At 65.1% G+C, this 46,791-nt stretch carries 37 protein-coding genes and 1 pseudogene (1 of these 38 running past the window's edge); 16 read left to right on the top strand and 22 right to left on the bottom strand.

What is annotated here, in order from left to right; translation table 11 throughout:
• The 4 genes from lysA to ACXR2T_RS01705 form a co-directional block, all read right to left on the bottom strand.
• On the bottom strand, positions 1-1,304 hold a 1,304-nt coding region (gene lysA / locus ACXR2T_RS01720; RefSeq protein WP_458840032.1), incomplete at its 3' end, for a diaminopimelate decarboxylase.
• A gap of 41 nt (positions 1,305-1,345) precedes the next feature.
• Positions 1,346-2,293: a universal stress protein gene (locus tag ACXR2T_RS01715; protein ID WP_458840034.1), complete on the bottom strand. Its 948-nt coding sequence runs from the start codon at positions 2,291-2,293 to the stop codon at positions 1,346-1,348.
• Positions 2,290-3,825: an APC family permease gene (locus ACXR2T_RS01710; RefSeq protein ID WP_458814101.1), complete on the bottom strand. Its 1,536-nt coding sequence runs from the start codon at positions 3,823-3,825 to the stop codon at positions 2,290-2,292. The genes ACXR2T_RS01715 and ACXR2T_RS01710 overlap by 4 nt, the downstream gene beginning before the upstream one ends.
• Before the next feature lie 181 nt (positions 3,826-4,006).
• Positions 4,007-5,620 carry an aminotransferase class I/II-fold pyridoxal phosphate-dependent enzyme gene (locus ACXR2T_RS01705; protein WP_458840035.1) on the bottom strand — a complete coding sequence of 538 codons (1,614 nt, stop codon included), beginning with the start codon at positions 5,618-5,620 and terminating at the stop codon, positions 4,007-4,009.
• Between the two features lie 125 nt (positions 5,621-5,745).
• Here ACXR2T_RS01705 and ACXR2T_RS01700 point away from each other — a divergent pair, with 125 nt between their 5' ends.
• Entirely contained in the window at positions 5,746-6,666 is a 921-nt protein-coding gene (locus tag ACXR2T_RS01700; protein ID WP_458840037.1) for a LysR family transcriptional regulator, read from the top strand.
• A gap of 250 nt (positions 6,667-6,916) precedes the next feature.
• Here ACXR2T_RS01700 and ACXR2T_RS01695 read toward each other — a convergent pair whose 3' ends face one another.
• Together ACXR2T_RS01695 and ACXR2T_RS01690 are read right to left on the bottom strand one after the other, a co-directional pair.
• Positions 6,917-7,870: a Ppx/GppA phosphatase family protein gene (locus ACXR2T_RS01695; protein ID WP_458814095.1), complete on the bottom strand. Its 954-nt coding sequence runs from the start codon at positions 7,868-7,870 to the stop codon at positions 6,917-6,919.
• A gap of 9 nt (positions 7,871-7,879) precedes the next feature.
• Positions 7,880-10,513 (bottom strand): DEAD/DEAH box helicase, encoded by a 2,634-nt coding sequence (locus ACXR2T_RS01690; RefSeq protein ID WP_458840039.1) that lies wholly within the window; start codon positions 10,511-10,513, stop codon positions 7,880-7,882.
• A gap of 111 nt (positions 10,514-10,624) precedes the next feature.
• Here ACXR2T_RS01690 and ACXR2T_RS01685 point away from each other — a divergent pair, with 111 nt between their 5' ends.
• Positions 10,625-11,479 (top strand): EamA family transporter, encoded by an 855-nt coding sequence (locus tag ACXR2T_RS01685; protein ID WP_458840041.1) that lies wholly within the window; start codon positions 10,625-10,627, stop codon positions 11,477-11,479.
• Between the two features lie 86 nt (positions 11,480-11,565).
• Complete coding sequence (locus ACXR2T_RS01680) at positions 11,566-13,356, top strand: cation:proton antiporter (protein ID WP_458840043.1); 1,791 nt, start codon at positions 11,566-11,568, stop codon at positions 13,354-13,356.
• Positions 13,357-13,358: 2 nt separating this feature from the next.
• On the opposite strand, the gene ACXR2T_RS01675 is transcribed toward ACXR2T_RS01680, so the two are convergent.
• Positions 13,359-13,847 carry an Lrp/AsnC family transcriptional regulator gene (locus tag ACXR2T_RS01675; RefSeq protein WP_458814087.1) on the bottom strand — a complete coding sequence of 163 codons (489 nt, stop codon included), beginning with the start codon at positions 13,845-13,847 and terminating at the stop codon, positions 13,359-13,361.
• 194 nt (positions 13,848-14,041) lie between these two features.
• Between ACXR2T_RS01675 and ald the strand changes: the two genes are divergently transcribed.
• From ald to ACXR2T_RS01660, 3 genes are all read left to right on the top strand, one after another.
• Positions 14,042-15,169, top strand: coding sequence for an alanine dehydrogenase (ald, locus tag ACXR2T_RS01670; RefSeq protein ID WP_458840085.1), 1,128 nt, complete (start codon positions 14,042-14,044; stop codon positions 15,167-15,169).
• Between the two features lie 24 nt (positions 15,170-15,193).
• Positions 15,194-15,634, top strand: a complete 441-nt coding sequence (locus tag ACXR2T_RS01665; protein ID WP_458840045.1) for a hypothetical protein — start codon at positions 15,194-15,196, stop codon at positions 15,632-15,634.
• Between the two features lie 131 nt (positions 15,635-15,765).
• A complete protein-coding gene (locus ACXR2T_RS01660) occupies positions 15,766-17,121 on the top strand; it encodes a hypothetical protein (protein WP_458840046.1) in 1,356 nt (451 codons plus the stop codon).
• 70 nt (positions 17,122-17,191) lie between these two features.
• On the opposite strand, the gene ACXR2T_RS01655 is transcribed toward ACXR2T_RS01660, so the two are convergent.
• From ACXR2T_RS01655 to ACXR2T_RS01620, 8 genes and pseudogenes are all read right to left on the bottom strand, one after another.
• Complete coding sequence (locus ACXR2T_RS01655) at positions 17,192-18,391, bottom strand: pyridoxal phosphate-dependent aminotransferase (protein ID WP_458840048.1); 1,200 nt, start codon at positions 18,389-18,391, stop codon at positions 17,192-17,194.
• 47 nt (positions 18,392-18,438) lie between these two features.
• A complete protein-coding gene (locus ACXR2T_RS01650; RefSeq protein WP_458840049.1) occupies positions 18,439-19,389 on the bottom strand; it encodes an ankyrin repeat domain-containing protein in 951 nt (316 codons plus the stop codon).
• A 93-nt stretch (positions 19,390-19,482) separates the two neighbouring features.
• Positions 19,483-20,109: a response regulator gene (locus ACXR2T_RS01645; protein ID WP_458840051.1), complete on the bottom strand. Its 627-nt coding sequence runs from the start codon at positions 20,107-20,109 to the stop codon at positions 19,483-19,485.
• Positions 20,106-21,347: a sensor histidine kinase gene (locus tag ACXR2T_RS01640; protein ID WP_458840053.1), complete on the bottom strand. Its 1,242-nt coding sequence runs from the start codon at positions 21,345-21,347 to the stop codon at positions 20,106-20,108. Before ACXR2T_RS01640 ends, ACXR2T_RS01645 begins: the two co-directional genes overlap by 4 nt.
• Entirely contained in the window at positions 21,344-21,877 is a 534-nt protein-coding gene (locus ACXR2T_RS01635; protein ID WP_458840055.1) for a nucleoside deaminase, read from the bottom strand. The genes ACXR2T_RS01640 and ACXR2T_RS01635 overlap by 4 nt, the downstream gene beginning before the upstream one ends.
• Before the next feature lie 39 nt (positions 21,878-21,916).
• On the bottom strand, positions 21,917-22,363 hold the full coding sequence (locus tag ACXR2T_RS01630) for a hypothetical protein (protein WP_458814075.1): 447 nt from the start codon (positions 22,361-22,363) through the stop codon (positions 21,917-21,919).
• Between the two features lie 210 nt (positions 22,364-22,573).
• A complete protein-coding gene (locus tag ACXR2T_RS01625; RefSeq protein WP_458840056.1) occupies positions 22,574-26,257 on the bottom strand; it encodes a TM0106 family RecB-like putative nuclease in 3,684 nt (1,227 codons plus the stop codon).
• Between the two features lie 479 nt (positions 26,258-26,736).
• Positions 26,737-27,057, bottom strand: a pseudogene (locus ACXR2T_RS01620) (AAA family ATPase); the annotation flags it as partial.
• Positions 27,058-27,975: 918 nt separating this feature from the next.
• Between ACXR2T_RS01620 and ACXR2T_RS01615 the strand changes: the two are divergent.
• On the top strand, positions 27,976-29,568 hold the full coding sequence (locus ACXR2T_RS01615; RefSeq protein ID WP_458840058.1) for a DEAD/DEAH box helicase: 1,593 nt from the start codon (positions 27,976-27,978) through the stop codon (positions 29,566-29,568).
• A gap of 108 nt (positions 29,569-29,676) precedes the next feature.
• Here the strand turns inward: ACXR2T_RS01615 and ACXR2T_RS01610 are convergent, their stop codons facing one another.
• The 4 genes from ACXR2T_RS01610 to ACXR2T_RS01595 form a co-directional block, all read right to left on the bottom strand.
• Positions 29,677-30,663 (bottom strand): PDR/VanB family oxidoreductase, encoded by a 987-nt coding sequence (locus tag ACXR2T_RS01610; RefSeq protein ID WP_458840060.1) that lies wholly within the window; start codon positions 30,661-30,663, stop codon positions 29,677-29,679.
• Positions 30,641-31,684, bottom strand: coding sequence for a Rieske 2Fe-2S domain-containing protein (locus ACXR2T_RS01605; protein ID WP_458814059.1), 1,044 nt, complete (start codon positions 31,682-31,684; stop codon positions 30,641-30,643). The genes ACXR2T_RS01610 and ACXR2T_RS01605 overlap by 23 nt, the downstream gene beginning before the upstream one ends.
• 71 nt (positions 31,685-31,755) lie before the next feature.
• On the bottom strand, positions 31,756-32,526 hold the full coding sequence (locus ACXR2T_RS01600; RefSeq protein ID WP_458840061.1) for an SDR family NAD(P)-dependent oxidoreductase: 771 nt from the start codon (positions 32,524-32,526) through the stop codon (positions 31,756-31,758).
• The gene (locus tag ACXR2T_RS01595) at positions 32,523-34,067 is read right to left on the bottom strand and encodes an APC family permease (RefSeq protein WP_458840062.1); all 1,545 of its coding nucleotides are present in this window, start codon (positions 34,065-34,067) and stop codon (positions 32,523-32,525) included. The genes ACXR2T_RS01600 and ACXR2T_RS01595 overlap by 4 nt, the downstream gene beginning before the upstream one ends.
• Positions 34,068-34,272: 205 nt before the next feature.
• Here ACXR2T_RS01595 and ACXR2T_RS01590 point away from each other — a divergent pair, with 205 nt between their 5' ends.
• From ACXR2T_RS01590 to ACXR2T_RS01575, 4 genes are all read left to right on the top strand, one after another.
• On the top strand, positions 34,273-34,728 hold the full coding sequence (locus ACXR2T_RS01590; protein WP_458814053.1) for an Lrp/AsnC family transcriptional regulator: 456 nt from the start codon (positions 34,273-34,275) through the stop codon (positions 34,726-34,728).
• 141 nt (positions 34,729-34,869) lie between these two features.
• Positions 34,870-35,709 carry a polysaccharide deacetylase family protein gene (locus ACXR2T_RS01585; RefSeq protein WP_458840064.1) on the top strand — a complete coding sequence of 280 codons (840 nt, stop codon included), beginning with the start codon at positions 34,870-34,872 and terminating at the stop codon, positions 35,707-35,709.
• Positions 35,706-36,884 (top strand): C45 family autoproteolytic acyltransferase/hydrolase, encoded by a 1,179-nt coding sequence (locus tag ACXR2T_RS01580; protein WP_458840066.1) that lies wholly within the window; start codon positions 35,706-35,708, stop codon positions 36,882-36,884. Before ACXR2T_RS01585 ends, ACXR2T_RS01580 begins: the two co-directional genes overlap by 4 nt.
• Before the next feature lie 41 nt (positions 36,885-36,925).
• Complete coding sequence (locus ACXR2T_RS01575) at positions 36,926-38,701, top strand: ABC transporter substrate-binding protein (RefSeq protein WP_458840068.1); 1,776 nt, start codon at positions 36,926-36,928, stop codon at positions 38,699-38,701.
• Between the two features lie 13 nt (positions 38,702-38,714).
• Here the strand turns inward: ACXR2T_RS01575 and ACXR2T_RS01570 are convergent, their stop codons facing one another.
• Complete coding sequence (locus ACXR2T_RS01570; protein WP_458840070.1) at positions 38,715-39,158, bottom strand: VOC family protein; 444 nt, start codon at positions 39,156-39,158, stop codon at positions 38,715-38,717.
• Between the two features lie 173 nt (positions 39,159-39,331).
• Here ACXR2T_RS01570 and ACXR2T_RS01565 point away from each other — a divergent pair, with 173 nt between their 5' ends.
• Together ACXR2T_RS01565 and ACXR2T_RS01560 are read left to right on the top strand one after the other, a co-directional pair.
• Positions 39,332-40,558 (top strand): MFS transporter, encoded by a 1,227-nt coding sequence (locus ACXR2T_RS01565; protein ID WP_458840072.1) that lies wholly within the window; start codon positions 39,332-39,334, stop codon positions 40,556-40,558.
• Between the two features lie 86 nt (positions 40,559-40,644).
• Positions 40,645-41,607 (top strand): DUF4349 domain-containing protein, encoded by a 963-nt coding sequence (locus tag ACXR2T_RS01560; protein ID WP_458840074.1) that lies wholly within the window; start codon positions 40,645-40,647, stop codon positions 41,605-41,607.
• On the opposite strand, the gene ACXR2T_RS01555 is transcribed toward ACXR2T_RS01560, so the two are convergent.
• Positions 41,542-43,062 carry an APC family permease gene (locus ACXR2T_RS01555; RefSeq protein ID WP_458840075.1) on the bottom strand — a complete coding sequence of 507 codons (1,521 nt, stop codon included), beginning with the start codon at positions 43,060-43,062 and terminating at the stop codon, positions 41,542-41,544. The genes ACXR2T_RS01560 and ACXR2T_RS01555 overlap by 66 nt on opposite strands.
• A gap of 299 nt (positions 43,063-43,361) precedes the next feature.
• Here ACXR2T_RS01555 and ACXR2T_RS01550 point away from each other — a divergent pair, with 299 nt between their 5' ends.
• On the top strand, positions 43,362-44,717 hold the full coding sequence (locus tag ACXR2T_RS01550; protein ID WP_458814037.1) for an NAD-dependent succinate-semialdehyde dehydrogenase: 1,356 nt from the start codon (positions 43,362-43,364) through the stop codon (positions 44,715-44,717).
• Positions 44,718-44,801: 84 nt separating this feature from the next.
• Here ACXR2T_RS01550 and ACXR2T_RS01545 read toward each other — a convergent pair whose 3' ends face one another.
• Complete coding sequence (locus ACXR2T_RS01545; RefSeq protein WP_489945471.1) at positions 44,802-45,335, bottom strand: MarR family winged helix-turn-helix transcriptional regulator; 534 nt, start codon at positions 45,333-45,335, stop codon at positions 44,802-44,804.
• Between the two features lie 186 nt (positions 45,336-45,521).
• Here ACXR2T_RS01545 and ACXR2T_RS01540 point away from each other — a divergent pair, with 186 nt between their 5' ends.
• Together ACXR2T_RS01540 and ACXR2T_RS01535 are read left to right on the top strand one after the other, a co-directional pair.
• Positions 45,522-46,496: an aldo/keto reductase gene (locus tag ACXR2T_RS01540; protein WP_458840078.1), complete on the top strand. Its 975-nt coding sequence runs from the start codon at positions 45,522-45,524 to the stop codon at positions 46,494-46,496.
• A gap of 80 nt (positions 46,497-46,576) precedes the next feature.
• Positions 46,577-46,791, top strand: partial view of an ABC transporter substrate-binding protein gene (locus ACXR2T_RS01535; RefSeq protein ID WP_458840079.1) — the start only. 1,327 nt of this gene lie beyond the right edge of the window; 215 of the gene's 1,542 nt are visible here — the first part of the coding sequence; its start codon is at positions 46,577-46,579; its stop codon lies off the right edge, out of view.

Genomic DNA, 46,791 nt, shown 5'->3' with positions numbered 1-46,791 from the left:
TACGCCTCGAGCGCCGGGGCGTGGGTGGCCAGCAGGTCGTCGTAGGTCTCGCGCCTGGCGACCAGGCGCGCCTTGCCGTCTTGCACAAACACGATTGCGGGCTTGAGCGCACCGTTGTAGTTGTTGGCGAGCGTGTAACCGTAGGCACCGGTTGTGGCGAGCACCACGAGGTCACCCACGTGCGGCATCGGCAGCCGTGCCCTGTCAACAAGCAGGTCGCCCGACTCGCACTGGCGCCCCACGAGCTGCACCGTATTCGTCCACGCATCGAGTGCGCGGTTACCGAGCACCGCTTCAAAGCGCTGGTCGGTGAGTGCGGCGTCGAGCTGATCGGCCATACCGCCGTCGACGGCGGCAAACACGTGCCCCGTGCTCTTCACCGTGGTGACGCGGTACAGCGTGACCCCCGAGCGTGCCACGAGTGAACGGCCGGGCTCGATCAGCAGCTTCGCGTCAGCGGGCAGGTGGGCGCGGGCGGCACCCACGATCGCGTCGAGGTAGTCGCCAATCTCGGGTGCCGTCTCGTCGTAGGTGTATTTCACGCCAAGACCTCCGCCCACATCGTAGGTGTCGAACGTGCCGGCGGTCGAGATCTTTGTGACGGCCTCGGCAAACTGATCGACATCGAGAATCTGCGAGCCGATGTGCAGGTGCACCCCCTCAAACTGCATCAGCGGGTGCGCGCGCATGCGCTCGATAGCGGCGATCGCCTGGTCCATTGGCAAACCAAACTTCGAGTCGTCACCGCCTGTCGCCTGCGAGGCGTGCGTCTTCGCATCGACACCGGGAATCACGCGCAAAAGCAGCTTTTGCGGCTTCGTGAGCAATCGTTCCAGGCGATCGAGCTCGTCTTCGTTATCGACGATGATCGTGTCGATGCCCACCTCGAGAGCGAACGCCAACTCAAAGTCGGTCTTCGCGTTACCGTGAAAGTGCAGCCGCTCAGGCGGCACACCGGCCGCGAGCGCAAGCTTCAGCTCTCCCGCGCCGGCGATATCAACCGACAGCCCCTCTTCGGCCGCGAGCTTGTACATGCCCACAGCAGGGAACGACTTCGAAGCAAACAGCACCTCTGAGTTCGGCCAGCGCTCACGCAACCCGTCTTGTAGCCTGCGTGCTTGCCTGCGCAGCCCTGCCTCGTCATACACATAGAGCGGGGTACCGTACTGCTGGGCGAGCTCAGCCACCGAGACACCGCCGATGTGTAGCACGCCCGCCTCGTCAGCCGCTGACTCCTCGGGCAAAATCGACCACAGTTCGTCGAGCCGCGTTCCCTGAGCGGCCGGCTGTGAAAGGTTAGACATGTTGACTCCTTGTGGTGTGGAAGATGGGAACGAAACGCAAGCTAGGCGTGCTTCGCTTGGGCAATGTAGCCACCGGTCGCCCGCCGCGGGACGACGACGACCGGAACTGGTGAGTGCCGCACAATTTTTACGGCGTGCGATCCGAGCGATACACGCGCGATCGGGCCGAGGCTGGTAGAGCCCACGAGCAGCAGCTCGCCGGGCAGCCAGTCGACTGCGCGCAGCGCGTCATGCCACTGGTGGCCGACTCCCACGACCGCGTCGCTCACCTCGGGCGGGGTCGCAAACTCCTCGATGTCACTGAGCAGCTGGGTCACGTGCTGCCGGATCACCGTGCCCCACTGCGCAATCACTTCGTCTTCGACGTCGAGTCCCACGCCCGCCTCTGCGAAACCGCGCGGGCGCGTGTGAAACGAGGCGACTCGAATGCCGCAGCCAAATTTGGCCGCGGTTGCCGCGGCCCCCAGCACCAGCTCACCCGAGGTTTCTGAGCCGCTATATGACGCGGTGAGCCTGGGCACACGCGTGTCGTCTGCGATGTCAAAGTCGTGCGGCGCGATCGCGATCGGCAGAGGTGCGCTCTGCATGAGGCCCGAGGCGACCGACCCCAGCTCGATCTCGTGGTGCGCCCCTTCGGCGCGCGCACCCACCACGAGCCGCAGCGCGTCAAGCTCCTCGCACACCTCGATGAGGCCGCGCCTGGCGCTCGAAGCGCCCTTGACGAGCACCTCGGCGTCGAGGTCACCCGGTACCCACGCTCGTGCCTCGGCGAGCGCTGCCTCGGCCTGGCGTGTTGCAAACTCACGAAAGTCGCTGTCTGCGCCGCGGTTCGAGGGCAGCGGCGGCCACGCCGCCGACGTGACGGCTACGAGCACGAGCGGGGCGCGGTGTGAGCGCGCGAGCAGCGCCCCCAACCGCACGGCCGCGCGCGAGGGGTGCGCGGGCGAGACGCCCACGACTACGGCGCCCGGGGCAAGCTGCCCGGTCATGACGCGCCGCCATCGCTCGAGCCGGCACCGCGGGCGTGATCCGGATCAAAATCTGCCGCGTCGACCGCGAGATCGGCGGGCTCAGTGAGCTCATACCGGCCGGGGCCCACGAGCACGATCTTGCCGGTCTCGATTTGGTGACCGAGCACCGAGTTCTTGCGGCCAGTGAACCAGTACCAAGTGAGCACGAGCACCGTCCAGATCGCGAACACGATGATCGTGATGGGGCGCAGGTCCTTGATGATCCAGAGGCAGCCGATGATCGACAGAATCGGCACGACCGGGTAGAGCGGTACGCGAAACTTACGCTCGAGATCGGGTTCGCGTTTGCGCAGCACCATCACCGCGATCGAGACGACGAGGAACGCTGCGAGCGTGCCGATCGACGTCATTTCTGCGAGGAAGTTGATGGGCAGAACGCCCGCGAGAACCGCGACGATGATCGACACGATAATCGTGTTGGCGACCGGGGTCTGCGTGCGCGGGTTGACCTTCTGGAAGATCTTGGGCGCCATGCCGTCGCGCGACATCGTGAAGAGGATGCGCGTTTGGCCGTACAGCACGACGAGCGTGACACTGAAGATCGAGATCACAGCACCCGCGGCGACGACGGTACCCGGCCAGGTCGCGCCCACGATGTTCTCGAGGATCGCCGACAGGCCAGCGCTCTGGCCAGCAAAGTCGCCCGAGGCTTGCGCACCGAGACCCACAACAGCGACGAGCACATACACGGTCGTAACGACCGCGAGCGCCGACATCAGCGCGATCGGCAAGTTGCGCTTGGGGTTCTTCGCCTCGTCGCCCGCGGTGGCGACAGCGTCGAGCCCCACGAACGAGAAGAAGATGAGGCCCGCGCCGGTCATGACGCCCGCGAATCCAAACGGTGCGAAGTCTGCGAAGTGATCGGCGTTCCAGCCCGTGATGCCCACGGCGACAAAGAACAGCAGCACCGCGATCTTGATGAGCACCATGATGGTGTTGGCGACGACCGATTCAGAGGTGCCGCGAATCAAGAGGAACATGCACAGCCCAATGAGAATCACGGCGGGCAGATTGATGATGCCGCCCTCTTCGGGGGCGTACGAAAGCGCCTTGGGCAGATGGATGCCAAACACGTTGCCGAGCAGCTGGTTCACGTACTGCGACCAACCGACCGCGACCGCGGCGGTCGAGACGCCGTACTCGAGCAGCAGACAGGCGGCAACGCCCATAGCGGGCAGCTCCCCCAGCGTGCTGTAGGCGTACGAGTATGAGGAGCCCGAGACGGGCACGGCGCTCGCAAGCTCGGCGTAGCACAGCACCGACAGGCCCGCGACAGCGCCCGCGATGATGAACGACCAGATCACGGCGGGGCCGGCGATCGGCACCGCCTCAGACAGGATAAAGAAGATACCGGTGCCGATTGTGCCGCCCACGCCGATCATGGTGAGCTGAAACAGGCCGATAGTCCGCTTGAGCTCGCTCTTGCCGTCGCCCCCGTCTCGGGGCACGGGCTTCACGCGAAAGAGCTGCTGTCGCAGGGTCATGGTCATTCGTTGTTGTCTCTCTCTAGACTTCGTTGTCTGGGGCGTGCAGGCCCCGACGGAACGCGGTCGCCGGTGTGCGGCATCGTTCCATTATCCCCGCACCGGTGGGCGACGGGGTACGGCCGGGGCGCATCACCCCGGCCGAAGCGTGTATCTTGCGTGTGTCGTGTGTGCTTGCCGCGTCTGGCTAGGCGTCGCGCGGCTCGCGCACCACACGCATGTGAGCGACGTCTGGGTCGACGGCGCCACGCACGTAGCCCGAGGGCGATGCGCCCACGGCTGCGAGAAATGCGACCGTCTCGGCCGTGATCTCTTCGCCGGGCATCACATTGGGAATGCCGGGAGGGTAGGCGGCAAGCGTGTCTGCTGACACCCGACCAATCGCCTCGTGCGCGGGCACCACCTCGGTGTCGGCAAAGAAGCCCGCACGCGGCAGCATGCGCAGCGCCCCCGGCGCGGGCAGCGGCGGAAACGCCTCGGCCCGGGCGTGGTGGGCGCGCTCGCGCTCGGCCGCGGGCGACTCGATAGCCGCGACCATCGCGCGGTAGACCCGGCCGAGGTCGGGTGCCTTACCCGCGCCGATCACGGCCACCACGACGGTGGCGGTCGACATTTCGAAGTGAATACCCTCGGTTTCGATGAGGTGCTGGCGCATCCAGTGCCCGCTCACGCCGGCTGCCGACACGTCGATCGGCACACGCAACAGGTCGGTGTCGACGATGTCGGCGAAGCGACCGAAATCGTCGCTTACGACGCTGAAGCGATCGTCTGCCCGAAGCAACGCCCGAAACTGCTCGGCCGCATCGATGGAATGGCCAATAGCTTCTTCGCCCGTGGCGAGCGCGTGGCGAGCGATGTCGAGCGAGGCGCGCAAGATCGCGCTCGTCGAGGTTGAGGCCGTCATCGCGAAGGCACGCTCGACGAGCGGTTCGAGTTGGTCTGCGAAGGGACCGTGACCCAGGTGCAGCATGGCCGACTGAGTGAGAGAACCCGCTAGCTTGTGCGTGCTAGAAATTACGAGGTCGGCGCCGAGGCGGGCGGGCGACTCGGGTAGCCCCGGGTGAAACCCGAAGTGCGGGCCCCAGGCACCGTCGACGATGAGCGGGGCGCCGTGCGCGTGCGCCACCTCCGACAGGGCCTGCACGTCTGCGACCGAGCCAAAGTAGCTCGGCGAAACGATGTAGACCACAGACGCAGCCTGCCCCGTGGCGGCGGCCGCGGTGAGCGCTTCGTCAAGCGCGGCCGCTGAAACGCCGTGTGCCATACCGTTTACCTCGTCGACTGACGGAAACACGAAGCTTGGGGTGAGCCCCGCAAGCAGCACCCCGTCGCTGAAACTCGAGTGGGCGCTGCGCTGCGAGACGACGTTTTCGCCCAGGCCGCGCACCGCGAGCGCAACCGTGCGGTTGGCCTGTGAGGCGCCGTTCGTCAAGAACCAGGTGCGTTTCGCGCCCCACGCGTCGGCCGCGAGCGCGAGCGACTGGTCGAGCGGGTTATCGTCACCGAGGTCGATGTCGTCGATGAGCATCGGCACGTCGAGGCGCAGCATGCGCTCGCCAAAAAACTGCGATAGGCGCCCACTAATGCCGTAGTCGCTGCCGCCGTGGCCGGGCACCATCAGCTGTAGCGGGTCGCGTGAGATGTACCGGTCGAGGGCGTCGGCGTAGGGTGTGGCCGCGTGGGGGTGCGCGGCCACGGTCTCGGGGGCTGCCTCGTGAAGAGCAGCGTCACCATGGGCGGCGTCGCCACGGGCAGCGTCGTTGAGGGCAGCGTCATTGAGCGCAGAGACGGCGTAGAGCATGGTTCCATCGTGGCGTGCACATTGTGGCGGGCGGAATCCCCCTCACTTCTCAGGGGTCACATATGATGTATGTGACAAATGCGACGTTCTGTACGATGTGCGATATATGGAGTAGGTGACCAAGCGTGATTGATCTGCGCCAGCTCGAAGCCCTGCGCGCGGTGCGCGCCGAGGGGTCGGTGACGCGCGCCGCCCGCGCGCTCGGCTGGAGCCAGCCGACCGTCGACTATCACCTGAAGAATCTCGAACAGCTCGTGGGCGCGCCCGTGCTGCAACGCTCGACCCGCGGCAGCACCCCCACGCAGGTCGGGGCACTGCTGCTCGATCGCGGCGACCAGATCTTGACGCTCACTGACCGCGCGCTGCAGGACGCCCGCGAGCTCACCGCGCACGGCCGGGTACGACTGAGGTTTGGCACGTTTCCCACGGCCGCTGCAAAGCTTCTGCCCGGCATCGTCTCGCGGGTCGCTGCGCAGGGCATCGAAGTCGACGCGCACCTCGAAGAGTCGGTGCCGCTCGTGGCCGACCTCAACCAGCGCAAGCTCGACGCGGCGCTGGTGTACACGGTGGTGGGTTACGATCTGCCGTTTCGTCCCGGCACCGCGCAAACCGAGGTGCTGCGTGACCCGCTCATGCTCGCGCTGCCCGAGGGTCACCCGCTCGCCACGCACGAGGTGATCGACCTCGAGACGCTGCTCACCCTGGCTGACGAACGCTGGCTGTTTGGGTCAACCCAGGGCGACCCGATGGACACCGTGCTGATCGACACGTTCGCGGCCGCCGGCCGCACGCTCGACGTCGCCATTCGCACCGACGACGTGCAGGTGATGCTCGGCATGGTCGCCGCCCGCATGGTCATCGGCCTGTTTCCGAAGCTCGCGATCGGATCGCACCACCCCGGCGTCGAGCTGCGGCCCATCGCGGCCCCCGAGTTCGCGCGCTCACTGGTGCTCGCGGCGCCCGGCCAAGGCCCCCGGGTCGAACCGTCACACGCGGTCAGGCAGCTCGCGGCCGCCGTGCGCGCGGCGATCACTGAGCTCGATTGACACTTCCCGGCCACCCTGCGCAACGAAGGAGTCACAGTGTCCATGCGATCCGGGTGCTCTGAGGGCCATAGCCCCAACCCCGGATACAAAAATATGCGCGACTACTTCCGGTTAAGACTGCCCCAGAAACGGAAGTTGTCGCGCATATTTTACTTTCGTCACGCGGTGGCTGGGCATACACCCTACACAGGCGACGAGCTCGGTGGCTTCGTGTCACCGCGGGCGCTGCGGCGCAGGGATCCGGATCAAGCTACTCGCTTACCGGGTCAGCGCCGCGGCCATCGAGCGCATCGATGTAGCGCAGTACGATGCCCTCGCGCAGCGCCCAGGGCGAGATCGTGAGCGTCGAAACGTCAAACACCTTCATGGCGGTGCGCAGCACCACGGCACCCGCCATGATCTGATAGCCGCGCTCGGGCGTGATGCCCGGCAGGTACTCGCGCACAGAGCCGGGCATGTCGCGCAGCGACGGTTCCCACTCGCGCAGGCCCGTATAGTGCAGCGGCGCAAGATCGCCCGTGACGGGGTCGGCGGGGCCACCCACGAGCCGCGCGAGCGACCTGATCGTCTTAGAGGTGCCCACGACGCGTTTGGGCCGCGGGCGCCCCTGAAACAGTTCATCGCGCACGCGCGTGAACTCGCTGCGGGCGTGCGCGCGCAGCTGCGACACCGCCTCGCGCGAGGGAGGATCTTCTGCGAGGTATTGGATCGTCGAGCGGCCAGCCCCGAGCGGCAGCGAAACCTGCACATCGGGGTACTCGTCTGAGCCCTGCGCGATCTCGAACGAACCGCCGCCAATGTCAAACAGCAAAATCTCGCCGGCAGACCATCCGAGCCAGCGGCGCACCGCGAGCATCGTGATGCGGGCCTCATCTTCCCCCGACAGCACATCGGGGGTGATACCGCCCGCGGCCGCGATGCGGGCGAGCACATCTTCGCCGTTGGCGGCCTCGCGCACCGCGCTCGTCGCCGTGCAAATCAGGTCGTCGACGCCGATCTCGTTAGCGGTCTGCACCGACTCACGTACGGCTTCGAGGATCAGCTGCACGCCCTCTTCAAGAATCTCGCCCGCGGGGCCCAGGTAGCGCATGAGGCGCACCACCGAGCGTTGCGAGTGATACGGCACGGGGCTCGCGCCCGCGTGCGCATCTACAATCAGCAGGTGAACGGTGTTTGACCCAACGTCAATGACTCCGAGGCGCATGGAGAGAGTCTAGTGCGCGAAGGGGCCGACGCGCTCGACCCGCACGGCAGGCTCACCCAGCGCCTCTGACTCGGCGAGGTCGATGGTGCCCTCGATCGCCCAGTCGCGGTCCCCCTGCGGGTCGAGCAACACCTGCCTAAACCGCCACGCGCCCTCCCCCGCCGTTTCAGGGTTGCGGTCAATCTCGACGAGGCCCGCCGACCGTGCGTCGGCCGTGACGAGGATCTCGTCGTACTCCGTGTAGTAGCCTGCGAGCGCGTCGCGCCACTTCTGTTCGCCAAAACCGTGCGCGCCGTCGAGCTCGGCGAGTTCACCATAGTGCTCGAAGGCCGCCGCCTGCACCCGGCGAAACAGTGCGTTGCGCAGCATCACCAAGAAGGCGCGCTCGTTGCGCAGCACCGAGCGGGTGGGCGGTGCGACCGTTTCACCGGCCTGGGCAGCCTGCGCGACCTGGGCGGCGTGTTCTGCCGCTGCCTCGGGGTTCGCCAGCTCCTCCCACTCATCGATGAGGCTCGAGTCGACCTGGCGCACGAGCTCCCCAAGCCAATCGATGAGCTCTTCAAGTTCAGTGGTCTTCGCCTGCTCGGGGATCGTGCGCTCGAGCGCCCGAAACGCGTCACTCAGGTAGCGCAGCACGCCGCCCTCGGCGCGACCCAGCTGGTAGAACGAGACGATGTCTCTAAATCCAAAGGCGCGCTCGACCATGTCGCGCACCACCGATTTGGGTTTGAGCTCGTAGTCGCGCGCCCACGGCACCTCTTTCGTGTACTCGTGGAACGCTTCGTCGAGCAGCTCCTTGAGCGGCTGCGGGTAGGTGATCTCTTCGAGCAGCTCCATGCGCTCGTCGTACTCAATACCGTCGGCCTTCATGACCGCGATCGCTTCGCCGCGGGCCTTGTGCTCTTGCGCCCGCACGATCGCGCGCGGGTTCTCGAGCGTCGCCTCAATGATTGAGATCACGTCGAGCGCGTAGCTCGTCGACTCGGGGTCAAGCAACTCGATGGCGGCGAGCGCAAACGGCGACAGCGGCTGGTTGAGCGCAAAGTTTGCCTGCAGGTCGACGGTGAGCCGCAAAAGTTTGTGCCCCTTCTCGTCTTCGTGGATCTCAACGATGTTGCCGTTGCGCAGGGTGCGAAAGATTTCTAGCGCGGTGCGGGCGTGCGCGAACTGTTTTGCTTTGGGTTCGTGGCTGTCGAAGATGAGCATCTGCATCGTGTTGAGCGCTTCACCCTCCCATTCCTCACCGCGGCCGATCACGCCGAGCACCATGGAGTGGGTGACGCGCATGCGACTCACGAGCGGTTCGGGTTCTGAGGCGACCAGCTTGTCGAGCGTCTGCTCGTTCCACGCCACAAACCCCTGCGGGGCTGACTTCTTTTTGGCGGGCTTGGGCTTTTTGCCGCCCTTCGCGCTCGCGGCCTTCGCGGCCGCCTTTGCCTCGGCCTTTGCGTTTTCGATCTCGTGCTCTGGAGCGAGCGCTATTACGTCGCCCTCGGTGTCGTAGCCTGCGCGCCCAGCACGGCCCGCGATCTGGTGAAACTCGCGGGCGCTCAGCCGGCGCATTTTCTCGCCGTCAAATTTGGTGAGGGCGGTGATCACGACGGTACGAATGGGCACGTTGATGCCCACTCCGAGGGTGTCGGTGCCGCAGATGACTTTGAGGAGCCCGCGCTGGGCGAGCTGCTCAACAAGGCGGCGGTAGCGCGGCAGCATGCCCGCGTGGTGCACACCGATGCCCGAGCGCACGAGCCGCGACAGCGTCGTACCAAACCCGGTGGAGAATCTGAAGTCACCGAGCGCCGCCGCGATTTCGTCGCGGCCCGCCCGGTCGACGATCTTGATGCTCGCGAGGGCCTGCGCCTGTTCGACAGCGTGTGACTGGTTGAAGTGCACCAGGTATGCGGGGGTCTGCTTGTCGGCGACGAGCTCCTCAACGACCTCGTGAGCGGGCGACACCGCATAGTTGAAGTGCAGCGGTACGGGGCGTTCGACACCCGTCACGAGGGTGGTGTCGCGGTCGGTTGCTTCGCTTAGGTCTGCGGCGAGATCAGTGACGTCGCCCAGCGTCGCCGACATCAACAGGAACTGCGCGTCGTGCATAAGGAGCAGCGGCACCTGCCATGCCCAGCCGCGCTCTGAGTCTGCGTAGTAGTGAAACTCGTCCATGATGACCTGGGTGATGCCACCCGTGTCGGGGTTATCGACGTTTTTGTCGCGGATCGCGAGGTTAGCGAGAATCTCGGCGGTGCAGCACAGCACTGGTGCGTCAGCGTTAATGGCTGAGTCGCCGGTCACCATGCCCACGTTCTCTGCGCCAAAGATGCGCACAAGCTCGAAGAATTTCTCGCTCACGAGCGCTTTGATGGGCGCCGTATAGACGGTGCGTCGGCCTTCGACGAGCGCGGTGAAGTGCGCGCCGAGCGCAACGAGTGACTTACCCGTACCCGTGGGGGTGGCGAGGATCACGTTGCTGCCGAGCGTGATGCCTAAGATCGCTTCCTCTTGCGCCGGGTACAGGTTGAGCCCGCGTTCTTCTTGCACCCACTCTTCGAACGCTTCAAACGTGTCGTCGGGGGTGGCGCTCTTGCGCCCCGCCGCCTGTGCGTCGGCGCGCAGTTTCAAGACCGTCGTCGTTAGGCTCATCGTTTCTCGTTCCTGTCACGCTCGGCCAATGCTCTTCTATAGGGTATCGATCCCCGGGGCCGCGTGGCGCCTAGAGTTCGCGGCCTCTAGTCAGAGGTAGGGTTTTGTGCAATGACCTCATTCTCTCTGCAGCGCGTACCCCCGAGCGTGCTCGCCATCGCCGCGATCTTTAGCGTGCAGTTTGGCAACGCGCTTGTCGGCGGAATGTTTGGGCAGATCGGACCGCTCGGGGCCGCCACCGCGCGGCTCGCGTTCGCCGCGGTGATGCTGCTGGTGATCGTGCGGCCGCGGGTGCGGGGCTGGTCACGCCGCACTTGGTTTACCGTCACTGCTTTGGGGCTCGCCCTCGCTGGAATGAACTCGAGCATCTACCTCGCCTTCGAGCAGATTCCGCTCGGCGTGGCCGTCACGATTGAATTGCTCGGCCCGCTCACGGTAGCGGCCCTCGGGTCGAGGCGACTCATCGACCTCGGCTGGGTCGCGCTCGCGCTCGCGGGCGTCGTGCTACTCGGGGCAGCCCCTGGCGTACAACTCGCGGCTGGCGGCATCGCGTTCGCGGCCGCCGCTGCGGCATGCTGGGCGCTGTACATCGTAAGTTCAGCGAGGCTCGGATCCGGCACTCGCGGTATCGACCCGCTCGCGGTCGCGATGACGATCGCGGCTCTCGCGGCATTGCCGTTTGGCGGGAGCGACGCAGTACGCGCGTTCGCGGCGGCGCCCAGCCTCGCGCTCGTGTTTGTGGGGGCTGCGCTGTTGACTTCGGTGGTGCCGTACGCCCTCGAGTTCGTGGCGCTGCGTCGCATGCCCGTGCGCGTCTTCGGAGTGCTGTCGAGTCTCGGGCCCGCGGTCGCCGCGCTCGCGGGCCTCGTCGTGCTCGCCCAACGCCTTGCCCCATTGCAGGTCGGCGCGATCGCGCTCGTCGTGATCGCGTGCGCGGGCGTGGTGGGGCTCGCCAGGCGCAGGTAGCACCACGCCAACCCCGCCAGCCGCGCCAATACACTTAAAGCACCGCCTTCTCGGCACCGCACCCCAACACGAAAGCGACGTGGCCCATGGAATACGGACTCCTGCTCGTGATCGGAGTCGTCGTGCTCGTTGGCACGTCCATTCTGGGCAGCCGCATTGGCGTGGCGGCGCCGCTCTTGCTCGTGGTGATCGGTATTGGTGCGGGATACCTGCCGTTCGTGCCGCTCGTCGAGGTGTCACCCGAGCTGATCTTGCTGGGGGTGCTGCCGCCGCTTCTATACGCGGCCGCCGTAAACGTGCCCCTCGTCGATTTTCGCCGCAACTTCAAACCGGTGATCGGGCTGTCTGTATTGCTCGTGGTGATCTCGGCGGTCGTTGTCGGCGCGGTGCTGCACCTCATCGTGCCGGGCATTCCGCTGCCCGCGGCGATCGCGCTGGGCGCGGTCGTGAGCCCGACCGACGCGGTCGCCGCCACGTCGATCGGTAAACGGCTCGGCATGCCCGATCGCGTCGTCGCCATTCTCGAGGGCGAGAGCCTCGTCAACGATGCGACGTCGCTCGTGCTGCTCAAAACCGCGATCGCCGCCGTCGCTGGGTCGTTCGTGTTTTGGGAGGCGGCGGGCTCGTTCGCCTACTCGGTGACGGTTGCGCTCATTGTGGGTATGCTCATGGGCGTCATTACGGTGTGGCTGCGGGCGAAGCTGGGCAACCCGGTCTACGACACGATGGTGTCGTTTGTGGTGCCGTTCGTCGCGTTTATTCCCGCCGAAGAGCTCGGCGCATCGGGCGTGCTCGCCGTCGTGGTGACCGGCCTCTACACCGGTCACCACGCGTCGCGCAGGTTTAGCGCGACGGCGCGCATGAACGAGCGCCTCAATTGGCGTACGCTGCAGTTCGCGCTCGAAAACGGCGTGTTTCTGCTCATGGGGTTGCAGTTGCACGCCCTCGTAGAGCAGGTGCACGACAGCGACTTTGTCGTCGCGCACGTGCCGCTTATTGCGCTCGTACTCGTCGGCGTGCTCGTTGCCCTGCGCGCGCTGTTCATGGCGCCGTTGCTGCTCACGATGCGCAGCACGGTGCGCTCGTACGAGCGGCGCGGGCGCCATTTCAAGCGCGCAGTCGAACGGGCTGCGGGGCGCGCTGAGCCTGCCCCCAACACACAACAGCTCAGGCGCATCTCGATCTTCGAACGGCGAGTACACGCCGACATTGCGCACGAGCGCGAGCAGCCGCTCGGCTGGCGCGACGGCGCTGCCCTCAGCTGGAGCGGCATGCGCGGCGTCGTCACGCTCGCCGCGGCGCAGTCGATCCCGGTCACCATTCCCTACCGGCCGCAGCTGATTATGGTGGCGTTCGCAGTGGCCGTCCTCACCCTGCTACTGCACGGTCTCACGCTGCCCCCGCTCATTCATAGGCTGTGGCCCAGCGGCGCTGGCGCCGGATCGAGCGCGGCCGAGCTCGCGGCGCTCGGCGGCGACTTAATCGAGGCTGGCAATGACGCAATCAACGATGCGATCGCCAACGAAGCTCCGGATCATGCCACCGCCGAGCAGGTCACCGCCCGTGCCCGCGCCAGCGCCAAAAGTGCTCTCGCCCCTCTGGCTTTCACCATGGGCGGTGCTGAGCCGGGCGCGGGTTCGGCTGGGTCAGACGGCGCCGCGGCCGACCCTGCGACCGGCCCCGCGGCACAGCCTGAATCCCCGGCCGAGAGCCCGGCCCGCGCATACGTCAGGCTGACACGCACCGCACTCGAGGCACAACGGACGGCGCTGCTCGAGGAACGGGCGATCGGCCGCTATAGCTCGCATGCGCTGCGCGCGGCCGAGCTTGCGCTCGACGCACACGAGACCAGGCTCACACCGCCCGACACGCACTAGTGCTAGGCGGCGCTGACCGGGTTTTGGTGGTGGCTAAACACGATGCTCGTGCGTGTGGACGACACGGCGGGGTGCGCCGAGAGGTGCTCGGTCACAAAGTCGCGCACGTGGTCTGAGTCGCGCGCCGCCAGGTGAATAATAAAGTCTTCGACGCCGCCGAGAAAGAACAGCTGCGTCACTTCGGGCAGCGCCTTGAGCTGGTCGCTCATTTCGGTGATCAGCTGGCGAGCGCCAGAGCGTACCGTCACGCTAATGAGCACCTGCAGGTCGAGACCGATCATGCGCGGATCAACCGTCGCGGTGAAGCCCGTGATGACGCGCCGACTCACCAGGCTGCGCACGCGTGCAATACAGGTTGAGGCGGCCACGCCCACCCGCTCTGCGAGCTCTGCATTGGTGATTCGACCGTTCGCCTGCAGCTCGGCGAGGATCTTGCGGTCAACGTCATCTAATTCAATGTCGTGCCGCAGAATCTTCGTTACATCTGCCATGTACATCAACCTCTCCGGGTGCGAACTTCTGCCAGACAACGAATTCCGAAGAGAATTCACCATTTTGCTATCGATATCGAATATACTGCACAATAAGCTGGCTCCACTGCTACGAACGACGCTACCACGCAACGTTCGCGAAGTAGTACGAGCTGACGAGACCCAATCCAACGCTGATTCCTTTGGAGCACATCATGCGCGTCGGTATTCCTACCGAAATTAAGAACAACGAGAACCGCGTCGCCATCACGGAGGCCGGTGTATTCGAGCTGGCCCGTCGTGGCCACGAGGTGCTGGTGCAGACTGGCGCCGGCCTCGGCTCGGCCATCACCGATGCCGAGTACATCGCCGCTGGCGCGAAGATCGTAGAGGGTGCAGACCAGATCTGGGCTGAATCCGACATGATCCTCAAGGTCAAGGAGCCCATCGCTTCTGAGTACGCGAAGATGCGCAAGGGTCAGGTGCTCTTCACCTACCTGCACCTCGCTGCAGACAAGACGCTCACCGACGCAGTGCTCGCTTCGGGCACCACCGCGATCGCATACGAGACCGTGCAGCTGCCCAGCCGCGGCCTCCCCCTCCTCGCCCCCATGTCAGAGGTCGCTGGTCGCCTCTCGGTACAGGTTGGCGCATACTCGCTGATGAAGGCGAACGGCGGCCGCGGCGTGCTCCTCGGTGGCGTGACTGCTACCCGTCGCGGCAAGGTTGTCGTCATCGGCGGCGGCGCTGCAGGCGAGCAGGCTGCACGCATCGCGTTCGGCATGGGCGCTGAGGTCACCGTGATCGACATCGCGATCCCCCGCCTCAAGCAGCTTGAGGACGAGTTCGCAGGTCGTATCCAGACCCGCACCTCGAACGCGCACAACATCACCGAGGCTCTGAAGGAAGCTGATCTCGTGATCGGCTCGGTTCTGATCCCCGGCAAGAAGGCTCCCAAGCTCGTCACCGACGAGATGGTTGCGCAGATGAAGCCCGGCTCGGTGCTCGTCGACATCGCGATCGACCAGGGCGGCTGCTTCGAGAACTCGCGCCCCACCACGCACGATGATCCCACCTTCCAGGTGCACAACTCGATCTACTACTGCGTGGCGAACATGCCCGGTGCGGTCCCCGAGACCTCGACCGCTGCCCTCACCAACTCGACGCTCCCCTACGTGGTGGCGCTCGCAGACAAGGGCTGGGTCAAGGCACTGAACGACGACGCGTCGCTCGCCAAGGGCCTCAACGCTCACGACGGCGTGGTCACCTACAAGGGTGTCGCAGACGCGTTCGAGGGCCTGCCCTTCTCGTCTGTCGAGGACGTGCTTGCAGCTCAGGCATAATTTGCCCGAGTACGCTTAGGACCTATGGATCTTAAGTTTTCATTCGGAGGGGCGTCACCTGATCATCATGATCACGGTGACGCCCCTTCGAAGTTTTCATTCCCCCTCACCCCCGCGAGCGGCGCAGGCAGCGCCAGCGACCTCGAGGTTGTTGTGACGCAGGCCGAAGCTGGCGTGCGCGGCGAGGTGCGCACGGGTGCAGGCGTCGTGTACACGAGCGCCGACGTTGCCTGCGCAGATGACGCGGCGCTGCCTCGCGCGGCACGCTCAGCGGCCGCACGCGCGGTAGCGGCGCTCGAGGGGCCGCTCGCTGAGCAGGTCTCGGCGGTCGTGCTCGAGCTTGGCTCACACTCCCCCGCGGTGCTCAAGGCGCTTGGCGTCGACGCTGCCGCCCCCGCGGTCACCGACGAACTGCGCAGTCGCATCGGTGTCGCAGCGGGTGTGCCGATCCGGATCGTGGCCTAGCTCACTAGGCCGCTTCGCGCGCGGGCTCCTCGGTTGCGAAGAGCCCGCGCCTTTTTATGTCGGACCAGTAGTGCGACATGCGTCGTTTGCGTGGCACACTAGAGGCGTTCAGACACGAAAGGCGATCAAGCATGGATGACCGCGCAGCGCGCCCCGAAACTCCCCCACCGAACGCGGGCGGCCCAGCTGGCGCGCAGCAGGGCGCACCGGCGCCTCCTCCACACTTCGACCCGACCGCTTTCGCGCCCCCGCAGGTGCCCGCGGGTGCGCCCGCGCCCCCGACCTGTGTCGCAGGAACACCCGCAAAGCCCGGCTTCTTGGCCAGCACAGCAGGCAAAGTTGTAGCTGGGTGCGTGGCGGCGGCCCTCATCATCGGCGGCGCGGTCACATGGGTCGTGCTGGCGCAGCCAGGCAAAAGCGGTCGAGCCGTCGCTGACGGGCCGGGCACAAGCGACACGGGCAACGAAGCCAGCGCCGCTGACTTCGTCTTTGACCCGATCGTGGCGGCGGACGAGGGCACGACATCGGTGCGTGTCACAGATGCGGGCGGCACAAAGATTGTGCTCACAGCGGGTGCCCCCGAAATGCTCATCACGGGAGTGCAGCCCGACATCGCAGACGCATTCGCCCGCACGGTCGCAGACGACTATGCCGCGCAGCTGCAGGCTGGTCTCGAGCGATATTCAACGGTCACGCTGATGGAGTGTGGCGATCAAATGCTCGCACCCGGCGGCGACACCTGTGAGAGCGACGCTACGTACACGCTCGAGCATGCGGGAGTGTACGAAAGCTATGGCACCGTCGCCACCCGCACCAGTTACACGCTGGGCACGCGAGACCGCAACTCGCTCGCGTTCTCGACCACGGTGAACCTCGAAACGGGTGAGCAAGCCCAGCTCACCGATTTCTTGGATCTCACAGATGCGGGCATGCTGCGCCGAGCCGAGACCGCCCTGCGCGGCACCGCCAACTGGGCGTCATGCAGCGACCCAGCGGCCGACTACCTGTCGAACGCCCACGCGTTTAGCCCGGGCGACGAGGGGCTGCTACTGCTCTGGGAGGTCGACGGCACCAGCACGGCGGCCTGCGGCGTCGATCGCATAGTCGTGCCATGGGAAGACGGTGCAAGCAGTGGAGTTGATGCTGATGCTGATGCCCGCTCGCAGGCAGAGCGCTCTGCCGAGCCTGTCGTCGAAGACATCAACGGCCGGTGGTGTGCGACGCCTGAGAGTAACAACAATCAAGAGTGCTACACCATTGATTTTCCGAACGTAACCTTTCCCAGCGGAAACGTCGAGCAGCTCTCAGAACGAGATACCTCAGAATCTGCCGGAGGTATCGGGCTGTTCGTACCGGGAGCACCGTTTGGCACGTACTTCCCCGCGGGGGTCCCCATCGAGATACCCGACTATTACTTGGGCGCCGATCTTCCCGATCAGGATCGAATCTGGAGCGGCCAGGCCGGAAGGATGCTGCTGCGGGAGTAGCCTCTCGGTTAGTTGGTGCCGACCGCTTTCGGCCGGCACCAACCATTTGATTACCTTGACCTCGAACCGACTATGCCTGGAAGCGCAGGATTCGTTCGAGCGCCTCGGCCACCGCTTTCTCGCCCGCCGCGTACGAGAGCCGCACCGCCTTGTGCCCCTCGGCAGGATCGAAATCAACGCCGGGCACAACTGCCACGTCAGCGCCCTCGAGCAGCGCCCGCGCATACCCGACCGAATCGCCGTAGCGTTCGAGCTGTGACTTGCCGAGCTCGGAGTAGAAGTAGAACGCCCCGTCTGAGGGTGCTGCCTTGCCCCAGTTGAGGCTCGGTGCGGCGTCAAGGATCAGTGCGCGAGCGCGCGCGAAGTCTTCGACGACCGCGTCACGTTTCGCGTACGTCTCTGGCGTGAACGCGGTGAGCGCGAGCTCCTGCGCGGGCGCGGGCGGCGACAGCGCAAAGTTCGATGCGAGTGCTTCGAACGCCGCTACAAGCGATGCGGGCAACAGCGCCCACCCCAGCCGCCAGCCGGTCATACCCCAGTACTTCGAGAACGAGTTGATCACGATCGCCTCGCCCGAAAGCTCCCGTGCGCTCACACCGCGGGCGTCAGAAGCGCCAGCTTCGGGGAAGGTGATGCCGTGGTAGATCTCGTCGCTGATGAGCCGTGTACCGTGGGCATCGCACCAGTCGACGAGCGCCTGCAGCTCAACACGCGAAAGCATGGTGCCCGTGGGATTAGCGGGCGACGCGACGATGAGGCCTGCGAGCGGGCCGCCACTCGCGACGGCCGCGTCGAGCAGTTCTGGTGTGGGCTGGTAACGCGTTTCGGGGCCCGTCGCGATCTCGACGACCTCGACACCGAGCGCTGCGAGAATGTTGCGGTAGGCGGGGTAGCCGGGGCTCGCGAGCGCCACGCGGTCGCCCGGATCGAACACCGTAAGAAACACGAGCTGAAACGCGCCCGATGATCCGGTGGTCACTGCGACCGTGCCGGGGTCGACGTCGATGCCGTGCCAGTGACGATAGTGCCCCGCGATCGCCTCGCGCAACGGGCTCGTGCCGAGTGGCCCGGTGTACCCCGCGGGCCTCAGCGTACCGGGCGCGGGCATCGCATCGGGCTCACCCGCGCACAGCGAAACCACGTTGTGACCGGCGGCGCGGCGACGCGCGATCTCGTCGGTGATGCGCATCACCTCGAACGCGGGAATTTGCGAGCGCCGCGACGGCGGCGCGGGTGCAGGAACGGGTGCGGTGCCTCCGAAATTCGTCATGGTGTAACCGTAGCGCGCCGCCTCCTATGCCGACTAGCCTGTGCCTCCTACCCCGTGTGGCCCAGAGCGGTAAGCACCTGCAACGACACGATATGCTCGCCAGCAAGCGCAAGGTCATAAGCGGTCTGCCCGTCAGCGTTCTGTGCCGCACCGTCTGCCCCGGCGCGTAGCGCGGCCGCCACCGCCGTCGGGTCACCCGCCTGGGCCGCGGCCAACAAAGCTGCGGTCGGGTCTGTCGGCACAGGAGCATTCAGTAGCTCGCGAATAAGCGCCGATTGCCCGGCGAAGCCGCGATAGTCGGCCATTTCGAGTGGGGTGAGCCCCTCGCTTACCGACCGCGAATTGAAGTCGGCACCGCCCGCAAAAAGCACCCGTGTGGTCGCGTGATAGGTCGCGTCGTCGCGGCCCATCCAGACGTCTTCGTGAATCGCTTGATACCCGACCCTGTTGACGTGGTCGAGCGGCACCCCCGCTTGGATGAGCTGCCCGACGACGTCCCAGTGCCCGCGCTCTGCTGCGCGAATCAGACCGGTTCCGTTCCAGCTGTCGAGGTCGTTGACGTCACCGCCGTGTTCGAGTGTGAGCTGCAGCAGCTCAAGCCTCCCCTCGCTCGTGCTGATGAGGTAGGCCGACTGTTGGGTGTTGTCCTTTGCGTTGACGTTTGCGCCCCAGCCGATGAGCCGTTGCGCTGTTTCAAGGTCGTTCGCCCATGCGGCCTGTCGCAGGTGATCGTCAAGCGCCGCCTGGTCAAGGCCGGGGTTCGTGGGTGCCTGGTTTGTGGGTTCTACCTTGGCTTGTTTCTCGGCTGTGTCTTCTGCCTCGGCCGTGTCTTCTGCGGGCTTCGTTGCTTGCGCCTTCGCTGACTTGCTTTGCGCAACAGGCCGCGGTTCGGAGGCGGCCTGGGGCTCTGCCGAGCACCCGGTCAAGACCAGGGCAAGCGCGAGCGCCACCGGAGCACCCGACATGAAAACTGACCGAAGTGAATTGAAACTGCTCATAGTTTGAACGCTACCGACACGCTCACAGAGTCACATCAACCAATCAGTTGAGAGGGCCTGAGAAACCACCCAGAGGGTGCGGTTTCGAGGGTGTCACAGCCGAATAATGCCCTGTCTAAGCGCCGCCGCAATGGCGGCCTGCCTGTTGTCGGCGCCCAACTTCGTAAATGCGTGATGCAGGTGGCTCTTGATGGTTGCTTCGCTCACGAGAAGGCGCTGTGCGAGCTCACGGTTGGACAGCCCATTGGCCGCAAGCTCAAGCACTTCAAGTTCCCTCGCGGTCAACGCGCTTTGCGGGTCACGTGTGCGGTCGAACAGGCGCTGGGTGATGGTGCCCGAGACGAGGCCTGCGCCGTCTGCTGCCTGCCGAATCGCGCTGAACAACGCCGCGGGTCGACTGTCTTTTACGAGGTACCCGACAGCCCCCGCCTCCACCATGCGCACGATGTCGGTGTCGGCGTCAAACGCCGTGAAGGCGATGACTCGCGTGGTAGGGCTTGCCTGTAAAATCATGCGCGTGGTCGCCGCTCCGTCGGGCTGATCACGCCCAAAGTCAAGGTCGACGAGCGCGACATCGGCCCGCTCGTGCGCAGCGAGCAGCGCCGCCTCCGCGGGCTCCCCTGTCTCGGCTACGACAGCAAAGTCGCTTTGCGTGTCGAGCAGCGCCCTAATGCCGAATCTCAGCACAGGGTGATCGTCTGCAAGCAAGATCCGGATCATGGCTGCTCACCTTGAACGCGCGCAGCGGGCAGCAGCGCCGCCACCACAGTGCCTCGGCCCGGCGCAGTTTCGACCACCAGTGTGCCGCCCGCATTTTCAGCCCGCCACGCCATCGCACGCAGCCCGTACCCAGCATCGTACGTGAGCTGGGCGTCGCCTCCGGGACCAGTGTCGCTCGTCTGGTGCGCCAGCGATGAGTTAGCGCTTTCGCTCATGTCAAAGCCCATGCCATCATCTGAGATGTCAAGTCCCACCTCATCATCGAAGAACGTTAGCGTTACGCGCACCCGGGTAGCGGCAGCGTGCTTCTGTGCGTTTGTGAGTGCTTCTTGGCACACGCGCTGAAGAACATGCCCGGTGTCATCGGGCAACGGCCGCTCACCTCCAATCACCATAAATTCTGCGCCGCGTGCAGCGGCGATCTCAGCGAGAACGTCCACCAGTGTGCCCTCCGGTCGTGGCCTCGTGAGACCGTGCATGAGCTGTCGGGTTTCGAGGAGCGTGTCTCGCAACACATCACGGGCGCGCAGCACTTGCGCACTATCGTTGTCTACCGCTTCGAGTAGTAGCAGCGCGGTGGCCGTCTGCTGCACAACGGTATCGTGCAGCTCACCCGCGACCCGTGTACGTTCCACGAGCGCCCCGGCTTCACGCTCCGACGCTGCAAGCCGCTGCTGGGTACGCATGAGCTCGTCGATCAGGCGATTGCGCTGCTGCAGCGCGCGGTCGAGCTGTACGTAAACAAGCGACAGTACTATCCCGCCGAGCATTGGGCCGAACACCAGCCCAAGGTCTTGCCCGCGCGAAAGCACAAACATGCCCGCTGATACGGCCGCCACAATTGCGCCCGACACCCAGCGTGCGGGCCCGCGTGGAATGACCCTGTGCACCGCGAAGAACAAAGCGAACGCAACCCAGCCAAAGGATGGGGCAAGCAGAACGAGCGGAAACCACAGTGCTGTAGCGGTGAGGACTCCACCCGCGCCCGGCGCGACGCCCTCACCCGCGACTTCTCTCACCCTGCCGAACGCGCAGACAACGCCGACAACATAGGCGAGGCCCGCCCCGACCGCCAGAACGAGCACGAACACACCGGGCCACGCGAAAGAGTGCACCGAGAAATACCGCAGGGCGCAGGCCACGAGTAACGCAAGAAACCCGGCGTCGACGGCCCAGTCTTGACGCTGCCCAGGCCGGTCAACGCCGTTCACCGCAGAGGCGCGCATGCCATCGGTCATTCGGCGTAGCTGTCGAGGCTCGTACTTGTTGGCGACTGCGCAACTTGGAACCGTTGCGCGTGCAGCGCGCGCACCTGCTGGCTAAGTTCTTCGTCGGGTCCGGCCACGGGAGTGAGCGGCGCCACAGCGTGAATGGGCAGCGGGAGCACTGGTGCGGGAGCGACGCCCCATTCTGCGAGCCACGTCGTGAGCTGCGCGCTGCTGCTCGCATACACGATGCGCCCGAGGCCGACCCAGGCGTGCGCTGCGGCGCACATGGGGCAGTGTTCACCCGAGGTGTAGACGGTCGCGGCGTGCCGCTCCTCCACAGTGAGATGAGCGGCTGCCCACCTGGCGATCTCAAACTCGGGGTGGCGCGTGTGGTCGCCGCCTGCCACGCGGTTGCGGTCGGCAAACAGCTCTTGACCCTGCGCGTTCACCAGCACCGACCCGAACGGCTCGTCGCCGCTGTCGAGTGCTTCTTGTGCCAGGTCGATGCAGCGCTGCAGAAACCTACGGTCGTGTTTCGTGAGCTCCGATGATGCCGTCATGTCTCCACTCAACCACGTTTAGGCAACATCTGCCCAGTGTCATGCGCTCGGGCTGCCCGCCGCCCGGCGAATGCAGTCAGCAATGGTGCGCTTCGACTCTGGTGTGAGCGAAACGAGCGCAAACGAGGTGGGCCACAGCTCACCGTCGTCAAGTTGCGCAGCTTCCTCGAATCCGAGGGTCGCATACCGCGTCGTGAACTTGGAAGCCGCTTTAAAGAACACCACGATCTTGCCGTTCGCGTCGGCATACGCCGGAAACCCGTACCAGGTTTTCGGCATGAGGTGCGGCGCGACCTCAGACACAATGCTGTCAATTCCTTCGGCGAGCTCGCGATCCTGATCCGGCATCTCAGCGATCGCTTCACGCACCGCTTGCTCACCCGCGGCGCGGTTCTTGCCCGCACGTTCTTGCGCGCGCAGTTCAGCCGCACGCTGCTTCACGGCAGCCCTTTCTTCTTTCGACAGCGTGCCGGGATTCTCAGCCATGTTGACCTCCATGTCAGTGCGAACCGAGTCAGTGCGAGGGAGCCATTCGCGACTCCCTCGTTCACACTACGCTTCTGTGCCCGAAAACAAGGTCTCAATTTTGAATCAATCGTGGCGATCCGCCGCCTGCCTGGCAAAACTTCTCGTCAGCGATCCTACTCATCAGTGCGCCCGTTCATCAGTGCGCCCGTTCATCAGTGCGCCCGTTCATCAGTGCGCCCGTTCAAGCAGCCGCAGATAGCCCGAGAGCGCAGCGAGCCCCTCGACGTTACCCGGTAAGCCAGCGCCGAGGCGCGACGACGAGACGAGGTGCGCCGACCACTGGGCGCGACTAATCGCCACGTTAAGCCGGTTACGCATGAGCAAGAAGTCGAGCCCGCGCGGCACGTCTTCAGCACTCGATGCGGCGAGCGTCACGATCGCAATTACCGCCTCTTGGCCCTGAAACTTGTCGACCGTGCCAACCCGCACCCCACCGAGCCCCGCGGCGGCGAGCGCTTCGCTTACGCACTCAACCTGAGCGTTGTAGGCGGCAACGACGATCACGTCGTCTGGGGTGAGTGGGCGCGGGCTCCCGCCCGACTCGCGCAGGGAACCGGCAAGCGCTAAGCGGGCAATCTGTACGACCTCGGCCGCTTCTTCTGGCGCATAGGTCGCATTGCCCGCGTGCTCGACGGGATGCCAGGTGAGCCCCGCAGGCCCGGCACCGGTCACCTCGCGGCTGCCGGCACTCTCGTGAGCGCGCAGCTTACCCTCGTACGACAGTTCAGAGACGACGTCTGCGAGCTCGGCGCGCATGCGACGGGTATCGGCAAGAAAGTAGCCGCGGCTGGCGGGCAGTGTGTCGTGGTGGGCGATGAGCCAGCCGAGCGCCGACTCGTCGATGGGCTCGGGGTGTGAGCCCTGTGAGACCTGCGGCAGCTGCTGCGGGTCGCCCAGCAGCAGCAGACGTTCGGCCGCCACCGATGCCGCGATCGTGGGGGCGAGTGAGAACTGGCCCGCCTCATCAACGACGAGCAGGTCGAGGCTGCCGCGTGCGAACCGTTTTTCGTTGCTAAAGTCCCAGGCGGTGCCGCCAATGACGCAGCCGGTGCCCTGCGCTTCGTGGGTGCGCAAGAACTCGGCGTGCCCGTTGCCGGGCAGCACAGCAAACTCGGGTTGAGGCGCGTCGTCTGCGAGCTTGCCGCCCTGCGGTACCTTCGCGACTTGGCCCATAGGGAGCCCTGCGAGCACGGTCGCGTTGAGCACGTTCTCGACGACCTTGTGCGACTGGCCCACCACCCCGATGCGCCACCCCCGCTCTTCCACGAGCCGCTTGATCACGCGCGACGCGAGGTACGTTTTACCGGTACCGGGCGGCCCCTGCACGGCAAGCGCCGCGTGCTCTGAGCGGGTAAGGCTCGACGTCAGCGCCCGGATCGCACCGTCTGGTGCGGCGTCGATGGGAGCGAACCCGCCTGCGATCGTAGGCTCGTCACGGCGCAGCAGCTCGTAGACCGCGTTCGGAAAGGCGGTGCCTGCGCGGCGGGCGGCGGCGAGCGCCTGCCCCCACTCTTCAATCGCGCCCTTCTGTGCGCCCGCAGGGGGTGGCGGACCCGGGGTGAGCGCGACCGGCAACTCAAAGAATGGCTCGCTGCCCGCCGCGAGCGTTTCGTCGACGACGATCACGTCGCCGTCGCGTTCGACGATGCGGGCACGCCTGGCCCCTCGCGCCCCAGGGGCAGCGCCAATCTGAGGAAACGGCGTGGGAGTGTCATACACGAGGTAGACGTCGCCGCTTTTGAGTGAGCTGCCGGGCGCGATGCTCCCGGCGAGGCGCAACCTGCGCCGCTCGGTGCGGGCGCGGGGTGGCTTGTGCCACTCGTCTTCGATGCGGGTGAGGGCGGGTTCGACGACGAGCACATCTTTCGTATCGGCCCACTCTTCAACCGGGTCGACGAGCCTCGCAAAGTGCGCCCACCAGAATGACTTTTGTTCGCGCTGGTGGTAATCGATGGCGCTCGCGGCGAGCCTGAGCGCCTGCGCTTCCTCGGGCTCGTCACGGTCTAAAGCGGCGGCGGCGAGCTCGAGCAGTTCTTCTCCGATCGCGCTCGCCGAGAGGTCGGGGCCCGTATCGTCACCTCGGTCGTTGTCGCTCGGCTGATACGGAGAAACGCCAGCAACCGCCGCGAGCGAGAGCAGCCAATCGCGTAGCCGCAGCGTCGAGACGCAGTCGTAACGGTTGTAGTCGCCGATCGCCTCGAGCCGTCGCTCACCCTCAGCGCGCTCGGCAGCGCGGGAAGACGCCAGCGCCGCCATCGCATCGGCGTACTCGGTGACTGACTGTGCCGCGCTCGTCACCCCCGCTTCGTCGCGCAGCTCGTCACCCATGTAGAGCGGTTCGAGCTTCTTGATGGAGTAGGAGCGGGAGCCTACAACCAGCGCCTGCCGCACGATCGGGTACAGGTCCACGAGCACGTGCTCGCGCAGCAGCTGGTCGACCTCTGCTTCGCCAACACTGTGACGGGCGGCGATGCTCAACAGGTGGGTGCGCTCGTACGCGGCATAGTGGTAAATGCGCATGCCCGGGTATGCGGCCCGGCACTCACGCACGAGCGCAAGAAAATCGATGAGCGCCTGCTTCTCGGCAGCGAGGTCGTGCGCCCACAATGCAGTAAACGACTCGTTCGCATCGACCATGCCAAACAGGTAGTCGAGCCCCCACCTGGCGCCCTCACCACCCGGCTCCCGATACATCGGGTCGCCCTCAAAATCAAAAAACAGGTCGCCCGGGTTGGGGGCTGGAATCGCGCCCAACACCTCGGGCACCGCCACCTCCACCGGCGGCAGTGTGCCGCTTTCGGCGCGCAACTGCAGCGCAGCCTGGCGGGCGATGCGCTCGAGTACCCGCTGCGAGATACCCGGCACTTCGAACTCTAAAATGAGGCAGCTGTGCGGTTCGAACTCACCCACTGCATTCGGCGCCTGCAGCCCACGCGACTCCACCCACCCCGCTGAGACGCCCGCCGCGGCGACATCATCAATGCTGGTGTAGCCCGCCGCGATGAGCCTGTCACGCTGCGTGCGCCTAATGCCCGCGATCAACAACGGGTCACGATGCCGCGTGATCTCGGGCTCACACACCTCGCACCGACCGCACGCCCAAACGCCCGCGTCGCCCCACGCGACAGGCGCCGCCGACGAGGTGAGCCCATCGGGCCCCGCCCGCAGCGCGCTCGCGATCAAGATCTCGTGCAAGCGCTGCCTGCGCGACCGAAACACCGGCGCTACGTCTGCCACGCGGTGCACCGAGCGCGCCCCGTCGCCCAAGATCAACACCGCTTCTTGGGCAGGCTCGATGCCCACACGCTCCAGCTGCTCAGCGTAGGCGGCGAGCTGCATGAGCGCGGTCACGCGCGCCCGGCGCGCCAGCTTCGTGTCTTGCACCTCGTATGCGCCCGACGGGGTAAGCCGCAAAAAGTCGGCGAACCCGACAAACCCGATCTCGGGCGCCCCCGCCCCGTCAGCGGCGCGCTGCACCCCATCGAAAAAGGTGGCCTGAAACACCACCTCGGCGCGGCCGGTAAGCGCCCGCACCGTCTCCTCTTGCCGCGCGAGCAGATCGGCCTCGCTCATCGATGCGGGCCGCTCAATCTGAGCGACGCCGCCGGGCTCCCCCGGCGCGCCCTCGCCCCACTGCCGCACGTACGCCGCGAGCGTGCGCTCCTCGTGCGCGTCACCCAGCCTGGCCGCGCGCGCCAACATCGCATCATCGTCAAGCGGCACGACAACGTCGCGCCCAAACTTCGCGTCGACGCGCCGCAAAAACGCGAACTCGCACGCGCTCGCCGCCGAAAGGTCGCTCGCGCTCGTGACGAGGCGGGTGCCCCCGTCTGCCCGCTGCTGAATGAACACGCGGTGTTCCTTCCTCTGTTGCTCGCTCCGGATCCCCCGCAGCCGTCTCCGTCGACCCTATGCGCTGCCACCGACATCGCGGCCCGGCTACAGCCGGGCGAGCGTGTCGATGTCTTCGAGAAACGAAGACTGCTGTTCAGCAGAAACGGTGGCACGGGTGTGGCTGAGGGCCTCAAGGTAGTCAGCGGTCGACAGGTCGGTCGGCTGCTGCACCGCGCGGGGGGGGTTGCGCCCAGCCCGTCCTGTGCACGCAACGCGCGCGCAAGCGCGTCTTGCGAAGCGCGCCGCGCCGCATACTCGATGTCGGCCGGGGTGAGCCCGCTGCTGCGCTCCACCAGTTCAGCGAAATCGACGATCTGAGCGATCTCGTCGGGCACGTAACGGCGCCAGATCGCCTCGCGCGCCTCCGCGTCGGGCAGCCCAATTGGCAGCACGTAGTCGAACCGTCCATGGCGCATAAACGCGGCATCGAGTCCGCGCACAAAGTTCGTCGCACACACGAGCAACAGCCCTTCACGGTCACGAAAGTCGGCGACGATCTTGAGCAGCTCGTTCGTAACCCCCTGCGTCGGGTTCGGCGGATCGCTGCGCTGCGACGCAATCTCTTCGACTTCATCGATGAACACGACCCCGTGCTCAAGTTCAGCAATACGCTCGAACACGCTGCGCAGCGACGCCGCCATCGAGCTCTTGCCGTCGCCCAGTCGAGAGGGAAACACCTCCACGAACGGCCAGTCAAGCCGCGACGCCACAGCCTTCGCAAACGTTGTCTTGCCCGTACCGGGCGGCCCGAACAGCATCACCGCCCGCGGCGGCACCACCCCGTAACGATCGGCGAGATCCGGCTGGGCCAGCGGAGCCACGAGACGCTCCTCGAGCAGTTGCTTCTCGCGCCGCATCCCAGCCACGTTCTCCCACAGGTGCCTGGGCAGCACGCGGCCGCCGACGTCCTTGAGCAGGTCGAGCTCGCGTCGCTGAACGGGCATCTGTCGTTCGAGGTAGCGTAGACTGTGCCGGGTCTGAAACCCGTTCGAGGTGAGCAGGTCGAGCCTGCCACCCTCGGGAATCAGCACGCTCAAGACGCTCAGTCCGAGCGGGGCCATCTTGCGTTCGAGCGCGTCGAGCAGCTGCCCCGACACGTTCTCGGTGCGAGAGTGCTCACTGATCCCAAAGAAGACAATCCAACCCTGCGCGTGGGCAGCGCGCCCCACAGCGGCCGCTATTACTTCGCCGTCGTGCACCGCCACGACCGCGTGGTCCTCCCGGCATGAGGCCGTCACCTCTGCGAGCGAGTACACGGGCGGCTCGGTGGAGGCGTGCGCCTCCCACCACAACCGCACCACCGCGTCGAGGTCGTCGTCGTAGTACTCCCTAATCGAGATGCGTCCCATACACAGATCATGCCACGCCCCGCGGACCCAGATCACGACATTCTGCGCACAAGCACGCCTCAAAAAATAGCACTCGTGATTCGGCCGCTTGTCGGGTAAGCTCAACAGGTTGGCGTTTATGCGCCACGCGTCGCAATCACCGCACCGCCCGCTCACACGCTTCAACACACGTGCAAGCCTGGGCGCCGTTCGGCCCGACCCGCGGCGAACGGATGCGCGATCCCGCGCACTCGACACTTTGCAGCGACGCGTGTATCAGCGACTTTCGTGCGCCCACAGGGGTGCGAAGCCGCCCCGCAGCGCTGCCCCCAGCATGAAAGGTCACCAGTGACCGAATCACCCACACCCTCATTCGTTGAGCTCGGCGTACCCGAGGCGATCGCCGACGCGCTCGCCAAGAACGGCAAGACCGCGCCCTTCCCCATTCAGCGCGACACACTCGTCGACACCCTCGCGGGCCGCGACGTGCTCGGCCGCGGCCGCACCGGCTCGGGCAAGTCGATCGCGTTTGGTATTCCACTCGTCGCAAACCTCATGGAGGATGCCGCAAAGAAGCGCCGCCCGAGCCGCCCCCGCGGCATTGTGCTCGCGCCCACCCGCGAGCTCGTCACGCAGCTCGCCGAGACGATCAAGATGATCGCTGACCCCGTTGGCGTCAAGGTCACCACCATCTTCGGTGGCGTGCCGCAGCGCCGCCAGGAGGCCGCGCTCGAGGCCGGCGTCGATATTGTGGTCGCTGCCCCAGGCCGCCTCGACGACCTCATGAAGCAGGGCGTCGTGAGCCTCGACGGTGTCGAGATCACGGTGCTCGACGAGGCCGACCACATGGCCGATATGGGCTTTCTGCCCGTCGTCACGCGCATCATGAACAAGACCCCTAAGCAGGGCCAGCGTCTGCTCTTCAGTGCGACCCTTGATAACGGGGTCGACAACCTCGTCAAGAAGTACCTGCACTCCCCCATCATGCACTCGGTCGACTCAGCCGAGTCCGTTGTACCGCAGCTCACACACCACGTATTCGAGGTAGCTGGCAAGGGCCAAAAGGACGCGCTCATCGAGGCGCTCGCCTCGGGCACCGCGCGCCGCATCTTCTTCACGCGCATGAAGCACCAGGCGAAGAAGCTCGCGAAGCAGCTCACCGCGGCCGGCATTCCGGCTGTTGAGCTGCAGGGTAACCTGTCGCAGAACGCTCGTGACCGCAACCTCGCAGAGTTCAAGTCGGGCGAGGCCAAGGTTCTCGTCGCCACCGACGTCGCCGCCCGCGGCGTGCACGTCGACGGCGTCGACCTCGTCGTGCACATCGACCCGCCCGTCGAGCACAAGGCGTACCTGCACCGCTCGGGCCGCACCGCTCGTGCCGGTAACGAGGGCGACGTTGTCACCATCGTGCTGCCCGAACAGCGCGGTGAGATGCGACAGATCATGCGCGCGGCCAAGATCCGGGTCACGCCCCAGCAGCTTGATGCTCGCGTCGCCGAAGCTGCCGCGGTACTGCCGCTCATTGGCGAGGTCGCTCCCCGCGTCGACCCCAAGGAGACCGAGCGCAAGCGCGCCGAGGCGCAGGCTGCGCAGCAGCGCGCCGCGGGTCACGCCCCCGCAGGCCAGGGCAACTCGCAGGGCGCCAACGCGAAACGCAAGCGTTCGCGTGGCGGCCGGGGTCGTGCAGCAGGCCAGGGCGGTCAGGGCGCAGCTCCGGATCGTGGCCAGGGTGCGGGCCGCGGCCAGGGCCAGCGTGGCCAGGGACACGGCCAGCGTAGCCAGGGCGGCAGCGCCCAGGGTCGCGGTCAGGGATCCGGGCGCAGCCAGGGCCACAGCGGCGAGGGCCGCGGCCACGGCGGAGCAGCCCAGGGCCAGCGCCGACAGGGCCGTCGCGCCCAGGGCGGCGGCACGAGCTATTCGACGAGCTCGTCAAGCTACTAGATCGTAGGTGTGCGGGCCGTTCGCAAGCTCACCCGCAAGACACTTGGGGCGCCGGATCAGTGATCCGGCGCCCCAAGCGTATTCGCGGCCAGCGCCGCCAGAAGTGCGCTACCGCGCGAGCACCAGCTTGGGCGAGAGGGCCCGCGAGACGCAGATCATCATGACGTCACCCGCATCACGTTCGTCGTCGGTGAGGAGCGAGTCTTGGTGATCGACGTCACCCGAGACGACGCGGGTCTCGCAGGTGCCGCAGATGCCCATCTCGCACGATGAGGGTGCGTCGATACCGGCGGCGCGAATCGCGTCAAGGATCGACTCGTCAGGCGCCACGGTGACGCTCACACCGCTGTCAGCGAGTTCGACTTCGAAGCCCTCGGCTCCCTCAGCCGCGATGGGGGCTACCGGTGCAAAGCGTTCAATAACGAGGTCGCTACCGCGACCCTGCGTCGTCATTTCGGCGCCGAGCGCATCCATCAGCGGGCCGGGCCCGCAGCAGTACACCCCGTGACCGACCGAGTCGCGTACCAGCTGCGCAAGCGGTGCGTGCCCCACCTCGTCTTGAGCGAAATAGTCGACCCTGCCCCATGTGGTGCGGGCGAGCTCGTCGATCTCGGCGGTAAACACGAAGTGCTGCGCGGTGCGAGCCCCGTAGACAAGCCGCCACGGCTTGCCTCGCCTCGCAACGTCGCGAATCATCGACAGGATGGGCGTAATGCCGATACCGCCCGCTACGAACAGGTAGGCGGGGGCATCGCTCAAGCGAAAATCGTTGCGTGGCACCCCAATATCGAGAGTGGCTCCCTCGCGCAGTTCGCGGTGTACTTCAACTGATCCACCGCGACCGTCGGGTATTTCGAGCACCGCGATGCGGTACCCCGCCCGGTCTTCGTGGTCACCGCACAGCGAATACTGCCTAATGGTGCCCGAGGGCAGGTGCACGTCGATGTGGGCGCCCGGCTTCCACCCCGACAGTGGCACCCCGTCGATGGGTTCGAATGCGAACGAGCGAATGCCCGTCGCTTCCTCCCCCACCGTTCGCACCGTGACGCGGTGCGTCGGGGCGACGTGGGTGCTACTGAGCAGCGTCGCGGCCATAGAACTTCTCCTCCGTGCGGCGTGCGCGATCGAGGAACGCGCGGCGGTAGTTGAGCGTGAAGATATCGGCGGGGGCAGAGAACTCTTCGATCTCTGCGTCCCACGGCACCTCTCGCGGCTGCAGGTTCTCGACGATCGGAATGTCTTCGAGGTACACCATCTCTTCGAGGCGCAGGTTCTCTTCGAGGTCTGCGCCCGTGTAGTCGAGCGCGTTTGCCACACCCCAGAAGATCTTCACGTGCTCAAACGAGATGGGGCTCGGGAAACCCGCCACTACGCGGCGTCCAAACTTCTCGTAGTCGTAGGTGATCGACGACAAGCCAGGGGCAACACAGTGATACTGCATAGTGCAGTCGCCATCACCGGCCCATTCACCCGTGCCCGCGTTCAGCGGGCGGCTCATCCACACGTGGCTGCCATCACGGGTGACCTTGAGCGGTTCGACCACTTCGGGGGTGGGGCCCATCGACACCTTGTGCACGAACGGGAAGTGGGCGACATCGCGAAAGTTCTCGACCGTCACCGCGACACCCACGGGCGAATCGAGCGGGTTCGCCTGCAGCCACTCAAACGGCTCTGCCTCCCACTCGGGCAGCTCGTAGACCGGCTCGAGCGGCTCTTCAAGCGCGGTCCACACGAGGCCGTAGCGCTCGGTCACGGGAAACGTCTTGAGCCGCGCCTTCGCCGGAATTTTGCTCTGATCCTCGATCGACGGGACGCGCACGCACAGGCCGTCGCCGCTCGCAAACTGCCAGCCGTGGTAGGGGCACCCGATCGATGCGTCGTGCACCTGGCCGAGAGACAGGTCGGCGCCGCGGTGCGGGCAGCGGCGCGAGGCGACGGCAGCTTCGCCGTTACCGTTACGGTAGACGACGAGCTGCACGCCCAAAAGCACGGCCGACTCGGGCTTGCCGCCCGCGACGAGGTCTACCGAGCGTGCGACAGGAAACCAGCTGTGGCGCATCGCCTGTTCGACGAGCTCGCGGTTGCTCTTCTTTTCGAGCGTTGCGGTATCAGACATGAGTCTTCTCCTTTAGTGTTGGTGAACTGTGAAAATAGGAAGCTAGGGGTGGTAGCCAAGCGTGCGCTGCACTACACGCCCACGCGCAGCGCGCCACCGTTGACCGATAGCGTCTGACCGGTGAGAAACCCGGCCCCGTCTGAAGCGAGAAAGGCGACCGTCTCTGCTATTTCTTCGGGCTTGCCGAGGCGCCCGAGCGGCACCGAGGCGACCTCGACGTCGTAGTACTCGTCGGGAATCATGCGGGTGTGAATCGAACCGGGTGCCACCGCATTGACGAGCACACCGTCGGGCAGAAGCGCTGCGGCGAGCGCTTTCATGAGCCCCAGCTGCGCGGCCTTCGAGATCATGTAGCCGAATGAGTGCCCGTCGGGCACCTGCCCCCACGTCGACGAGATGATGATGACGCGACCGTGGTCGCTCGCGCGCAACAGATCTGCAAGCGCGCGGGTGATCGCGTAGGGGGCCTTCACGTTGACGCGGTAGTACCGGTCGAGCTCGTCGGCCTCGGTCTCGTCAAGGGTGCGCCAGTCGTGCATGATGCCAGCGTTGTGCACGAGAATATCGAGTCGTGGCTCGTCGCCTTCGCTCGCGGCGGCGAGGGCGGCCCGCAGCTCGGCGGCCGCATCTGGGCTTGTGATGTCGATCCGGATCGCGCTTGCCTTGGGTCCCAGGGCGCTGAGGGCGCGTGCGGTCTCGAACACGTCCTCATCGAGATCGGCGAGCAGCACCCGGGCGCCGCGTGCGGCGAGCGAGCGAGCGTGGGCCGCCCCCATGCCGCGAGCCGCGCCGGTAACGACTGCTACCCGGCCGGTGAGGTCGGTGAGTGGCTGGGTGTTCATGCGTTCTCCTTCGTGAGCGAGTGTGCCGAGTCAGTGGGGTCGTTGCCCGCGAGTTCACCGCGGGTGACGAGGGCGAGGGCCGGTGCTTCGACCTCGGCGAGCGAGGCCGCGCTGCGCGGGTTACGCCAGACCCAGGGTTGCTTGTCTTGGCCGACGCGCCTGATCGCGTAGAGCACGATCGAGGTGGCGAGCACGAACACTGCGATGAGGATTTCGCGCGGGCCGCCATAGCCGGTGATCTCGGCGTTCGCGGTGCCAATCGCCCACACCGAGAGGTCGACAATCGCGAGCAGCGCCGCCACGTAGACCCACGCTTTGCCGAGCCTGATGGGCCGCGGGGCGTGAGGTCTGTCGATGCGCAGCAGCACGAAGCCCGAGAGCGCGAGCACGTGGCACAGAATGTAGCCCATGATGCCCGCTGTGATGACCGCGAGGGCTTCGCCCACGAACACGATGAGAATCACGTTGAGTACGAGGTCGAAGGTCATCGCCCGTGCGGGCATGCCGAAGCGGTTGAGTTCGCCGAGCTGCTTAATGGTGAGCCCCTGCTCCGCGCTGCCCTGCAGTACGCGCCCGCCATCGGCGGTGGTCATCATCATGAGTAGCATGAGCCCCGCAATGAGACAGATGGTCACGACGGGACCGCTGCCCGGAAGCAAGTTCTCAAACAGGCCGCTGTAGAACGCGACCGGGTCTGAGATGACGTCTTGTCTGTCGGCGAGGCCGCCCACGCCGAGTGGTACGAGGACATACACGGCGATCACGAACACGCCCGCAAGTCGCAGTGCCCGGCGGGTGTCTGAGACGGGGCGTTTGTACTCGGGGGTGAACGAGGCGACCGACTCGACGCCGTACACCGACCATGCGAGCACGAACATCCAGGCGATCCAGGTGGTCCAGCCAGCTTCGCCGCTGTCGGCGAGGCCCCACTCGAGGTTAGCGACGTCCCACTGACCGCTAAAGAATGGCGCGAGCGCAAACACGATGATGGGAATCAAGATGACGGCGCCGGTCACGTACATCAGCCACATGGCTACGCGCATGCCGAGAATGTTGAGAATCCAGCCGAGCACGAGCACGCCGAGCCCCACGAAGTGAGCGAAGCCGATGTCTGCGAGCCCAGTCGAGATAGTCCAGGTCTGTTCTGGAAACCACTGCGCCTGCACGAGCGAACCGATCTGAATGCCGTAGATCGCGAGGGAGCTCGACCAAGCGAACCAGTAACCAAAGGCTGCGAGGGGGCCCACGATCGTGGTGCGTGAGCGCCACGCCTCGTTTGCGTAGGCGGCGATGCCACCGACGATGCGGGGAAACATGCCGGCGAGCTCTGAGTAGATGAAGTTTTGCAGGCAAGCGATGATCGCCACGGCGCCCAGCAGGGCGAGGGTAGTCCATCCTCCAACCGCACCGATCGCGTAGCCCATACCAATAAATAGTGCGGCCGGGATCGACAGGCTGATGGTGAAGCCGTCCCACCAGCGCAGGGTCTGCGCATATTCTTCACCCGACGGGCTGCCCGCGGGGCTCTCGTGCTGAGTCACGTCTTTGTCCTCTCAATGCGCGGTCTTGGCTTATAGCCGTGCGGCTTGGTTCTTCGTCTTTGAATGTCAGCCGTGCTGCGCACTTGTTGAATGAAACCACTATAGGTTGCGATTTGCGTAATGCAAATTCGATAAAACCACGCAATCCCCCTCGTGGCGATCCGCCATATGACGTATTCGTACCGCAGCCGGTTACAGTTGTGGCATGGCTATCACCGCAATGGACGACCTCGACCGCGCAATCATCCGCGAGCTCGAACAAGACGGCCGACGCTCGATGCGTGAAATCGCACGCAACCTCGACACCCCGGAGGCGACGATCCGGGCCCGCATGAAGCGACTGGGCGACCAGGGAATCCTGCGCATCATCGCGTTCGCAGACCCACACGAGGTGGGTGAATCGCAGCTCGCACTCGTGCAGCTGACGGTCGAGCCCGCGAGCCACGAAGCTGTCGTGGCGGCGCTCGTGGCAATGCCCGAGACGACATACGTGTCGACCGTGCTGGGCGAGAGCGACATCGTGTGCGAAGTGCGCTGCGCAGATAACCACGAACTCTGGGAGATACTCAATCTGCGCATCGCGGCCCTGCCGGGCGTGCGTTCGACCTCGACCAGGCCGATCCTCAAGGTACACAAGCTGATCTACGGCCGCACACGATAGCGCAGCCGGCGGGGCCACTAAACACGCGCAAAGATACGTCATTCCGCGCATGCCACGCGGTTAGGGTTCCAGCAGACTGGAAGCAGGGCTTGACGCCCGCCTTGATTCAATGTCGATCACGCGCGACTTTAGGAGAACCACATGTCTCACTGGCCCGGCGGGCAGCGCTATGCCGCCACGTTCAGCTTTGACTTCGACGCCGAAGAACTTTGGATTGGCGAGAACCCCGCCAACGCGCATTCCCCTGGCGTGCTGTCGCAGGGCGCCTATGGACCCAAAGTGGGCGTGCCTCTGATTCTTGAACTACTGCGTAAGTACGGTGTCACCGCCACGTTCTACATACCCGGTAAAGATGCGCTGCGGCACCCCGACGCGGTGCGTGCGATCATCGATGCAGGCCATGAAGTCGCCCACCACGGGCATTCGCACACTAATCCCACCACGCTCACGCTTGAGGAAGAGCGCGCGGAGCTCGAGCAGGGTCTTGCGACGCTGCACTCGTTCGGGGCGACCGTTACCGGATACCGCTCACCCTCGTGGGAGTTCACACCGCACACGCTCGACCTGCTCGCGGAGGCAGGCTTGCGCTACAGTTCGAATCTGCTCGACCACATCTTGCCGTATCAGCATGAGACCCACGACCTCATTGAAGTGCCCGTGTCGTGGCTGCTCGATGACGCCCCGCACTTTTGGTTTGCAAACGATACGTGGGAGAAGACGATTCGTTCGCCCCGCGAAGTGCTCGACGTGTGGCTCCCCGAAATCGACGGCATCGCAGATCTCGGCGGGCACGTCATGCTCACATTTCATCCGTTTCTCACGGGCCGTCCCTCTCGCCTGGCGTTCCTTGAGCGGTTGTTGCAGCACGTCACTTCGACGGGGGCCTGGATCGCCCCGACCACAGACATCGCCGAGCACGCCCGCGCCCAGATTGCGGCGCACGGGCCGCTCGCACTGAACACCACAGGAGTCCTGGCATGAACGCCACCCGCTACCCCCGTATTCGCGTCTCAGGCGACGCCATCACCCGCTCCCGCCAGTACGGCGAGCTAGCACGAGCTCAGATTCGCGTCACCCGCGAGGGCTATGAGCGCGCATTCGCTGCGAAGGGAGTGGCGTGGGACGAAGCGACCGCTTTTGCACTCGGATTTGTGCCCGCGATTCGCGCCCACTTCCCCCAGCTACTCACCGAACTTGAGGGCATTGCCCAGGGGGCTGGGCTGCCGTTCGCCGATGTGCTCGCGATGAACTGCCGTACCGAGATCCTCTGGCGGCAGGCCGTGTCAAAGGCGGGCGCCGTAGCTCCTTGGCTGCGCGGAGAATGCTCAAGCTTCGCCCTCGAACCCGATCGCGTTGAGTGGGGGCAAGCAGTCGTTGCGCAAAACTGGGACTGGCTCGACGTGCTCGCTGACGGTGTCATCGTGCTCGAAACCGAGCGCCAAGACGGGCCCAACTTTGTGTCCGTCGTAGAAGCAGGCCTTCTCGCGAAGACCACCCTCAACCAGGCGGGCGTCGCAATCGGCATCAACACGATCGTGTGCTCCCTCGACGGCGGCTCACACGGGGTGCCGTTTCACGTGCTGGTGCGGGCGGTCGCAGACGCCCGTCATATCTCTGACGCCGTCGAAATGCTTGCGAGTGTGCCCCGCGCATCATCTGGCAATTACATTCTCGCGACCGCAGACGGGGCGGTCCTTAACATCGAGACAGCCCCCGGCGACGCCCGCACTCTACACCCATTAACCGCGGTGGGCGGCGCAGTCGCCCACACCAACCACTTCGTGCGTACCCCGGCAGGCGGCTACGACCTCGCCCCCGCGTCAATGGCTGACAGCTTCGTGCGGCTCGGGCGACTCACCCGCACCGTCGTCACACCGCAAGGCACGCTCAGCCTCTCTGACATGCAAGCGGCGCTCGCCGACCACGCCGATGCGCCCAGCTCGATTTGCTGCCACCCCGACACCCGCTCAGACCGTGCCGCCCAGTGGGCGACCCTCGCCTCAGTGGTGTTGGACCCGGCTGGCCGCACGATTCATCTGGCAGAAGGCACCCCGTGCAATACGCCGTGGCACACGCTCGATTACGCGGAGCTGCTCGCACCCGATGCCTCCGCTCCATCCGACGCACCCGCTCCATCTCACGAGCTGGCCCAGTAATCTGTAACCTTACAGTCCCCGCTTCGCGCAAGGAGGCCCCTGTGAGTCACGCTCCCGTGAACTCGTTTCGCTTTGTGCTCCCCGTCGACGGCCACGTCGCCGCCGACGGGGGCGGCGGGGCCCTATTACGCGAGGCCCTCGAGACCACCGATCTGCTGCGCTACGCACGCAGGCAACGAGATTCTGTGCACGACCGCATCAGGTTTCTGCTCGAGCTCGCCGCGTCACGCCGCTGGCTCGAGGTGACGCTCGCCACCGACTATGCATCGGGTGCCGCCGCGACGCTCGTGACAGCAACGCTCACGCAGTTGCCGCACCGGCTCACCCCGCGCGAGCTTGAAGTGCTCACCCTCGTCGCCGCGGGGCATTCAAACCCGGCCATAGCCGAAGCACTGTTTACGAGCCCGCGCACCGTATCAACCCAGGTTGAAACGATTCGCGGCAAGCTCGGAGCGATCAGCCGCACCGCGGCCGGTGTGCTCGCGGTGCAGCACGGCTGGGCTCGCATGCCCATGCCCGTCGCGGCCGAGGCTCTGGGGGCCCTCGACATCGCGGCGCTCGTCACCGAACCTACCCCGCACAGCGCGACCACCCAGTCGGCCCGGATCGCTTCGGCTCACTCGGCTCAGGCGTCACGGGCCCCGCACCCCATCAGGCTCGCGCTCGTCTACCCACAGCAGGGCCCTGCCCGGCACGACGGTACCCAGTCGCGCCGCGGCGCCGAGCTCGCGGTCGAAGAACTGAACGGAGCCGGGGGCGTGCGCGGCCGCTTCATCGAGACCGTACACGTCGATGCCGACATCTACACGGCCGATGGCGTCGCTCGCACCTTCGAAACACTGCGCAATCTCGAAGTGCACGGTGCGCTCATGAGCTACGTGTTCGACGAACAAGCCGCCCTCGACGCAGCCAGCTCGCTCACGATCCCGGTGCTGCACACGATGACCTCCAGCAGGCATCTGGCTGCGCTCGCCCGTGATCCGGATCGCTATCGCACGCTGTTTCAGTGCGTGCCGCCCGAATCCAATTACGGCCCGGGGCTCGCACGGTTTCTCGAGCTGCTTGATACGCGCGAAGACGGCACGAGTGGCGCGCACGAACGCACCGTGCGATTTGTAGAGACCACCGTCGACAGCGGCCAGATCGCCGATGCGGCTACGCTCGCGCTGCTCACCGAGCGCGGTTGGCGCACGCAGCGGGTTGATCCGCTGCCCGAGGACGCCGCCGCGATTGACGCGCTCGTCGCAGAAATTACGCTTGACCCGCCGACGGTGCTCGTCGTGAGCGAGTTTCTGCCGTCGATGTTGGCAGCGCTGCTGCTGCGGTTGCACGCGGCAGGGTGCCCCTCGGTCATTTACACGATCTATGCGCCGTCGGTGCCCGAGTTTGTGACAGAGATGGGAGCCGCAGCCGAAGGTGTGGTGTGGGCGACCGTCTCTGGCACGTATGCCGACCCGTTCGGCGCACAGTTTCGCAGCGCTTATGCCGCGCGTTACGGCGTCACACCCGGGCTGTCGCAGGCCGGGCTCGCCTACGACATGGCACAGGTACTCGCGGGTGCGTGGCGGCTGGCGGCAGACCCGAGCGATGTGCCAGGCACACTCACGGCGCTACGCGCGACGCGATACCGCGGTGTGAACGGCAGCTATAACTTTGCGGCCGGGTTACAGTCAACCGTCGCATACCCCGAGCAGACGAGTGACCCGTCGATGGGCAACGCCCAACTGATCTTTCAAGTCCAAGATGGCGAACACCGCTGCCTCGGCCCCGAGCCCTACACCGACGGCGCATTTCGCTGGCGTGCGCCGTCGGCCTAGGGTGCGCCGTGCGTTACGCCGCCGGGCGGTTCTCTGTGTGCGGCTCAGTCACGTAGATCATGTTGCCGTCGGGGTCAAAGAACGGACGGTAGCGGTACCAGACGCCCGAGGGGTGCTGCCAGGTCGTGATCTCGTCGTGCACCCAGGTGACCTTGCCGTCGAGCTCAGCGATCGTATCGTCGAGGTTCTCAATCTCAAACGCAAATGAGTCCATGCCAACCGGGTCTTCTAGGTTCACCGATGAGCGACGGAACACGTCGCCCGCATTCGTGGTGTGGAAGATGTAGAGCGTCACGTTACCGAAGTCGATGCCGGCCCACTGCTCTTCGGGCACGTCGCTCGCCTCGTACGGCAGGTAAAACGGCAGCCCCAGCAGCCCGTTATAGAACTCGACGAGCCTGGGCACGTCGTTGGTGAGAATATCGAAGTTGTCCATGCGCTTGAGCTGCAACGCCATTGTCTTGTCCTTACATGTCACGAAGAATGTGTGAAGTGTTTACGCTTCCACTTTAGAAAGCTCGGGCTCCCTCGGCATCGGTACTTTGACGTAATCACGCGACGCCTCAGACACGCCATCGATAGTTAGCGCAACACGCGTGACAACGGCCCGGCACACACTAGAATCCTGTGGTGAGCATCTACGGTCAATTGGGCAAGAACCCCGGCGTATTTCGAGTACTCTCCTCGCAGCTGCTGGCGCGATTTCCGTTTGGCATGCTCTCGATTATTCTGCTGCTGCACATTCAGTTAGCGTACGGCGACTACACGTCAGCGGGCCTCGTGCTCGCCACTCAGAGCGTGGGCCAGGCTGTGTCGGGCCCACTGAGCAGCCGCTTCATGGGCCGCTGGGGCATGCGCCCGGTACTCACCGTCACGTCGGTGCTGTGCGCGGTGTTGCTCGCCACGATCGCCGTGACCAAGCTGCCGCTCTTCGTCGTCGCGGTGCTGGCACTGGGTGTGGGGCTCGCAACTCCCCCGGTTACGCCCGCCGTGCGCACCATGTATCCGCGGCTCGTGCCTGGCAACCAGCTCTCGGCACTCTTCTCTCTCGATGCTGCGGCGCAAGAGCTCATCTGGGTGCTCGGCCCGGTTGTCGCCGTGCTCGTGTCATCGCAGTTTGGCACGACCGTGGGACTTCTCACCGCTGCCGGGTTCATGCTGCTCGGCGGCGCCTGGTTCATCATGAGCCCGGCACTCGGCAGCCTCAAGCTACCCGCCGCGAAGCGCGGCTTCGGTGCGGTGCTGCGCTACCCCAGCGTCATTATCTCGACCGTGATCGGGTTCTTCTTCGTCGCGTCGTTCGCCGCGATCGAAGCGGGCATTGTCGCGGCGTTTCGCGGCCCGACCGGCGAAGACCAGGGCAGCCTCGAATCTGGCGTCGTGCTCGCCCTATTCGCGGGCGGCTCCCTCGTGGGTGGCCTACTCATCGGTCACCGCGACATGCGACCGTGGTCGCTCGCGCTGCGCATGACGATCGTGCTCGCTGGCACTCTCGCCTGCCTCGTAAGCCTCAACATCTGGTGGCTCAGCATCGTACTGTTTCTCGGTGGAATCGGCACCGCGCCCGCATTCGCCGCGATCTCAAACATCGTCAGCGCGTCAGTGCGGTTCTCTGAGACCGCTGAAGCGTTTGGCTGGGTCGGCACGGGGCAGCTCGTGGGAGTCGCCACCGGATCTGCCATCGCTGGCATGGCCATCGACGTGGCTGGGCCGCGCGGCGCCATCATGGTGTCGGCGATCGTGCTCGGCATCGGCACGCTCTGCGCGCTCGCGGCGATGCGCTGGATCCCCGATCTTAAGGGCCGCATCATCGAGCCTCCCGCCGACACCGGCACGATCACCATTCCCCTGCCCTAGCTCGCTCGGCTAGTCGGTCGGTCACAATTTGACACCGGATCGGCGCCCCGCTGTCGCGGCCGCCCCGGCGCACCTATGGTGTGACCATGAACGGTAAACGATTCACGATGCGCGCAGCGGCGGTGGCGCTCGCGTTCGGCCTGCTCGCTTCGCTTGTGGGTTGTGCAAGTGGCTCTTCGGGATCAGACAGCGCGGGTGGTGCGGGGCTCGCCTTCGACGGCGCATCGTCTGCGCAGGATGAGTCTGCGCGCAACAAGCTCGAGGTATCGCCGGAAGCCACGTCAGACATGGAAATGGATCCAGGCCAGCACGTTATCTCTACCGCCGAGGTGCAGCTCGAAGCACAACACCCCGACGAAGCCGCCGACGAGGTCACGCAGGCGGTTACGAAGCTGGGCGGCAGCGTCGAATCTCGCACCGTCTTTCGCGCGACGGGCGACACCCCCGCGAGTGCTTCACTCACGGTACGCGTGCCGCCCTCGCAGCTTGAGGCAGCCATTGCGACACTGAGTGACGTCGGCGAGGTGCTGTCTCAAACCAGCTCAGCGCAAGACGTCACTACCCAGTACGTCGATCTCGAGGCCCGCATCAAAGCTCTCGATACTTCGGTGAAGCGGCTGAACGACCTCATGGCCGGGGCGGCCACCACGAGCGAGTTGATCGAGGCCGAGGGCGCGCTCACCCAACGCCAGCAAGAGCTCGACGGGTTGCGCGCCCAGTTCAAGGCGCTCGACGAACAGGTGTCTGAGTCGACGATTTGGGTGTCAATCACGGCCCCGAGTGTGCTGCCCGGCGGCGGCCCCTCCAATTTCTGGGACGGGCTCATGGCGGGCTGGGCGTCCCTCATAGCAACTGGTGCGGGCGCGGTCGTGGTTCTCGGGGTGCTGCTGCCGTGGCTCGTCGTCGCCGGTGTCGCGGCGATCGTGGTCGTGGCTATTGTGCGCTCGGCACGCCGTCGACGCCGGCGCAAGCAACCGAGCGCGTTAGGCGTCGGGGACCAACACGGGAGTGTCGCGGTTGAGACTGCGCCCGGTGAAGAACGGGCGTGATCCGGCACGAAGCCACCAGAAACCCATGAGCACAAAGCCCACCAGTATCGCCCCGACGCCGATGACGAACGCGCCGCCCACCCCAAAGATCACGGTGTAGCTGTAGCCGACATTGATCATGTCGATCGCGGACTGCACGAAAGCGTAGCCGAGCATAATGCCGCCTAGCGCCGGCAGAATGCCGCGCAGCCACAGGTTGCGGGCGCTGTCGCGCAGGGTGTCGCGGAAGTACCAGACGCAGCCAAACGACGTGATGGCGTAGTAGAGCGCGACCGCGAGCCCCATCGAGGTGAGCGAGTCGGCGAGCATGTCTTCAGACAGGATCGACATGCCGACGTAGTACACGATCGCCGCGGCGCCCATCACGGTCGTCGAGAACCACGGGGTTTTGAACCGGGGGTGCAGCTCAGCGAACTTCGCGGGGAGGGCGCGATATACCGCCATCGACAGAGTGCCGCGCGCAGTCGGCAGAATGGTGGTTTGCGTCGATGACGCGGCCGAGAGCATGACCCCGAGAATCAAGAACCAGCCCCAGGGGCCGAAGAGGGCGCCGCTCAAGACGGTGAACACGTCATCGAGGTTGGCCTCGTTCGTAAGCCCAAAGCCCGTGTTACCGAAGCCAGCGAACATCATCGCCGCCACCGAGACACCCACGTACAGCACGATGAGAATCACGATGCTCAAGAGCGCGGCATGACCGGGGGTCTTGCGCGGATTCTTCGTCTCTTCGTTGAGGGCAAGGCAGCTGTCCCAGCCCCAGTAGATGAAGAGTGCGAGCAGCACAGCCTGCATGAAACCGGACCAGCTCGTGAGCTCGGCGGGGTTGAACCAGTTCCAGTCGAAGGCGACCGAACCCGCGTTTGTTCCGTCTGAAGCGTGCAGCAGCGCCAGCACCCCGAATGCGAGCATCGCAACGGTTTGAATGACCATCAATACCATCTGCATGCGCTCGCCAATCTGCACCCCCACCGTGCTCACGAACGTCATGAGCGCCATGAACACCACCGACGTTGCGATGACGATGACGCGGTTATTCGCGAACTCGTCGTTACCCAGCAAGAGCCAAAAGTACTTACCCGTGATCTCGCCCACGTTGGCGAGCACCATCACCCCGGCAACAGCAACCGCCCAGCCGGCGATCCAGCCGGTCACCGGCCCAAATGCTTTCGTACCCCACACAAAGCTGGTGCCGCAGTCGGGCATCTCGCGGTTGAGTTCTTGATATGCGAGTGCCGCAAACACCATGGGAATACAAGCGACCACAAACACGAGCGGGGCCTGGGCGCCGACCGCGACGATCACATAGCCGAGAGTCGCGGCGAGCGAATAGAGTGGCGCTGTTGAAGCAAGCCCGATGACAGTGGAGCCCACAACACCCAGGGCGCCCTGGTTAAGCCCCTTACCGACGTGAATGTGGCCGGTCTCGGTGGCGTTTTTTAGAGTGTGTTTCGTCATTGGCACTTCTTTTCCGGCGACGTCGCCGATGGTGAGTTTCTAGATCTACATCGTTTGAGTGAGGTGGCCTCATTGCGTCTCGTACGTTGTCATTCTGCCAGACAATGACGTTGACAAATTACACCCGAGGCCTATTTCTACGGAATTCGTTGTCAACTTATCGATACACGCATGAAACCGAAGCTGAGATGTGGCTGACATGCGCATATTGCGGCGCTGCGAGCTAGTGCCAAACGTACGGTTGTGGGAGACTAAACAGTGTCATCCACCACAACGACGTTACTGAAGGAGTCAGTCTGATGAGCACGTTCGCCGTCATCAACCCGGCCACGGGCGAGACCGTTGCCGAGTACCCCGACGCAACCGCCGCCGACATCGAGGCGGCACTCACCTCGGCGCAGAGCGCCTACAAGGAGTGGGCACGCAAGACCAGCGTTGCCGAGCGCGCAGCACTCGCAAAGCGCGCAGCAGAACTGTTCGACGAGCGCAAGGACGAGCTCGGCGCGATCATCAACCGCGAGATGGGCAAGCCCCTCGAGCAGTCTGTGGGCGAGGCCGAGTTCTCGGGCGCCATCACCGCAGCATTCGCCGACAACGCTGAGAAGTGGCTCGCCGACGAGGTACTCGAGGTCGAAGACGGCCTCAAGACCTTCGTGCGCCACCAGGGCACCGGCGTGATCCTCGGCATCATGCCCTGGAACTACCCCTACTACCAGGTCGCACGCTTCGCAGTGCCCAACCTGGTGCTGGGCAACACGATCGTGCTGAAGCACGCGGCACAGTGCCCCGAGTCAGCCCTTGCACTCGAGCAGCTGTTCCTCGACGCTGGCTTCCCCAAGGGCGCCTACGTCAACATCTTCGCGACGCACGACCAGATCGCCGACATCATCAAGGACGATCGCGTGCAGGGCATCTCGCTCACCGGGTCGGAGCGCGCGGGCGCAATCGTGGCCGAGCAGGCCGGCCGCGAGCTTAAGAAGTGTGTGCTCGAGCTGGGCGGCTCTGACGTCTTCCTCGTGCTCGACACCGACGATCTCGACCACGCTGTTGAGCACGCCGTCGGCGGCCGCATGGAGAACACCGGCCAGGCGTGCAACGGCTCGAAGCGCATCGTCGTCATGGACAAGTACTTCGACGAGTTCGCTGAGAAGTTCAAGGCCGCCATCGCTGGCCAGTCGTACGAGGCGGGCGACTTTGGCCCCATGTCGTCTGACGCCGCGACGAAGAACCTCACTGCACAGGTGCAGGGTGCGCTCGACCAGGGCGCCGAGGTGCTCGTGGGCGATAACACCCCCGAGGGCAACCTCTACACCCCCACGGTGATCACCAACATCACCCCCGCGATGGACGTGTACAGCCAGGAGCTCTTCGGCCCCGTCGCACAGCTGTACAAGGTCTCGAGCGACGAAGAGGCGATCGAACTCGCAAACTCGTCGCCCTACGGCCTCGGCTCGGTCGTCATCTGTGATGACCTCGAGCGCGCAGAAGAGATCGGCAACCAGCTCGACGTGGGCATGGTCTTCATCGGCGGCGCAGGCCTCGAGGGCGCAGACGTGCCCTTCGGTGGCGTGAAGAAGTCGGGCTACGGCCGCGAGCTCGGCAAGGGCGGCATGCTGGAGTTCGCCAACAAGAAGCTCTTCCGCTTCGCTGGCTAATTAGCCCAGTAGCAACGAGGGCCCGCAAACCAACCGGTTTGCGGGCCCTTCTACGTTCACTGTCGGTGCGCGTGTCGCGGCGTCTCAGTCGCCGCTTTCAATACCGCGATTGACCATGTTCATGAGAATAGTGATCAAAGTTTCACGCTCGTCTTCGGTGAGCAGCGCCGCCCACCGTTGCTCGCGCGCGTTGTACTCACGAAACGCGTCGGCGAACAATTCTCGCCCTTTGGTGGTCAACGACAAGAGAAGCACCCTGCGATCATCTGGTGAAGTGCGGCGCGAGAGCAACTCTTGCTTGACCATCGAGTCAACTAGCGCCGATGCGGTCGCTTTCTTGAGATTTGCAAACTTGATAATGCGACGCAACTCGATCTCTTCATTGAGGTGAGCCATTAAAAGCACGTTGAGCATAGCTCCGTTGAGGTCGGTATGACCCGACAGATGCTCGCGCAGGTCGTAGAAGACCATATTTGATGCCGTGCGCAGCGTCATACACAGCCGCATTGCCGCGGCGTCAACACCCGCCACTTCTGCGGGCACAATACGTGTTGCGAGGTTGCGCACCTCCCACATCTCGAGTTCGAGCGGCGGCTGATTCTTCATTGTTTTCGCCATATCCTTCTCCCCTGTTTGTGCACGTTGCCTAGAGCACCCGCGTCAAGCACGCCACCCTCTAACCAGGATAACCAAACGGTAACGATAGTTCACAATTAGATTGTTCAGATCTAGACAATCTTAATTTGGACGATATTGTTATTTCAACGCTCCGCACAGTCGCGCAGCGTGTCACGAGAGGAATCAATGGAGCATCGTCGCCTTGGACACTCTGAACTTCAGGTCCCCACCCTCGCCTTGGGCTCGTACCACGTGTATGACCGGCTCAGTCTGACCGAAGCAACCGAACTCATCGGGGCCGCACACGCTGCGGGAGCAACCTGGTTTGATGTGGGCCACTACGCATCGGCCGCTTTTCCTGAAACACCAGTCTCAACCACCGATATTCGGTTTGGATTCGCCCGGGAGGCCGCGGGCATCGCCCGCGAAGACTATTTACACACCGAAAAGCTCTGGTACGGAGGCCCCCGCCCGAGTTTTAAGGCACAGCTCGCTGAGTCCCTGCCGCGTGCGCAGGTTGACTATGCCGACCTCGTGATCGAAAATCCCGATACCGCTTACTACTTCGGCACAAAAGTTGACATGACCGACATCGTCACACAAATGGCCGGTGTCATTGAAGCCGGTCTTGCCCGACACTGGGGCATTAATCATGCGACCGCGGGCGAACTACGCGAAGCGTGTGAATTCGCGCAGCGCGAGGGAATGCCACTACCGACCGTTTTACAGATTCCCTACAGCGCCATCGCACGCAAGATGGCCGAAGACCAAGAGCTGCAAGATCTCATCGCAGAGTTCGACCTTGCGATCCAGGTTTCAAACGCACTCGCAGTGGGCGTGCTCGCCGGCCGCCCCAGCTTTGCAAGCACGCGCCCGCTGGGCCCCGAGGGCATGACAGAGCACGCTGAACGAGTTTCACCCGAGTTTGCCGACATCGCAAACAGCGTCGGGGCCACCCCAGCGCAGCTCGCCCTTGCATTCGCGCTTACGGGGCCACGTGTAGCGTCTGTGCTCGCGGGCATGAGTAGTGTCGCCCAGCTGCAAGAAAACGTTGGCGCGCTGCCCCTCCTCGACCGCGAAGGGCCTTCACGTATCAGGGCGCTGCTCGCCGATCTGTCACAAAATGATCGCGAACTCACCGTCGGTGAACTCACGAAATAACCCACGACTACCTTGCTCACATCGGCTCAGCCTCGCTGGGCACACCGCAACGACGCGGCAATCAAAATCCAAGGAGAATCATGAATACCAATTCGACACTTCGCACCCGCTTGGGCGCAGTCATACTGTCGGTCACGCTGGCCACGACCCTCGCATCCTGTGCCCCAGCAGCGAAGTCTGAGGGCGGCAACGCGCAGACGTCACAGAGCGCCATCACCGTCGGCATGGTGGGCAGCAGCTCTGACGTACTACAGCCCTACGCGCAGCAGGGCTCCGTTTCAGGCGGTGCTGTCTA

The organism is Leucobacter faecis (genome assembly GCF_054456635.2).
Note: the sequence above shows the minus strand (reverse complement) of the source record. Positions and strands in the feature narration are given on the sequence as shown.

What these genes read in the sequence shown, in the direction of transcription:
- ACXR2T_RS01590 (WP_458814053.1), top strand. Translation starts at nt 34,273, where the DNA reads ATGGCTATCACCGCAATGGACGACCTCGACCGCGCAATCATCCGCGAG.
- ACXR2T_RS01645 (WP_458840051.1), bottom strand. Translation starts at nt 20,109, where the DNA reads ATGATCCGGATCTTGCTTGCAGACGATCACCCTGTGCTGAGATTCGGC.
- ACXR2T_RS01540 (WP_458840078.1), top strand. Translation starts at nt 45,522, where the DNA reads ATGGAGCATCGTCGCCTTGGACACTCTGAACTTCAGGTCCCCACCCTC.
- ACXR2T_RS01660 (WP_458840046.1), top strand. Translation starts at nt 15,766, where the DNA reads ATGGATGACCGCGCAGCGCGCCCCGAAACTCCCCCACCGAACGCGGGC.
- ACXR2T_RS01680 (WP_458840043.1), top strand. Translation starts at nt 11,566, where the DNA reads ATGGAATACGGACTCCTGCTCGTGATCGGAGTCGTCGTGCTCGTTGGC.
- ACXR2T_RS01610 (WP_458840060.1), bottom strand. Translation starts at nt 30,663, where the DNA reads ATGGCCGCGACGCTGCTCAGTAGCACCCACGTCGCCCCGACGCACCGC.
- ACXR2T_RS01690 (WP_458840039.1), bottom strand. Translation starts at nt 10,513, where the DNA reads ATGAGCCTAACGACGACGGTCTTGAAACTGCGCGCCGACGCACAGGCG.
- ACXR2T_RS01675 (WP_458814087.1), bottom strand. Translation starts at nt 13,847, where the DNA reads ATGGCAGATGTAACGAAGATTCTGCGGCACGACATTGAATTAGATGAC.
- ACXR2T_RS01600 (WP_458840061.1), bottom strand. Translation starts at nt 32,526, where the DNA reads ATGAACACCCAGCCACTCACCGACCTCACCGGCCGGGTAGCAGTCGTT.
- ACXR2T_RS01630 (WP_458814075.1), bottom strand. Translation starts at nt 22,363, where the DNA reads ATGGCTGAGAATCCCGGCACGCTGTCGAAAGAAGAAAGGGCTGCCGTG.
- ACXR2T_RS01665 (WP_458840045.1), top strand. Translation starts at nt 15,194, where the DNA reads ATGGATCTTAAGTTTTCATTCGGAGGGGCGTCACCTGATCATCATGAT.
- ACXR2T_RS01585 (WP_458840064.1), top strand. Translation starts at nt 34,870, where the DNA reads ATGTCTCACTGGCCCGGCGGGCAGCGCTATGCCGCCACGTTCAGCTTT.
- ald (WP_458840085.1), top strand. Translation starts at nt 14,042, where the DNA reads ATGCGCGTCGGTATTCCTACCGAAATTAAGAACAACGAGAACCGCGTC.
- ACXR2T_RS01705 (WP_458840035.1), bottom strand. Translation starts at nt 5,620, where the DNA reads ATGCTCTACGCCGTCTCTGCGCTCAATGACGCTGCCCTCAACGACGCT.
- ACXR2T_RS01635 (WP_458840055.1), bottom strand. Translation starts at nt 21,877, where the DNA reads ATGACGGCATCATCGGAGCTCACGAAACACGACCGTAGGTTTCTGCAG.
- ACXR2T_RS01550 (WP_458814037.1), top strand. Translation starts at nt 43,362, where the DNA reads ATGAGCACGTTCGCCGTCATCAACCCGGCCACGGGCGAGACCGTTGCC.
- ACXR2T_RS01605 (WP_458814059.1), bottom strand. Translation starts at nt 31,684, where the DNA reads ATGTCTGATACCGCAACGCTCGAAAAGAAGAGCAACCGCGAGCTCGTC.
- ACXR2T_RS01655 (WP_458840048.1), bottom strand. Translation starts at nt 18,391, where the DNA reads ATGACGAATTTCGGAGGCACCGCACCCGTTCCTGCACCCGCGCCGCCG.
- ACXR2T_RS01545 (WP_489945471.1), bottom strand. Translation starts at nt 45,335, where the DNA reads ATGGCGAAAACAATGAAGAATCAGCCGCCGCTCGAACTCGAGATGTGG.
- ACXR2T_RS01685 (WP_458840041.1), top strand. Translation starts at nt 10,625, where the DNA reads ATGACCTCATTCTCTCTGCAGCGCGTACCCCCGAGCGTGCTCGCCATC.
- ACXR2T_RS01650 (WP_458840049.1), bottom strand. Translation starts at nt 19,389, where the DNA reads ATGAGCAGTTTCAATTCACTTCGGTCAGTTTTCATGTCGGGTGCTCCG.
- ACXR2T_RS01710 (WP_458814101.1), bottom strand. Translation starts at nt 3,825, where the DNA reads ATGACCATGACCCTGCGACAGCAGCTCTTTCGCGTGAAGCCCGTGCCC.
- ACXR2T_RS01695 (WP_458814095.1), bottom strand. Translation starts at nt 7,870, where the DNA reads ATGCGCCTCGGAGTCATTGACGTTGGGTCAAACACCGTTCACCTGCTG.
- ACXR2T_RS01580 (WP_458840066.1), top strand. Translation starts at nt 35,706, where the DNA reads ATGAACGCCACCCGCTACCCCCGTATTCGCGTCTCAGGCGACGCCATC.
- ACXR2T_RS01555 (WP_458840075.1), bottom strand. Translation starts at nt 43,062, where the DNA reads ATGACGAAACACACTCTAAAAAACGCCACCGAGACCGGCCACATTCAC.
- ACXR2T_RS01560 (WP_458840074.1), top strand. Translation starts at nt 40,645, where the DNA reads ATGAACGGTAAACGATTCACGATGCGCGCAGCGGCGGTGGCGCTCGCG.
- ACXR2T_RS01640 (WP_458840053.1), bottom strand. Translation starts at nt 21,347, where the DNA reads ATGACCGATGGCATGCGCGCCTCTGCGGTGAACGGCGTTGACCGGCCT.
- ACXR2T_RS01570 (WP_458840070.1), bottom strand. Translation starts at nt 39,158, where the DNA reads ATGGCGTTGCAGCTCAAGCGCATGGACAACTTCGATATTCTCACCAAC.
- ACXR2T_RS01715 (WP_458840034.1), bottom strand. Translation starts at nt 2,293, where the DNA reads ATGACCGGGCAGCTTGCCCCGGGCGCCGTAGTCGTGGGCGTCTCGCCC.